Genomic DNA, 57,671 nt, shown 5'->3' with positions numbered 1-57,671 from the left:
GGTTTAACAACTTTTTTTGAGTGTGAACCAAAACCTGAATAGAAATCATATTTTGAACCACCCCACTTTTTCTTGGAGTAAACCTCAGACATCACTTTTTTTATGGGTACTTCTGAGCTTTTGAAGGATGTTTTATTTTCTTGATTAGATAATCCTTTGTTATCCTCCTCTGCTGATTTCTTGAAAAGCTTTTTAAAAAAAGTCAATATTGGGCAATTATTTTAATTACAATTTAACTGTCATATTGTCACTAATATACATTAAGCACTATCTTTGCAAACGCTAAGAACATATAATGAACATTGACGAAAATACTGAAAAGATAATTGACGAGGCTATCCAAGGGAAAGCACTTGACCTTGTTAAGGATGATGTGAACACCCGTAAGCTTTACATAGAAAGTTATGGATGTCAAATGAATTTTTCTGATAGTGAAATAGTTGCTTCCATTTTAGCAAAAGAGGGGTTCAATACTACCCAAGAACTGGACGAAGCAGATTTAGTGTTGGTGAATACCTGCTCTATCCGTGAAAAAGCTGAGCTTACCGTTCGCAAGCGTTTAGAAAAGTTCAATAAGGTAAAAAGAACTAATCCCAATATGAAGGTAGGTGTTTTGGGCTGTATGGCAGAACGCTTAAAGGAGAAGTTTTTAGAGGAAGAAAAAATCGTTGACTTGGTCGTTGGACCAGATGCTTATAAAGACCTCCCCAATCTTGTACAAGAAATTGATGAAGGAAAGAACGCAGTAAATGTTATTCTTTCCAAAGATGAAACGTATGGGGATGTCTCCCCTGTCAGGTTAAATTCAAACGGTGTAACAGCATTCGTATCTATTACCCGTGGTTGTGACAATATGTGCACATTTTGTGTGGTTCCATTTACTCGCGGACGCGAGCGCAGTAGGGACCCACAATCTATTATAGAGGAAGTAAATGATTTATGGAACAAAGGTTTTAGAGAAATTACACTTCTTGGTCAAAATGTGGATAGCTATTTATGGTATGGCGGAGGCCTAAAGAAAGATTACAGCAAAGCTAGTGACATGCAAAAGGCCAGTGCCGTAAATTTTGCCAATTTGTTAGAACTAACCGCCACTGCACAGCCTAAAATGAGGATTCGCTTTTCTACTTCCAATCCGCAGGACATGACATTGGACGTAATAGAAGTAATGGCAAAACACGAAAATATTTGCAACTATATTCACCTTCCCATACAAAGTGGAAGCAATCGTATTTTAAAAGCGATGAATCGTTTGCACACTAGAGAGGAGTATTTTGAATTGATAGATAACATTAAAAGAATCATACCAGATTGTGCCATTAGCCAAGATATGATAACTGGCTTCCCAACAGAGACCGAAGAAGATCACAAAGACACGCTTTCTTTAATGGAATACGTAAAGTATGATTACGGCTTTATGTTTGCCTATTCGGAAAGACCAGGAACTTTGGCCGCCAGAAAATTGGAAGATGACATTCCTTTAGAAGTTAAAAAAAGAAGGCTTGCCGAAGTAATTGCAGCGCAGCGCAGACACTCACTATATAGAACCCAGCAGCATGTGGGCAAAATTCAAGAAGTTTTAATAGAAGGGACCTCTAAAAAGTCAGATGTACATTGGATGGGTAGAAACTCACAAAATACAGTAGTTGTTTTCCCAAAGGAAAACTACAAAAAAGGTGATTTTGTGATGGTGAAAAATAATGATTGTACTTCCGCCACCTTGATAGGTGAAGTGGTAGGCTATTCAAAGAACAATTGATATGGAAGGAATTCAATCCATAAAACAACGATTTGAAATAATCGGTAATGATGTTAAGCTCAACCGTGCCATTGAAAAATCTATCCAAGTTGCTCCCACAGATATTTCTGTTTTGGTCACTGGGGAAAGTGGTGTAGGAAAAGAGTCTATCCCAAAAATTATTCATTCGCTCTCTCACCGCAAACATGCCAAATACATAGCGGTAAACTGTGGAGCTATCCCTGAGGGCACAATTGATAGTGAGCTTTTTGGACATGAAAAAGGGGCTTTTACAGGAGCTACACAAACCCGTAGTGGATATTTTGAAGTTGCGGATGGTGGAACCATATTTTTAGATGAGGTTGGGGAGTTACCACTAACTACACAAGTGCGTTTGCTTCGAGTTTTAGAAAATGGGGAATTTCTTAAAGTTGGGTCTTCCCAAGTGCAAAAAACCGATGTTCGTATAGTGGCGGCCACTAATGTGAATATGTTTGAGGCCATTAAAAAAGAAAAGTTTAGAGAAGACCTTTATTATCGACTTAGCACAGTTGAAATAAACATTCCTCCACTACGTGAGCGTCAAGAGGACATTCATTTATTGTTTAGAAAATTTGCTTCAGATTTTGGCCAGAAATATAAAATGCCAACCATCCGACTGGAAGACAATGCTATTGACCTCCTTTTAAAATATAGGTGGCCGGGCAACATCCGTCAGTTACGTAATATTGCGGAACAAGTTTCAGTTTTGGAAGAAAAAAGAGTAGTGTCCGCAAGCACTTTACATGGGTACCTTCCCAATGCAAATGCTTCAAATCTTCCTGCTGTTATTGAATCGCAAAAGAGTGAGAGTGATTTTAGCAATGAACGGGAAATTCTATATAAGGTCCTTTTTGATATGAAAGGCGATTTAACTGACCTTAAAAAATTGACCCTAGAACTTTTAAAAAATAATGATTCCGAGAAAGTTCAAGAAGAGAATGAAACGCTTATTCGCAAGATTTATGGCAATAAAGATGAAGAAATAAGAAATTCTGAAGATTCCATGGCAGAAGTACTACATCTGCCTGAACCCGTTATTGAAAATAGCCCTCAGAATGTTTCGGTGCAGGAAGACCGTTACCATTTCGCAGAAGAAATTGAGGAAGAAGAAACCCTATCTTTACAGGAAAAGGAAATCGAATTGATAAAGAAATCTTTGGAACGTAATAGAGGTAAAAGAAAAGCAGCAGCAGCGGAACTGGGTATTTCGGAACGGACTTTGTACCGGAAAATTAAACAATATGATTTATGAAAGTTAAACACATTGGTTTTGTAATTTTCGTGTTAGCCAGTTTTGTGCTTAATGGCTGCGGTGTGTATTCTTTCACTGGTGCTGATGTTGGTTCAGCAGAAACATTCCAAGTAAATTTCTTTAATAATTATGCAGATCAAAGCCCTGGGTCAACCATTGAACCAGGTCTGGATAGGGACTTTACAAATTCACTTCAAGATTTAATCAATAATTTAACGAGTCTGTCCCTAACCGGGAATAATGGAGATTTAGTTTATGAAGGAGAGATTGTAGAATATCGGGTCGCTCCAATGACTGCTACAGCTAACCAAACAGCTGCTCAAAACCGATTGACGATGACCGTGAATGTGCGTTTTTACAATAATAAAAAAGAAGATTCAGATTTTGAACAGCGCTTTTCTTTCTTCTTTGATTTTCCTGGAACTTCACTTTTAGAATCTGTAAAAACTGAAGCACATGAAGAGATTTTTGAGCGAATCACCCAAGATATTTTTAATAAGTCTTTAGCTGACTGGTAATAGTAATATGAACGTTTCAGATTTTATACATATTCTTCAAAAATCGGATACCATTCTATCCCCAAAACAAACTAGAGAGCTTGAGGGTATTTTAGAAGAGTATCCTTATTTTCAAGCTGCACGGGCTTTGCATTTAAAGGGGTTAAAAAACCTGGATAGTTATAAATACAACAATGCTTTAAAGGTAACTGCTGCACATACTGCCGATAGGGAAGTGCTTTTTGACTATATAACTTCAAAAGAGTTTACCCAAAATAGCATAGCCAATAGTATTTTAGGTAGAACTGAAAAGTTAGAAGAAAAGGAAACTATTTCCGAAGAAATTACTCCAAACCCAGAAACTGAAGTTTTTCTGGGAGAAGTTGAAGAAAAGAGTCCTTTACCACAAAATATTAAAGATGCCGAACAGATTTTAGACCCTGCCCTCTTTGAGTCTAAAACAGGTGAGACCCCTAACCCAGAAGAAATAGTAAAAGACAAGGAAGGTTTACAATTAGGGAAACCATTGCCGTTTACTAAAAGTGAAAAACATTCTTTTGCGGAATGGTTACAATTAGCTACTCCCAAACCTATCCTAAGAGAAGGTATAAAAGAGGAAAATGAGCTTCAAAAGAAGAAGAAATTTGAGCTTTTGGACAAATTTATTGAGACCAAACCAAAGATAGTGCCTAATAAAGAATCCGAGGCAAAAGTTAATATTGAGCAGTCTGTAAAAATTGATAAGAATCAATTGATGACAGAAACTTTGGCAAAGGTTTATTTAGAACAAAAAAAGTACAAAAAAGCCATTCAAGCTTTCAAGATTTTGAGTTTGAAATATCCAGAAAAAAGTGGTTTCTTTGCAGACCAAATTCGGAGAGTGAGGAATTTGCAGAAAGATAAAGACTGATATAATGAGTACGTTTACTATATTTTTAATTTTAATAATCGCTGTTTGCCTGCTATTGGTTTTGGTAATTATGGTGCAGAATCCAAAAGGTGGCGGATTGTCCTCTTCTTTTGGTGGAGGTGGAACACAAATTGCTGGTGGTGTCAAAAAAACAGGAGACTTTTTGGATAGAAGTACTTGGACCCTTTCAGCTTTATTGATTGTATTGATTCTACTTTCCAATGTTGCCCTAAAGGGAAATTACACCCAAGCAGATTCAAAATTATTACAGGGTGATGATATAGAAACAACTGTCCCCGAGACGGTGCCAGAAGAAGTACCTGAAACAGTTCCTACGTCAGGCGGAACTAACCCTTCGGATACACTTCAATAAAATCAAGAAATTGAAAACAAATACAAATGCCAGCTTGAATGACAAGCTGGCATTTTTGTTTTAACATATTGTCAGTTTTCATGTGTTGGCATAATTTCTGCCAATCTAGTGAAAGTAAGTATAAAAACTAATACCTAAAATTTAATAAAATGGCTAAAGTTAACATTAAACCATTGGCAGATAGAGTTCTTATAGAACCTATGCAAGCTGAAACAAAAACTGCATCTGGCATTATCATTCCAGATACGGCAAAAGAAAAACCGCAAAAAGGTAAAGTCGTTGCAGTTGGCCCTGGTACCAAAGACGAAAAAATAACTGTAAAGATTGGCGACTCTGTCCTTTACGGTAAATATGCAGGTACTGAATTAAAATTAGAGGGAACAGATTACTTAATGATGCGCGAAAGTGACATCTTAGCAATTGTATAGTACAACAACTGTTAATCCCGCTCTAGCGGGAATCCAAAAAAATCATAAAAGAAAAATAATATAGACTTCCGTTTTCGCGGAAACGACAAAACAAAATTAAAAATGGCAAAAGATATTAAGTTTGACATCGATGCACGTGACGGCCTCAAAAGAGGTGTTGATGCATTAGCAAATGCTGTAAAAGTAACATTAGGCCCAAAGGGTAGAAATGTAATTATAAGTAAATCATTTGGCGCGCCCCAAGTAACTAAGGACGGTGTTACTGTAGCAAAAGAGATTGAATTAGAGAACGCCCTTGAAAATATGGGTGCTCAAATGGTAAAAGAAGTAGCTTCTAAAACCAACGATTTGGCAGGTGATGGCACAACTACTGCGACCGTATTAGCACAAGCCATCGTAAAAGAAGGTTTAAAAAACGTTGCTGCTGGAGCCAATCCAATGGATTTAAAAAGAGGGATTGACAAAGCAGTTGAAACAATCGTAGCAAATCTTGCAAAGCAATCTAAAAAAGTTGGTGATTCTACTGACAAGATTAAGCAAGTGGCATCAATTTCTGCCAATAATGACGATACTATAGGTGATTTGATAGCACAAGCTTTTGAAAAAGTAGGAAAAGAAGGTGTTATTACTGTAGAAGAAGCCAAAGGAACGGATACTTATGTTGATGTTGTTGAAGGAATGCAGTTCGACAGAGGTTATCTTTCTCCATACTTTGTTACGGATTCTGAAAAAATGATTGCAGATTTAGAAAATCCATACATTCTGCTTTTTGATAAGAAAATCTCTTCTATGAAGGATTTACTTCCTGTATTGGAGCCAGTTGCACAATCTGGAAAGCCCCTTTTAATAATTGCTGAAGATGTTGATGGTGAGGCATTAGCAACATTGGTAGTAAACAAATTAAGGGGTTCATTAAAAATTGCTGCTGTAAAAGCTCCAGGTTTTGGAGACAGAAGAAAAGCAATGTTAGAAGATATCGCTATTCTAACCAATGGTACTGTAATTTCTGAAGAAAGAGGATTCTCTTTAGAAACTGCAACTATTGATATGTTGGGCACTACCGAGAGAGTTACCATTGATAAAGACAACACTACAATCGTAAATGGTGCTGGTGCTGCAAAAAATATTAAAACTCGTGTAAATCAGATTAAATCTCAAATTGAGACTACTACTTCCGATTACGACAAAGAAAAGCTCCAAGAGCGTTTGGCTAAATTGGCTGGAGGTGTTGCGGTACTTTATGTTGGTGCAGCGTCAGAAGTTGAAATGAAAGAGAAAAAAGACAGAGTTGATGATGCGCTTCATGCTACTAGAGCTGCTGTAGAAGAAGGTATTGTTGCTGGTGGTGGAGTTGCTTTAGTAAGAGCAAAATCACTTCTTACAAAAGTTGAAACAGAAAACGAAGATGAAGCAACTGGTCTACAAATTGTAGCTAGAGCTATAGAATCGCCACTTAGAACTATTGTTGAGAATGCAGGTGGTGAAGGTTCAGTAGTTATTGCCAAAATATTAGATGGTAAGGCCGACTATGGTTACGATGCAAAATCTGATAAGTTCGTTGAAATGATGAAAGCAGGTATCATTGATCCTAAAAAAGTAACGAGAGTTGCATTGGAAAATGCCGCTTCTGTTTCTGGTATGATTTTGACTACGGAATGTGCATTAACCGATATTAAGGAAGATGCTCCTGCTATGCCTCCAATGGGTGGCGGTGGCGGAATGCCAGGTATGATGTAGTCCGTAGCACGGACAAGCTAATATTAGCTTACTTGCGGATAATACTATACATGAAATAGAAAATAAAACCGTCCTTGGGAAACTAAGGGCGGTTTTATTTTTTCATAAAAACCTGTTGTTCATACTTTCTAGAGTGTTTTCAGTCTATAAGTTTCTCACTACAAATTTTAATTTAATAAATTCTATCTCTAGAATTTATATTCAATGAAACATACATCACTATTTTTTCTCTGTCTTTTTACAGTTACAGTTTTACTCAATAGCTGTAAATCCCATTCAGAAACAAAAAAAGATTCTCCAATTGCCATAATGGCTTATTATGTGCCAGAAAAAGACTTTAGACCAGAAGAGCTTCCTCTATATCAATTGACACATATTATATATTCCTTTACTAATGTAATTGATGGTGAAATGCAATTTAGGGATGAAGAAAACAAAGACAAATTACATGCCCTTGTTGCTCAACGAGAAAAACATCCTAACCTAAAAATAATGATAGCCTGTGGTGGTTGGGGTGCTGATGGATTTTCAGATATGGCTCACACAGCTGAAAATAGAAAGAAATTTGTTCAAAGTGTAGTTAATTTCAACCGAGAGTTTCAATTGGATGGGCTGGACATTGATTGGGAGTATCCTGCCATTCCAGCAGCGGGAACAGGAGCCAGACCAGAAGACAAGCAAAATTTCACATTATTGATGAAAGAGCTAAGAGCGGCACTTAACACTTTGGACAGGAAACAAACCTTTACTTTTGCTTCTGCAGGATGGAAACCTTACTATAAAAATATAGAACTCTTAGAGGTGATGAAGCACGTAGACTTTATGAACATTATGACCTATGACCAAGTAGGTTCTAATTCCCCATATACAGGTCATCATACTGCATTAGGTTTAATTTCGGAAAATGATATTGAAGGTACACCTGCTTGGGATTACGTAGCGCAAAGAAAAGAGGCAATGGAAAAAAGAGGATTGACTTTTCAACCGAGATCAGCAGAAAGAATAGTCGATTACTGTATCAATCAAGGGGTTGAATTAAATCAAATTGTAATTGGAGCCGCTTTCTATGGAAGAGCCTGGAAAGGAGTGCCACCAAGAAATAACGGCTTATATCAAAACAATTCAGGTGCATATATCGGTTGGAGTACTTATAAACAAATTAGAGAAGAATTTGAACCTGACAGTTCCTATAAAAAGTATTGGGACTCTGTAGCCCGAGCCCCATATCTTTACAACAAAAAGGATAGTATTTTCATTAGTTATGATGATACAGTTTCCGTTAGAAAGAAAACTGAATATGTAATAAATAAAAAGCTTGGAGGAATAATGTTCTGGGAACTAGGAAATGACACAAAAGAACCAGACAACCTTTTAAAAGCTATATATGATGCTTCTAAGACAGACTAAATCGCCATTTTCATGATTGCCAAAAAACATATTTTACTATCACTTAGCTTTCTAAGTATTCTTTTTTCTTCATGTTCAAAAAACAAACTAACTATTGCTAAAAAAGGAAAAACAGATTATGAAATTGTTTACAGCAGAGATGCGACCGAAAGTCAATATAAGTCAGCAGAAAAGCTAGGGTATTACTTAAAAGAAATTAGCGGTGCAGAATTTGACTTGGTTGATGAAAGTTCACAGACCTTCAAGAAAAAAATATATGTAGGAAATATCAAAGAAGAAAAACTACGACCCCATAAGATACGAATCTTAACAGAGAATGATAATCTATTCATTTCTGGTGGTTCAGATACTGCAATACAAAATGCAGTTTACGAATTCTTGGAACAATTTTTAGATTGCAAATGGTATGCTCCAGAAGTGGCAAATATTCCTTTTCAATCCACCATCACATTAAATCCTATATATTATAGCTATACCCCAGACATCACCACCCGGACAGTCCATTCTCGTCTCTTTTATGAAAACCATGAGTTTGCAGACCAACTAAAAGTTACCTACGAAGCATTCCCAAAATATGTGCCTAATGCAAGAGTGCATACTTTTCACAGATTTATTCCAGAAGAAGTGTTTTATAAGTCTAACCCAGAATATTATGCCCTTAGGGATGGTAAAAGGTATCCTACCCAACTTTGTCTCACTAACGAAAAAGTCTCTCAAATAGTTATGGATTCTGTTGCTTCATTTTTTAAGAGCAACACTAATTCCAGTGTCATATCTGTAAGTCAGGATGATAACCAACAATACTGCCAATGCAATCACTGTAGTAAAATTGACGAAGAAGAAGGGAGTCCTGCAGGTTCCATGATAAAATTTGTGAATAGCGTCGCCAGAGCTTTTCCTGACAAGACCATTTCAACTCTGGCATATCAGTACACCCGCAAACCTCCTAAAACTATACCTGCACCAAACGTCTTAATAACATTATGTTCCATAGAGTGTGACCGTAGTGCTCCAATTGCTGAGAAATGTTCGGATTTTGCTGAAGACTTAATTGGGTGGGGCAACTTGACCGATAACATAAGAATTTGGGATTATACCACCCAGTTTACCAATTTTTTAGCCCCATTTCCTAATCTACATACTCTAAAACCAAATATTGAATTATTTAGGGATAATAATGCCAAATGGGTTTTTGAACAACATAGTAATAATCCTAGTGAACTTTTCGAATTACGCTCTTATATTACTGCGAAGTTACTTTGGAATCCAGATTTAAAACTTGAAGGGTTAATTACAGAATTTACTTCAGGGTACTATCATGAAGCTAGTACACATATCCAGAAATATATAAATCTCATCCATGAAAAAATAAAGGAAGATGACGAATTTTTCTTATTCTTATACGGCGATCCTTCTGAAGCCTTTTCTTCATACTTAAATCCAGAATTGCTTCAAGAATATACCAACTTGTTTGATGAAGCGGAGAACGCAGTTAGCCACAAACCTGAAGTCTTAAAAAGAGTAAAAAAAGCCCGTTTAGGAATTGATTATGCTGTATTGGAAGCTTCTAGAAAAAATCTTACTCAAGACTATAGTTTAATGACTAAAAATGCTAGTGACGCTCCAATCCCTAATCCAATGGTGAGTGCTTTACTAGATAATTTTATAGCAACTACTAATAAAGGAAACATTACCCTAATGAATGAAATGGGTTTCACGGTGAGTGAATATGCTGCAAACTATCTTTCTGCTATAAAAGTATCTCAAAAACCAAATAAGGCAAAACATAAAAATGTTGTCTCACTTACTAAACCAAAAAAATATGCAGACGAAAATCCTTTGGTACTAACTGATGGTGCCTTGGGCGGAAGTAGTTTTTTCTCTAACTGGTTAGGATATGAAGGAAACAATATGGAAGTAGTCGTTGACTTGGGAGAGTTTCAAGAAATTTCTACAATCTCAATAGCTTTTCTCCAGGTTACCAACCATATAGTATTCTTTCCTTCTTCAGTTACTTATTATGGTTCTGTTGATAATAAAAATTTCAAGCTATTGAGCAAAATAGATAATCCGTTGCCTTTGCAAAAGAATAGTAAGGTTAATGATATTAACTATTTTGATGCTGACTTTACTCCTGTAAAGGCAAGATACATTAAAGTGAAAGCAACAAATACTAAAACACCTTATTGGCACCATGCTGCAGGGTTACCTTCTTGGGTTTTTGCTGATGAAATTATTGTAAACTAGCAAGCTTTTAGAAGATTAGAAGCAAAAAATATTTTAAAATTCTGATTAGTCTCTTTCTCTAATCACTTCCAAATAGTGGCCAACTAACAAACTTAAAGTCAAGAACCACTTAATGTGGCAATCAACTGATTAAGCTAAATAAATGCTAAATTTTTAAAATAAATCATGAGGATGCCAATTCTTATTAACTTTAAGAAAATCCTTATCAAAATGAATACTAAGCATTTAATATTCTTTTTTTCAATACTTTTTTTATTCAATGGCTTTAGTCAAAAAAATTACTCCCAACAACTTAAAACCGTGTATGAAGAACATTTTCAACACCAACGCGAAACTGTCCATTTACATTTAAATAAAACCACCTTTCATGTTGGGGAAGTAGTTTGGTGGACAGCCTATACCTATAACAAAAAAATTGGTGAGCCATCTGTTGAAACCACCAACTTACATTGCGGAATATATGATGCCGATGGAAATCAAATTAAAGAAGGACTGTTTTTAGTTGAAAGTGGTATAACCAATGGTAATTTTAAATTGGATGACACCCTCAAGAGAGGTAAATATTTTATTAAGGCCACTACCAGTTGGATACAAAACTTTGAAGAGGACAATGATTTTATTACAGAAATTACAGTTATCAATAAGAGTTTTGACAATCCTCAAGTAGATAATTCTTTAGCATATAATTTAAAAATACTTCCAGAAGGTGGGCATATCGTCAAGAACACCCAATGCAATATTGGGGTGAAATTAACCAATGAAAAAGGTAAAGGAATATTTGCAAGTGAAGGAAAAGTCATCAGCAGTTCAAATACCAAAGTTGCTGATGTGTATTTAAATGACTACGGCTTGGGTAAATTCAGTCTTCCTGCCAATGCAAGTTTTCCACTTAGGGTAGAATTTTTACTTAAGGATGGAACCATCATTAAAAAGGACATTCCAGCTCCCAAAGAAAAAGGCATTGTATTGAACATTAACAACATTATTAACGATAAACTTTTTATTTCCTTAAAAACAAACCAACCTACACTAGAAAAAATAAAAGGAAAAGAGTTCTACTTAGCTGTTCATCGGGATGGGCTCATGGCGATAAAGACTTTTAAGGTAAACGACTTGGAAAAAGAAATAAAGATTGACAAGTCAAAGTTGCTAAATGGCACCAATATAATAACCCTATTTGATGAGGATTTAAATCCTATGTCGGAACGATTGGTCTTCAATTTTCAGAACATTAAAATCGGTAAGCTAACTGTGGAAAGACCGAAAAGAAAAAACAAGGATTCTATTTCATTCAAGATAAACGCATTTTCCAAAAGTCAATCCCCGTTATCTTTAAGTATTTCTGCGCTTCCTTCAGAGACTAAATCCAAAAAAATCGAGTCTAACATTATATCCGATTTTTACCTTATGCCATATTTAAAATCAGTGGTGGAAAACCCTGCCCGCTATTTTGAAGGTACTGACAGAACAAAAGAGTATGAGCTTGATTTAGTCTTATTGATCCAAGGTTGGAGCAGTTACAACTGGGATACTATTTTTATGGGGGCACCTGAAATCAAGTACCCATTTGAACATGGCATATCCGTTAACAGTACCATAACCTCCAAAATTAAAAAAGGGGATGAACTAACTGTTAATCTTGGCGATGTTGCCAATATGCGGTTTGTAAAGCTCAATGACTCAACAAATTTTAGAGTAAATAACCTTATCAGCTACAACAACGACACTCTATTTCTTGCATTGAGAAACAGAAATAAAAAACTACGGAAGCCAGAAATCAAAACCACTTTTTTAAAAGGTTTTGAATTAGCAGAAACCAATTTTAAAATCCCTGATGTTTTGAATACCACTTTTGACTTTGAAGTTGATGAGACAAGTGTTGAAAGTGCTATCTCACCGCTTTTTGTTGAGGACAGAACCATTGTCCTTAGCGAAGTTGAAGTAACTGAAGAACGAATCGAGAAAAAATTAACAAGAGCTTCTCCTTTGGTAAACGATGCCTTTACAGGAATAAAAATCGGGGAAAAAGAACTAAGAAGAAACCCAACGTTAACACAGCTCATTAACAAAAATAGATTTAGAGTCATTAACGACTTAGCAAATAATATCTTTGCTATTATAAACCCAAGACCCAACTCCGGACCGGTAAGGGTTTACGTAAATGATTTTCTTGAACGTGATATTAAGCTCTTGGTTGAAACACCTATGAATCAAATAGATGAAATCTATTTTGATCCAAATGGTTTGGCTGGCGATGTAAATGCACCTGGTGGTGTAATTAGAATTTATTTAAAAGAGGAGGGATTCCAAAGTCCTATCAATTCCAGCTTCGCGGAAAAATTGGTGAAGAACAGCTTTACACGACCAAAAAAATTCTATAGGCCTGATTATGTTTCCTACGAAAACCCAAGCTTTACAGATTATGGTATTGTGCACTGGGAACCCAACTTGGTTACCAATAAAAAGGGAGAAACCACTTTAATAATTCCAGATAACTGCCTTAAAAATATCACACTCTTTATGGAAGGGATGGCAGCAGATGGCACGCTAGTATCAAAAGTTCATGAAGTCTCGCTAGATTAGCATAAAGAGTGCCATTACCAACATAATGATATTTTCAATAAATGTAGCTTCTGTCATTGGTAATTGCAATGCAGTTCCCAAACAAGCACAGCGGATTGATTTTCTGTCCAAAAGTGTTTTTGCAACACCAAATGTGGTGATTCCTAAAATCAGGATTGTTACAACTAAAGCAAATGTAATTTGAAATCGCATTAAGAAAAGCAGACCTAAGGCCAACTCTAAAAAAGGATACACCCAACCATAAAAAGGCATTGCCTTAGCCAATGGGTCATACATTCTAAAACTCTCTGGAAAACCTTTTAAATCTAGAAATTTAAAAAAGCTAAAGATGATATAGAAAAGTCCCATAAAATCGAGCATTGCTTCTTTAGTATTCCAATTGCTATAATTCAATAAAAAAGAAGCACCAAAGAGATAAGCAAAAATTAGCAGAAGGGGTTTTAGTTGTTGAAGCTTGGTTTTCTCTTTATCCATTTTTTCATTCCCATGAAAATGGGAATCTGGAATATTAACACCTTTAACATCAATACTATACTTCTCAGGCAAAACAGCTTTGAAAGCTGAAATAGAAATTTGTTTATCCATTTCTATTTCAGCTTCTCCTTTTTCTAAATTAATGGCAACAACTTTTACTCCATCAACTGTTGAGAGGTGTTTTTTGACTGAAGATACACAGCCTTGGCAAGTCATCCCAGAAATTTGATAAGTATGTTTCATTCTTTTATTTCATGAAGCTCATACAACACTAGTTCACTAGTCCTGTAATTGATGATGTGCAAAACTCCATCTTTTATTAATACATCAGTTGCTTTGGCAATACCCTCTTTTAGCTCTTGTTTTAATTGCCCATCATGGTCAAAAACCAGCACACGATTATTTTCAAAATCAGTGATAAAAACTTCGGCTTCTGAAACAAATAGACCTGTTGCAGCATTCATTTTTTGGTCTTGCCCCATCATTTTTACAAAATTTCCTTGCTTATCAAAAGCCTGTATACGGTTATTGTATGCATCGGCCACCCATATTAAGCTATCTGTTATTTGTACATCGGTAGGGTAATAGAATTCTCCTTGTTTCTTGCCTTCTTTTCCAAAGAAAATCCATTCTTCATCATCTTCATTCATAAAAAGAATTCGATTATTATAAAAATCAGCTATAGCTAATGAAACTTTCCCTTCTTTATTTAAGGGCTTAAAAACACTTACTGCTGCTGGAGCATCTAAACTGTCTGGAGCAATAATTATTTTATCATCTTCAAAAGCCACAGATAAAGCTATAGAGTCTTCCACATGAACAAAGCTTATAGCATCCGCACCATATTCAGGAATATAAATAAGACTATTCATTGCGTCAATATGCATTGGCCTATCCAAGGAATCTATGGTTTTCTCAATATTTCCTTTTTCATCAATTTGAACTAAACGATTATGATCTCCATCAGAAAGCCATAATTTCCCATCCAATTCAGCAATTCCAATGGGGTTTACACCCTCCAATTGAACAACATTTGATAATTTCCATTCTTTTGGCACTTCTTCTTTTTGCTTGCAAGAGCTAAAAAGAATTATTGCAGCAACTAGTATATATAAGTGTTTCATGATATTATTTAGTGATACGTTCGTAATGACAACAAGCTGGTAACTCATTATAAGTTTCTTTTTCCGCTTTATGATTTTTAGTATCATGACCAGCCTTAGCAATTGCCATTTCAATTTTGGATAAGCTTGTAGCTCCAGTATCAAAAGATACTTCCATAATCTTTGTCTCTTTATTCCAAGAAATATCTGAAACACCGTTCACGCTTTTTGCAGCTTTAGATATACGTGCTTCACACATACCACAATTGCCTGCAACCATCATCTTTTTGGTAATAGTTCCTTCACCACTATCTGATAACACTGACCCTTTAGATTCTTCAACTTTACCATTTGCGCGTTCTATTTTAGAAGTTACGGGAGTATACCCCGCCTTTTCAACTTGTTTTTCTACAGCTTCCATTGTTAAAGCTTTTTCTGCGGGATAATTGAAGCTAAAATCTCCTGTTTCAATGTCAATCTTAACATTCTTTATTCCTTTAAACTCTTTGAATTTTTTCTCTAATCCGTAAGCACAAAAAGGGCAACCCAAACCGTCTACCTGAACCATAAATCTATCCATCTTCTTTTGTGCATTTGCACTAAACATTGTCATCATTCCAACGACAAATGTTACTATTAATGCTTTTTTCATTATTGTAGTTTTGTATTATTAAAATGTAAATCGAGTACCCAAAAAGATACTATGTCTTAATTCTCGTCCCGCGTCAACATCATTGACCAAAGGAACTTGAACTGCTAAATCAAAAGTGATATTCTTTAAAGCCAACTGGACTCCTTGTGCGTATAGCAATTGATACCAATCCCGCTCTACCAACCAAGAGTTGGTATATTCAAAATATAAGTTTATCTGCTTATTTGGATATTGCGGTTTTAAAAGTGGAAGACCAAAACCTAATTTATACCTAAACTCATCAAAAGTACCATCTGGCATCCAATTATAGCCTACTTCGTTTGATATCCCGTATTTAAGCGTTTCATAACCAGCTACGATTCCATAATATCCTGAATACTTTCCAGTACTTAACTCCATAACATCCAACTCTTCCCCAGTAGGCAAGTTTTGCAATGTTTTAGCTACTACTCGAAAGGTCTTGCCTGTAGCATCTTTTCTATAAAACTGATACTTTCCCATAATTTTAATATCGGCTAAAGAGCTTCCAGAAGCCCCATTTTCAATATCATAATTTATATAAGGCAAATGCACCGCCACCAACGAATTGGAAGAAGGCAGATAATGCAACATTAAGGGAACATAAACAAATGTTCCGCGTTCCGTTTTACGAATTTCCGTAAGGGTTTTTGTTGTAAAACTTCCACCGCCCAACATAATGGGTTTATCCGCTGTTATTGGTGGACCTTGCCCTAATATTCTAGTTGCAGTTAGCAACGATATGGCGAGAAGCCATTGATATGTTTTCATGTATTGTTTTGATTTGAAATTAGTAACTAATCAATCACCTTACATTTAAAAAAAGGTGATAAAATAATCTCAAAAATCAAATCAAAAATACCTCGTGAAGAACGACCCTATCTTTTAGGATAAGAGGAGGTGGGTAATATTCGTTAGGAACAATATTCTCTATTGAACCCGCATGTAGTTCTAAAAAAGATGTAGTAAACGCAGTTAAGAAAACCTGTTGTTCAAAATCAAAATCGTTAAAGCTTAATTTTAAATCATCTTGACCTTCAATAATAAAGGTTTCGTCATCACAGCAATGATTTTTGATAGTAACATCTTCTAAAACTGCCATAGCAGCTTCCATACCGCAATCATTAGCTTTAGTGAAAAAAGCAACATCAATAACCCTGCCCATACACAAATGCTTATCTACGGTCCAAGAGACAGTTGACAACAGCAGCATAAGTGCCATTAAGCCTGAGATTATTTTTTGAAATACTTTGTTCATCAATACAAATTTACAAAATATTGCTGTTAAGCTTGTAAAACACATTTTTTGTTAACCAAAGTTTAGGAAAAATACATTGTAATTTTTAAGGATTTTGTTCGACTTTTATCCTCTTAAAAATGGAAAGAATGCTTAATAACCTTAAAGAAGAAGTTTCTCAAATTGTTACTGGTGCATCTGTTGATGCAAATGGGAAAATGCAACAAATTTGTAATCTATTACAAGAACAGGTAAAGCATTATGATTGGGTAGGCTTTTATTTTAAGAATGGGGACAAACGGGAATTAAAGCTTGGTCCTTATGCTGGAGAACCTACAGACCATACCATAATTCCGTTTGGGAAAGGAATTTGCGGACAAGTTGCTGAGAGCAACGAAAACTTTGTGGTGCCAGATGTACAAGCTCAGGATAATTATATCGCCTGTAGTTTTACTGTAAAATCTGAAATCGTAGTCCCTTTATTTAAAGAAGGAGAAAACATTGGCCAAATTGATATTGATTCCAATACTCCTGACCCATTCACTAGTCAAGATGAGCGCTTTTTGGAGTTCGTGAATAGAGAAGTAGCCAAGATTCTTTAAAACTTAGTTGTTTTTGTTGATAACCCAATCAAATTCTTGCTCTTAAAAAAAGTATTTTTGAAGCCTAATTTTTTGCATCAAAATATTTATGAGCACTACCAAAAAAGCAACTTCAGCACTTATTTCAGTTTTTCATAAGGACGGTCTTGAGCCAATTGTTAAAAAATTTGACGAATTAGGCATCACCATTTATTCCACTGGAGGTACCGAAAAATTTATCAAAGACTTAGGCATCAATGTAATTCCTGTAGAAGATGTAACGAGCTATCCTTCAATTCTTGGTGGTAGGGTAAAAACGCTTCATCCAAAAGTTTTTGGAGGAATCCTTAATAGACAAGATCATGATGGTGATGTTGCCCAAATGGAAGAATTTGAAATTCCTCAATTGGATATTGTAATCGTGGATTTATATCCTTTTGAAAAAACGGTTGCAAGTGGCGCTTCTGAACAAGATATTATCGAAAAAATTGATATTGGGGGGATTTCTTTGATTCGTGCCGCAGCAAAAAATTACAAAGATGTGCTCTGTGTTTCTTCCATGGAAGATTACGGCGATTTTTTAAATGTGATTTCAGAAGGCAATGGAACCACTAAAATTGAAGACCGAAAACGTTTTGCTTCAAAAGCCTTTAATGTTTCATCACACTACGACACTGCTATTTTTAATTATTTCAATCAAAACCATGAAGAAGCGGTATTAAAAATTAGTGAGCAAAAAGGTAAGGTGCTTCGTTATGGTGAAAACCCACACCAAAAAGGATTCTTCTTTGGGGATTTTGAGGCAATGTTTGTTAAGCTTCATGGAAAAGAACTTTCCTATAACAACTTACTAGATGTTGATGCCGCTGTGTTACTAATGAACGAATTTAAGGGGGAAGCACCCACTTTTGCAATCTTAAAACATAACAATGCTTGTGGGTTGGCACAACGAGAAACCGTATATCAAGCGTATGTAGATGCATTAGCAGGAGACCCAGTTTCTGCTTTTGGAGGAATCTTAATCTGCAATACTGAAATTGATGCACCGACTGCTACCGAAATACATAAGCTATTTTGCGAAGTGGTAATAGCACCTAGTTATACTGATGAGGCGTTGGACATATTAAAAGGGAAGAAAAATAGAATCATCTTAATTCAGAATGAAGTTGACCTGCCAAAGACCATAGTTAGAACCTGTTTAAATGGAGTTTTAGTTCAAGATAAAGACTACAAAACTGATACCATTGCCGATCTAGGTCATGCTACCAAAACAAAACCCTCTGGGCAAGAACTGGAAGACCTCATATTTGCTTCTAAATTATGCAAGCACACCAAGAGCAATACCATTGTTTTAGCAAAGAACAAACAACTGTGCGCTAGTGGTACTGGACAAACCTCACGTGTGGATGCTCTAAACCAAGCCATACATAAAGCTGGCTCTTTTAATTTTGATTTAAACGGAGCTGTTATGGCAAGCGATGCTTTTTTCCCTTTCCCAGATTGTGTGGAAATTGCGCATAAAGCTGGAATCAAAAGTGTTATCCAACCTGGTGGTTCTATTAAAGACCAATTGAGCATTGATTATTGTAATGAAAATGGTATTGCGATGGTAATGACAGGGACGCGTCATTTTAAGCATTAATTTTACTACTTTTGGCGTTAAATTTTACCGATAATCCGATAAACAGATACTTTTATGGGCTTTTTTGACTTTATGACCGAAGAGATTGCCATTGACCTTGGTACGGCAAACACCTTGATTATTCATTTGGATAAGGTTGTGGTCGATAGTCCTTCCATAGTTGCTCGTGATAGAGTTTCAGGTAAAATTATTGCAGTTGGGAAAGAGGCCAACATGATGCAGGGAAAAACCCATGAGAACATAAAAACCATTCGCCCACTTAAAGACGGGGTGATTGCGGATTTTGATGCATCTGAAAAGATGATCAATATGTTCATCAAAAATATTCCTGCTTTAAAGAAAAAATGGTTCCCACCAGCATTGCGTATGGTTATCTGTATTCCTTCTGGTATTACGGAGGTTGAGATGCGAGCTGTACGTGAATCTGCAGAACGTGTAAACGGAAAAGAAGTCTACCTAATCCATGAGCCAATGGCAGCAGCCATAGGTATTGGATTGGACATTATGCAGCCTAAAGGAAATATGATTGTGGATATAGGTGGTGGTACAACAGAAATTGCAGTTATTGCTTTAGGTGGTATAGTTTGTGACAAGTCGGTTAAGATTGCGGGTGACGTTTTCACGAACGACATCATTTATTACATGCGTACACAACATAATTTATATGTAGGTGAAAGTACTGCTGAAGCCATTAAAATAGAGATTGGTTCTGCAACTGAAGATTTACAATCTCCGCCCGATGATAAATCAATCCAAGGTCGTGATTTGCTTACCGGAAAACCTAAACAGGTGAATGTGTCTTACAGAGAAATAGCAAAAGCTCTCGACAAGAGTATTTTACGTGTAGAAGATGCAGTTATGGAGACTTTATCGCAAACTCCACCGGAACTTGCCGCAGATATTTATAACACAGGAATTTATCTCGCTGGTGGTGGTTCTATGCTGCGTGGATTGGACAGAAGGTTATCACAAAAGACAGATCTTCCAGTATATATTGCCGAAGATCCTTTGCGAGCTGTAGTTCGTGGTACAGGTATTGCTTTAAAAAACCTAGAACGTTACAAGAACATCTTGATTAAATAAAAGAAAGGAACGTGGAAACGTTCGATTCTTTAAAACCAAACACAGAATTGAATGCAACGGATTATCAATTTTATCCTAAGCAACAGAAATGCATTTTTATACGCTTTTCTACTTCTAATATCTCTGATACTAACTTTTCGTTCCCATTCCTACCATCAATCTAAAGCATTTAATTCGTCTAAATGGTTAACGGGTAGTATTTACAGAACTTCCAATAACGTTACATCTTATTTTAATCTAAAAAAAGAGAATAACAGTTTGGTTGATGAAAACAAAAGACTTAGGGAACAATTATTCAATTTGAAAATTGAGAATTCTGTAAATTTAGATAACACTGCAAATTTCGAAGTTGTAAATGGTAAAATCATAAAAAACAGTTTTTCTTCACCTAGAAATTACCTGACCATTGATAAAGGTGAAAAACATGGTATTAGTCAAGATATGGGGGTTATTACCACTAAGGGAATATTGGGTATTGTTGAAAACACCTCAACTAAATACTCTACTGTACAAAGTATTCTTAATACCAAATCTAACATCAATGCCAAAATAAAAAATACGGCTTACTTTGGCTCTTTGGTCTGGAATGCAAATGATTACAATACGGTACAACTAGTAGACATTCCAAGATTGGTGCCCGTAAAAATTGGTGATACAATTGTAACTGGTGCCATGTCCAGTATTTTTCCTGAGAACATCCCCATAGGTTATATAAAAGAGTTTAATTTGAATGATGCCCAAAGCTTTTATAATATAGATATTCAGCTTTTTAATGATATGGCTAACATTAAGAATGTCTACATCATAAGTAATAGGAACAGAGAAGAAATCATTGAACTAGAAACAAAAACCAATAATGTTCAATAACAGGATAGTCGTAAATAGCGTACGTTTTATTTTGCTTGTTCTTGCCCAAGTTTTGATTTTTAATCACATGAACTTTTTAGGAACCATAAATCCTATGGTCTACATTCTTTTTTTGTATTGGTATCCCTTACGTGAAAATATTTCTGTTTTTTTAGTTATAAGCTTTTTACTAGGCTTTACAATTGACCTTTTTTCAGATACTATAGCCATGCATTCTGCGTCTATTCTCACTTTAGCATTTTCGAGACCGGTTCTAATGCGTTTTTGTTTTGGGGCAAACTTTGATTTTCAAGGATTTACATTTAAAAACACCACTCGTGTTCAGCGCCTAACATTTTTAGGATTGTTGATTGTGTTCCATCATTTAATTTTCTTTTCATTAGAGATTTTAAGTTTCTCACATTTCCTTTTAATTTTGAAGAAAGTAATTATGACAGGAATAGCTACTTTTTTGATTTGCATACTCTTAAGTTCACTTTTTGCGAAGGAAACTGAATAAAACGCATTAACTTTCGTTAGTAAATTAATTGCTAGGAATGAAAAAACTTTTACTATCGTCTATTATCATCATTATAGGTATCACCTTTATTGGGAGATTGTCCTACCTACAATTATTTAGTTTTTCTCCAAATCAAATTTTGGAAGACCCAGCAATTAAAACGGTCTATGATTATCCTGAGCGAGGCTACATTTATGATAGAAATGGAAAGCTCCTTGTAGGAAACCAACCAGCCTATGACGTAATGGTTATTCCAAGAGAAACAAAAAAATTAGATACCACAGAGTTTTGCGGATTGTTAGGTTTGAAAAAAGAGGAATTCATTTCAAAAATGAAAAAGGCAAAATGGTATTCTCCCCGCCTACCCTCAGTATTAGTTGCACAGTTATCTAAAGAAGATTATGCCAGACTACAAGAAAAAATGCGAAAATATGTAGGTTTTTATATTCAAAAAAGATCTCTTCGTGATTATGTTACCAATAGTGCAGCTAATGTTTTAGGATACATTAGTGAAGTGAATGAAACTGACTTGAGGACAAACCCATATTATACTGCGGGAGAATTAAAGGGCAGGACAGGTATTGAAAAACAGTATGAAGATGTTTTAAGAGGTAGAAAAGGAGTAAAGTACATTCAAAAAGACCGTTTTAATCGAGATATCGGTAAATTCAAAAATGGCAAATTAGATACTTTACCGGAACTCGGTAAAGAAATACACATTACCATAGATAAAACACTCCAAGAATATGGAGAAAGGTTAATGCATGGAAAAAGGGGTGGTATTGTAGCGATCGAACCCAATTCTGGCGAAATTTTGGCGATGATCTCTGGGCCTACCTATGACCCTGACCTTTTAGTGGGGAGAGAGCGTTCTCAAAATTATACCAAACTACATTATGATAGTATCGCAAGACCTACTTGGGATCGTTCTATCCTTGCAGAACCGTCTCCAGGATCACCTTTCAAAACCTTGAATGCATTGGCTGCATTACAAGAAGGTGTAATAAAACCTGACACTAAGTTCAAATGCTATAATGGTTTTTATGTTGGAAAAAATAAAAAAGGATGCCATTGTGGTGGGGGAATCAGAAATCTAAATTCAGGTATTTTCAATTCTTGTAATGCATACTTTGCAGGGACCTTCAGAAAAATATACGGCAAATACAAAACTACAGATGAAGGTATGGATGTATGGGAAAAGCATATGAAAAGCTTTGGGCTGGGTGATTATCTAGGCACAGATTTACCAACAGGAAGACCAGGCAGAATACCAAACAAAGCGTATTACGATAAGGCATATGGTGATGGTAGATGGGCATCATCATTTATTATTTCAAATGCTATTGGGCAAGGAGAGGTAGCCGCAACTCCAATACAACTGGCAAACATGACAGCCGCAATTGCCAATAGGGGCTTCTTTTATACCCCACACATTATTAAAAAAATTGGAACTAGCTTCAACATTGATCAATTATATACACAAAGAAAGTATACAACAATAGATAAAGAACATTTTGAACCCGTCATAGAAGCCATGCATAATGTGTATAAATATGGAACGGCTAAATGGCTGCGTATACCAGGTATTGAAATTGCTGGAAAGACTGGTACAGTGGAAAACTTCACTAGGATAAATGGCGAAAGGGTACAATTAACAGATCATTCGATTTTTGTAGCTTTTGCACCGATAGACAATCCTAAAATTGCCTTGGCTGTTTACATCGAGCATGGATATTATGGAGGTAGGTATGCGGGACATATAGCATCTTTATTAATTGAAAAATATATTAAAGGTGAGATTACCCGAACCGATTTGGAAAAAAAGATGCTAGAGAAAACCTTGGAGCATGAATATGTTAAGCCTTTGAGTGGTGAGCCTTTTAAGATAAATGAATATGAGTGGTAAAAACCTGCTCAAGCGTATAGATTGGCTAACTGTATTTTTTTATGCTTTACTGGTGTTTTTTGGCTGGGTAAATATCTATAGTACTACATTATCAGATACTTCTCTTTCCCTTTTTGATACATCGACACTATATGGAAAACAATTATTTTTTATAGGTGTAACTCTAGTCAGTATACTAATAATCATGTTTGTTGACACTAACTTTTTTGAGCGTTTTGCTGGTGTTTTTTATGTGCTTGGGCTGATATTACTTATTGGACTATTTCCTTTTGGAAAAGTAATTGGTGGTGCTAAATCTTGGTATGCTCTGGGTTTTATGAACTTACAGCCTTCAGAATTTGTAAAGGTTGCAACAGCTCTAGCACTTGCCAAGTATTTAAGCGATATACAAACTGATATCAAGAACAGAAAACACCAATTATATGCCGTTTTAGTAATTCTTATACCTGTTATATTGGTACTACCGCAACCAGACCCTGGAAGTGCTTTGGTTTTCTTCGCACTGTTTTTTGTGCTATTTAGAGAAGGGCTTCCCATTTATTTTCTGGGTTTTGCACTATTATTTATTGCACTATTTGTGTTTACACTAATGTTTGGCACTATTTGGGTCGCAATTGGTTTGGGTATGCTAGTCTCACTTTTTTTCTTTTTCAAAAGACCAGGCTTAAAGATTCCTACCTTACCACTTGTCGTTTTTTTAGCAGGATGTTTAGCAGTATCGCTATCTGTTAATTTTGTCTTTAATTCTGTTTTTGAGCAGCGCCACCGTGATCGCTTTGGGCTTTGGCTTAATTTAGAAAAGGACGCCAATAAATTGGAACAGATAAAAAAAACCATAGGATATAATACCTACCAAGCTGAAAAAGCAATTGAATCTGGAGGTTTTTTTGGAAAAGGTTTTTTAGAAGGTACTCGAACAAAAGGAGATTTTGTTCCCGAACAACATACAGACTATATTTTTAGCTCGGTTGGCGAAGAGTGGGGTTTTATTGGAACCGCTTTGGTAATCCTTATTTTTACTTTGTTCTTTCTAAGATTAGTGCAAATTGCAGAAAGGCAAAAGAGGGAATTTAGTAGAATGTATGGTTATGGCATTATTTCTATTTTATTAGTACATTATTTCATTAATATTGGAATGGTTATAGGAATTTTACCCACTATTGGTATTCCTTTACCCTTCTTTAGTTACGGTGGTTCAGGTTTGTTATTTTTTACTGCCATGCTATTTATCTTTTTAAAGTTTGATGCATCAAGATTAAATGAGGGTATTTAAAAATTCCAATCTTTTTTCAAAACCTTTCTTTCCAAATTTCTTTGTGCCTCTTTAGGCATATCATGAAAAAAATCTATTCCTGTTTTTGTTTCTATCTGGTCAATTGAAACTAGGAAATTGGCCAATGGCTCTTGGGTTTCGCGATGAGGAAATAGAAAGGCCACAATCTTGATTTTATCATTACTCTTCCTAAAAACAATTTTATAAAACGCATTGGGCACATCAACATCTTCATCACCTATTTCTTCCAGACCATCTTCTAGAACTCCACCAGTAACCACATATAAATCACCATATCTTTTGCACCATTGACGCACTTGCTGCTCTAGCCTATTCCAAACACCAGCATTAAAGTCTTTGCGTTGAGGGGAGATATTGCTCGTGTAAAAAGTTTCATTGTATGCATATTCTGAAAACCTTCGATCACCTGCTGGACACAGATGACCTCTATCATAACCTGATCTTTTATAATTTCTCCAATCGGCCGATTTTGTTTTCACCTTTGGATCTTCAATAAAATACGGCCTTTTACGGTCATCGTAGGTTAAATGACTCTTCTTTAATTCATACATTACCCATTCGGCCTGTTCAAAAGGTTCATTATAGGATAGCATATAATAGTTATGGGAAATAATTGCATTTGTAGTTGAACTCGGTAAAAAGCTTAAGTCTATGTTAAGTGTATCCTTAGAACTTTTTGAATCAGAATAAGTACTTGGTGTGTAAAAATTTTCAAATAACCAGAACCCAACAACACATAATAGCAATAAGATCGTATAGCTTGTTTTATTCTTCATCAATCAAAAATAATTTTAATTATAATAAACAAAAAAAGCCTGGCAAAACCAGACTTTCATTTATGTGCATGAATCCAAAACTTAACCCTTTACAGCCAATTTTGAATTGCTATGTTTAAGCGCATTTAGTTTTAAGTCTTGAAGGACATTAATCGCCTCTTCAACATAAACATCTTTAGCTAAATCTATATGCCATCTATCCCTTTTCTCCCTTAAAATAGGGTCTTGGGTAAATAGCTCTTGTTCGTACTTTAAAGATTCAAAAGTTAATTTAGAATCATAATCCGCCAAAGATTTAAAGTAATTGGAACGTTCTCTATTCTTTTCTTGGCTGCTTTTGTAGTTATCGTAATTTAAGGAAACCGTAGTCTCATCTTGTTGGTCACGTAACCATTTAGCATTCTCTTCTATCAGTTTTATTTGGGGGTTGTCTTCCATTCTGGCTTTACTTCTAGCAATGGTTTTTTCATAATCGATATAGCCCTCCCAAACTTTGTAATCCGCTGGTGAAATTTTATCCCAACCCAAAGGATTTTCTTGGTCACGTTCCCCTAAATCGATATAACTATATCTGTCTGGGACAACGATATCACTCTTAACACCCTCCAATTGAGTTGAACCTCCATTAATACGATAGAATTTTTGGGTAGTAAGTTTTATAGCGCCCAAATCTCCATGCTCATTGCTCCTTACAATATTATCTAAAGGAATTACATTTTGAACAGTTCCTTTTCCAAAGGTTTGTTTGCTTCCAATAACTACTGCCCTTTTATAGTCCTGCATTGCTGCTGCAAGAATTTCTGAAGCTGAGGCTGAAAGTTCGTTTACCAAAATAACCAATGGACCATCCCATTGGATACGCTCATCTTTATCCTCATGCACTTCTTTGCCTTGACCAGAAGAACGTACTTGGACTATTGGACCATCTTTGATAAATAGCCCGGCCATCTCAACAACGGTTTTTAAAGAGCCTCCTCCATTATCCCTTAAGTCCAATATAAGACCTTCCGCACCTGCCTGCTTTAAACGTTCTACTTCTTTCGCAACATCAGAAGCAGCATTACGGTTGGTATAATCATCAAAATCCACGTAAAATTTTGGCAGGTCTATTAGTCCGTACTTGCGTTCGTCTTTTATTACAGTCGCGGACTTAGCATAAGATTCTTCCAATTCAACTACATCTCTAGTGATAGAGACAACGTCGACTGTACCATCAACTTTTCTTACGGTAAGGTCAACAATGGTACCTTGAGGACCTTTTATCAACTTTATGGCATCATCTAAGCGCATACCAACGATGTCAATAGGTTCTTCACCAGCTTGGCCAACTTTTAAAATTTCGTCGCCAACTTCTAAACTTTTTTCTCTCCAAACTGGGCCTCCAGATATAATTTCAACAACTTTGGCGCCTTCTGGCTTTTTCTGTAATCGAGCTCCAATACCTTCGAACTTACCAGACATACTTATATCAAACTTATCTTTCTCATCAGGAGCAAAGTAAAAAGTATGGGGGTCAAATTCATCTACTATGGTATTGATATATTGCACAAACCAATCTTTGCGGTCTAAGTCATCAACAAAGTCAAAGAATTCATCCAAAGTATTTTGTGTAGTTTCTCTAGATTTCTTTTCTACCTCGGCAATTGTGAGGTTTTTTAATTCTTTTTGCTCTGAAGGCAGCTCAACAGAAGTATTGGCACTAACCAAATCTTCACTTTTGCCTGTTCCAGCAGCAATTGCTTTATTTCTTATTTTGATTTTATTGTCATAAACCCCAAGAGAGTTGTATTTTAATTGCTTTCTCCAACGCTCTTTTAATTCTTTTTTGTTTTTGGCAAAGGGCTGGTCTTTATAATCTATGGTAATTGCCTCCCGCGCATCGAAGTCGAAAGGTTTTTCAAGAACTTCTTTATAAATACCTCTAGCTTCATCCATTCTTTTCATCAACCTTTGGTACACCAAATTGAAGAAAGTTATGTCCGTATTTTTAATTTGGTCATCAATTTGATACTTATATTGTTCAAATTCACGAATATCGCTCTCTAAAAAATAGCGTTTTGTAGGATCAATAACATCTATAAAATCCTCATAGATGTTTGCAGAAAAATTATCGTTGATATCCTTAGGCTCATAATGACCTCTCTCAAGAACATAAGTAATAAGGTCGAGCAATAATTTGTCCTTATCATTGTTTTCAAAAGATTTATTGGTAAAACTACATGAGGCTACGGCTATTAGAATAATAAGAAAGCCTAAAGCAAAGTTCTTCTTCATAATATGTTTTTTGGGACTGTCTTTTAACCAGCATAAGCAAAAATTGCCACACTGCAGTCTTTTGATGTCAATATTAATTCTCTAAGATACTGAAAAAATCATGCCAGTTTTTGAGCCTGGTTTTAATTTTTTGTTAAACGCTTAGAATATCATATCCTTTTTAAAAACGTATTTTTACCATATTAATTATACCCTATGAAAAAACCTTTGATTCTAGTCACAAATGATGATGGAATCACTGCTCCAGGACTACGTGCACTTGTGAGTTTTATGAGTGCCATAGGAGAAGTTGTTGTAGTAGCTCCAGATAGCCCACAATCTGGCATGGGACATGCCATTACCATTGACAATACGCTGTACTCAAAAAAAGTAAAAATAAACGCTGAAAAAGATGCCCCTTTGGAATATAGTTGCAGTGGAACACCTGCGGATTGTATAAAATTGGGACTTCAGGAAATTTTAGACAGAAGACCAGATATTGTTGTAAGTGGAATTAATCATGGCTCAAATTCATCCATAAATGTAATTTATTCAGGTACTATGAGTGCTGCCATTGAGGCTGGCATTGAAGGCATCCCAGCAATTGGATTTTCGCTTTGCGATTATTCTTGGAACGCTGATTTTTCCGGTGTTGCCAAAATAGCGCAAAAAATTGTGCTGGAAGCCTTAAAAAATGGTATGCCAAAAGGAACGGTACTAAATGTAAATATTCCCAAGACAGATGGTGCTGCACCAAAAGGGGTTAAAATTTGTAGGCAGGCAAAAGCAAACTGGAAAGAAAAATTTGATAAGCGCTCTAGCCCTTCAGGTAAAGAGTATTATTGGCTTACTGGCGAATTTGAATTATTGGACAAAGGAGAAGATACGGATGTTCATGCGTTAAATAATGGTTTTGTATCCGTTGTTCCCACTCAGTTTGACCTAACAGCACATCATGCAATTCAACATATAAATAATTGGGATTTGTAATGCAGAAAAAAGAAGTCATCATTGGTTTTATTGTAGGCATTATTGCCAACACTATTGGTACATTGCTATATATTCTACTCTTTTCCGATTTAGGAATTATAGAAACTTTTAAAGCGGCAGTGGCACAGGAGCATATTGGAAGTTTACTTGCGCTCGGAGCTATTTTAAATTTAGTGGCATTTTTTGGGTTTCTTCGATTAAAAAGAGACTACAGGGCCAGGGGGGTTATGATTGCTACACTTTTAACAGCAATGGTAATTTTATATTACAAGGTTTTCTAAAATGAAATACTATATCATCGCAGGTGAGGCTTCAGGTGATTTACACGGTTCAAACCTCATAAAAGCATTAAAACAAAAGGATTCAGCTGCTAATATCAGGTGTTGGGGGGGCGATTTAATGCGTAAAGCTGGAGGTGATTTAGCAAAGCACTACAAGGATATGGCCTTTATGGGGTTTTTAGAGGTTCTTAAAAACATACCTGCCATTTTTAAAAACATAAGATTCTGCAAAGAAGACATAACTACATTTAAACCAGATGTAGTCATTTTTATAGATTTTTCAGGCTTTAACCTTCGTATCGCGAAATGGGCAAAAGAGCAAAATTTTAAGACCAATTACTACATTTCTCCGCAAATATGGGCATCTAGGGAAAGTAGAATCCATAAAATAAAAAGGGATATTGATAGAATGTATGTTATTCTCCCTTTTGAAAAAGATTTTTACGCCAAACATAATTATACGGTAGAGTTTGTAGGGCATCCACTACTGGATGCCATTCAAAATAGCCCCATACTAGACGAAAAAGAGTTTAGAGCCAACAATGGATTACATAAAATAAAACCAATCATAGCCCTGTTACCTGGCAGCAGGAAACAAGAAGTCCAAAAAATGCTATTAATCATGCTATCGGTAGTAGATAATTTTAAAGAATATCAATTTGTAATAGCTGGAGCTCCAAGCCTTGAAAACACATTTTACACCGCCTTTTTAAACCAAGAAAATATTGGCTTTGTCACTAATCAGACTTACTCACTACTAAAGCATTCACATGCTGCTTTGGTAACGAGTGGAACCGCCACCTTGGAAACAGCACTTTTTAAAGTACCCCAGGTTGTTTGCTACAAAGGCAATTGGATTTCTTACCAAATAGCTAAAAGAATTATTACTTTAGATTATATCTCTTTGGTGAATCTCATTATGGATAAGGAAGCGGTCAAAGAATTGATTCAAGGAGAATTGACCACTAGAAACCTCGAAGTAGAGCTTAATAAGATTGTATCTGGACAATATAGGAACAGAATGATCAAAGACTACGAAATCCTTGAGAAAAGACTAGGGGGTAAAGGAGCTAGTGAAAAGGCAGCCAATCTAATCGTAGAAAATGTTTAATTTTATACACCAAGAAGGAACTTCGGTCTTGGATGAATAAAAAAATCTTCATTTTAGTTTTAGCAGTGTTATTATCTGGTTGTTTTGCAAAGAAAAAAACTACTTATAGCAAAACCAGGACTATTACCGTCGAATCATCCGATACCACAACGGTGGTAAAGAAAAAAGACAGGAAAAGAAAAGAAGCAAACCCAAAAGCTGATATGGTCATTGAGTCTGCAATGACTTTTAGTGGTGTGCGGTACAAATTCGGGGGTACTACCCGGAAGGGAATGGACTGTTCCGGTCTTATTTATGTTGCTTTGCAAGAAAATGATATCAGCTTTCCAAGGGTATCTCATCAAATGGCCAATGAGGGAAAGCGTATTCGAATTGGTGAAGTACAAAAAGGGGATTTACTCTTTTTTAAAACTAGAAAGAACAGCAAGCGAATCAATCATGTTGGTTTGGTGGTAGAAATTGATAATGATGAAATCAAGTTTATACACTCTTCTTCCTCAAGAGGGGTTATTGTATCTTCACTACGCGAGGGTTTCTGGAATTCCGCTTTTATAAAGGCCACTCGCGTATTGTAAATGCGTCAATTCAACTTTATATCCATAAAACTTACTTTCTATTTAATTATAGGGATAGTTTTAGGCTTCTATTTGGAACCTAAACTTCAAATAGTCTTTATTGTACTGTTAGCCTTATTGCTCTTACTAGGTGTTACCTTTAAAAAGCAATCTAAAAATGGTTTCCCATTTTTTGGAGCAATCGCTGCATTAATAACTGTTGTAATAGGGACATTGATAGTATCTATTACGAATCCAAAAAATAACAAAGCGCATTATTCTAATTATCTAAAAGAAAATAAGAGTGAGTGGATTGTAAAAGTTGATGAAGTATTAAAACCTTCCACTTTTTCCAAACGCTACGTTGTAAATGCAAAAAACCTTAATGAAAATCAGGTTCTAGGCAAACTGATTTTGAGCTTTCCCAATGATTCTCTTAGTCCCTCATTTAAAGTTGATGATGAACTTATCTTTTTTGCTCAAGCTAAAAATATTGGTGATCCTTTAAATCCACATCAATTTGACTACCAAGATTTTTTGAAGAAAAAGCGAATTTATCACCAACTAAATATTTCTGACAAGCAATATGTCTTAGCTGAAAATCCATCAAGAACATTTTTTGGATATGCTGCTAATTTTAGAGCGAGTTTAATTAAAAAACTCAAAAAACAGCATTTTGGCAAAGAGGAACTTGCAATTATCCAAGCACTATTGCTAGGTCAACGTAATGATATTTCTGAAGAAACCTACAACAATTATAAAAATGCAGGAGCGGTTCACATATTGGCAGTTTCGGGACTCCACATAGGGATTTTGCTCTTATTGCTTCAGTTTACACTAAAACCAATAGAGTTATTGCCAAAAGGAAAGACTGTAAAGCTTATCCTAATTGTTGGTTCGTTATGGGCATTTGCATTTATCGCTGGCTTATCAGCCTCAATAGTGAGGGCAGTAACCATGTTTACATTTTTAGCCTATGCCATGCATTTAAACAGGCCTACCAATACCTTTAATACTATCGCTTTATCCATGTTCTTTATTTTGCTTATCGAACCCCTTTTTCTGTTTCAAGTAGGCTTTCAAATGAGTTATGCAGCAGTAATAGCAATTGTCTGGATTTATCCCAAACTACAACGTTTTTGGTATCCTAATAATATAGTTTTGCAAAAAGGTTGGCAGTTGTTTTCCGTTAGTATAGCTGCTCAATTGGGAGTACTGCCCGTTAGTCTATTTTACTTCCATCAATTTCCAGCATTGTTCTTTATATCTAATTTGGTAGTAATTCCCTTTTTAGGAATCATTCTGGGGCTAGGCATTTTAGTGCTATTACTCACTAGTTTGAATTTATTGCCTGAGGTATTAGTTTTATTTTATGACTTTTTAATCAAAAAAATGAACTCAGTAATTGAGTTTGTAGCCCAACAAGAGAGCTTTGTATTTAGGAATATCCCTTTTGATAAAATTCAGTTGATTTTAGGCTATTTCATCATACTAGGCATGATAACCACGCTTTCCAAGCCAAATTTTAAAAGACTTGCTTTGTTATTGATTGGAGTTATTGCATTTCAATCTTGGGTGGTATTTAATCAATCTAAGACTATATCAAAAGAGCATCTCATCCTTGCACAAGAAACTGCTAACACACTACTGTTAAAACAAGAAGCTACTCATCTTGAAGTGTACGGTACTCCCTCAAAATTTTCTCAGCGGATACTTCAAGATTATAAAACTGGAGAACATATTGATTCTATATCAATCTCACCTTTACAAAACAATTATTCCATAACTTCTCAAAAGCTTTATGTGATGGATAGCTTAGGTGTCTTCCCACAGCAAACGCAATTGGATTATTTGGTTTTGACCCAATCGCCAAAAATAAATTTAGAGCGATTGCTAGATAGTGTTCCAACCAAAAAAGTGATTGCGGATGGCAGCAACTATAAAAGCTATATCGCCAGATGGAAAGCTACTTGTATAAAAAGAAAACTCCCTTTCCACTATACGGGTGAAAAGGGAGCTTATTATTTTGAATAGTCTTGTAGTAAGCTTTCTAAGTTACATCTCCCATCCATTTTTTGATAAATGGACTGGCTGCAAAAAATATTATACCTGCGCCAACTGAAACCCAAACTACATTTAAAAATATATTTGGCATTTCTAACACATTCTCTGGGTCAAAATTACCACCTATTAATCCTGCAATTAAATTTCCTAAAGCCGCTCCAACAAACCAAATACCCATCATCTGACCTAAATATTTTTTTGGGGATAGTTTACTTGTAGCACTCAAACCCACTGGGCTTATAGTCAACTCTCCTATTGAATGCAAGAAGTATGTTAATATCAATGCAAACATACCTGCCTTGGCTCCGCTGGCTGCTACCTGTGCTGCTTCAACCATTACCCAAAAACCTAAACCGAGCATGATTAACCCAATGGCAAACTTAAACGGAGTGCGCACATTGATGTTTTTAGCAGCTAGTTTCACCCAAAGTGCGCCAATAATTGGAGCAAAAATGATTATAAATCCAGAGTTGAAGGATTGCAACATACCAGCAGGCATTTCCCAACCTCCAATAAAACGATCTGTAAAATCCCTGGCAAATAAATTCAATGATGATGCTGCCTGTTCAAAACCAGACCAAAAAATAGCAATACCTACAAAAAGTATAAAAATCACTGTTACTTTCTTCTTCTCAATCAAATTCAAACCTCCATTAAAAAGTATATTTATAAAATACCCCATGGTAATAACCACTATAATAAGCCCAAGTGCTTGTGCAATGCCGGTTGCGGTTGTTACATCGATATAACCTAAGAATTGTAAGGCAATCAATAAGACCAGTATAAATGTAACTATACCTATTGTGACTGAATTATTTGACTTTCCAGTTTTTTCTATTAATTTAACCTTAGGTTCGACCCCTATTTCTTTCAAATACTTTGGAGCATAAACTTTATATGCCACTAAACCAAAAAACATACCAATAGCAGCTAACCCAAAACCTAGATGCCAATTGTATTCTGCTAAAAGCGGAACAAATAATTGTCCGAAAAATGAACCCAAGTTAATTCCCATGTAGAAAATAGAAAATCCAGCATCTCGCTTGGCACCATCTTCATTCTCATAAAGCTCTCCAACAAGCGTGCTTATATTTCCTTTTAGCAGGCCAGTTCCTAATGCAACAAAGGCTAGTCCTGCAAAGAATATTGCCGGCGAACCCGGAATTGCGAGAACTAAATGCCCTATCATAATAAGGACTCCACCGTAAAAAACTGCTTTTCGTTGTCCAAAAATATTATCTGCCAACCAACCACCTGGCAAGGTCATTAAGTAAACAGAAGCTGTGTAAAGACCATATACAGCGCCGGCCGTCTCTGTAGTTAAACCTAACCCTTCAGCGGCCATATCTGTGGTCATGAACAAGATTAATATGGCTCGCATGCCATAATAGCTAAATCTTTCCCACATTTCTGCGGTAAATAACACATATAATCCTTTAGGGTGACTAAATTTCTTTTTCGCTCCGCTTGGTTTCACTACTTCAGACATATATAATTGGTTTGGTTAATATCTCTTTGATTATCCCTTAATTTCTTCTGGTTTCATCTCGGGCTTCTCTTTTTTAGACCTATCACGAAGCTTTTCATGGGCAAACTTGGTCATCCTTTTATACAAGTGGTTTCTAGTGTTACCTCCATAAATTCCATGGTTTTTATCTGGATAAATGGACCATTCAAAATCTTTATCAGCCTGAATCAATGCTTCAATCATTCGCATAGAATTTTGCACATGTACATTATCATCCCCAGACCCATGGACCAATAAGTAATCGCCTTCTAAAAGCTCTGGATAATTAAACGGGGAATTCTCATCATAACCACTGGGGTTTTCCTGTGGTGTCTGCATGTAACGCTCTGTATAAATAGTATCATAAAAACGCCAGCTGGTCACCGGTGCCACTGCAATAGCCATTTCAAAAGTGTCATTTCCTTTTAACAATGCGTTTGTAGACATAAAACCACCATAACTCCAACCCCAAATTCCAGTTCGTTCCTCATCTATATAAGGTAGTTCACTTAATTTATCGGCTGCAGCAATTTGATCTTCAACTTCATATTTTCCAAGTTCTAACTGCGTCACTTTTTTAAAGTCGCGCCCTTTAAGTCCAGTTCCTCTTCCATCCACACATGCGATTATATATCCTTCAGAAGCCAGCATTTGATACCAATAATCGTTAGCTCCATTCCAACGATTAGCTACAGATTGTGAACCAGGACCACTGTATTGATACATTAATAGTGGATATTCTTTGTTAGGGTCAAAATTTGCAGGTTTAATCATCCACATATTTAAGTCGTTTCCATTGATATTGATAGTAGAAAACTCTTTTGGAGTCATTTCATACCCTTCAAGTTTGTTTAACAAGGAACTGTTATTCTTAATCTCTTTAACCATTTTTCCATCCAAAGCCTTGTGCAACGAATACTCATAAGGCGTATTAGCATTTGAAAAAGTATTTATAAAATACGTATAGTCTGTACTAAAAGCCGCTGAATTAGTACCCTCCTTATTGCTAAGTCTTTTCTTGTTTTTACCGGAACTAGAAATACTGTACACATCCCTATTTATGGACCCATTTTCTACTGATTGGTAGTAAACCCTATCTTCGTCTTGATCATAACCATAATACTTAGTCACCTCCCAAGGTCCTTTGGTAATCTGATTCATCTGTTTACCATCTTCATTGTGTAAGTAGATATGATTATACCCATCTTTTTCACTTGTCCAGATAAAACTGTCATCAGCCAAAAAAGTGAGGTTATCATGAATATCCACATAAGCATCATCTTTTTCTTCCAAAAGGATAGAAGTTGAATTATCCTTAGCATTAACTTCATGTAATTTCAAATGGTTTTGATGCCTATTTATGGTTTGTACACTTAAATAGTTTGGATTGTTCATCCACATAATTCTTGGAATGTAATAGGCATCGCCAAGGTCTACTGTTGAAACTTTCTCTTTAGCCATATCATACATATGAAGACTCACCAAAGCATTATCCTCACCAGCCTTGGGGTATTTGAACTGATTTTGGGTCTGGTACAAGTTCTGTCCATAAACATCCATTGAAAAATTGGGAACATTAGTTTCATCGAACCTTAAAAAAGCAATTTTAGTTCCATTACTGTTCCATTCATAGGCTTGTACAAAGGCAAACTCTTCCTCATAAACCCAGTCTGTGACCCCGTTAATGATATTACCTTTTTTTCCATCAGTAGTTAACTGTCTTATAGTATCTGACTTCAAGTCTTTTACATAGATATTGTTTTCATAAACATATGCAACTTTAGAACCGTCTGGTGAAAGTTCTGGCTCTTGAATTTTTTCCTCCGAGATTTTGACCAAAGATTTAGTGGCAATATCGTAAACATAATAAACCCCCAGCCTTGAACGCCTAAAAATAGGTTCAACCAAAGTGGCCAAAATTAGTTTGGACTCATCATCACTAAATTCATAAGAACTGAAAAGGGGTATTCCATCAGAAGAGGAAACAATAGTGCCTACTTTTTGCTGAGTCGCGTAATCATATTTATCAATACTGCGTATTCCAGTACTCCTATCAAAGTTTAGTACTGTGTATTGTGTTCCATTGTTCATAGAACGTAGTACATCCAAACCTTCAGTTCTAAATGCCCTGCCCCAGATTTCTTCTAATGAAATTTGTTTTTTCTGAGCAAAAGAATTTGTTGTTATTATTATGAAAAATGTAAGTAGATAATTGAGTTTTCTCATGTTTTTGAAAAAATGTTTAAAAACCATCAAGTTTACTAATAATTTATCGAAAAAGTAAACTTTGAATCACAATTATGCAGCAAGAATCAGACCACAAACCCTAATCCACTATCTTTGAAATTTAACTTTTACTATGCAGACTCCAGTAGAGGGATTTTCACGATTTACCAAGGAAGAAAAAATTGATTGGGTAGCTAAGAATTATACCAATAATTATGAGGAAACAAAAAACATATTGACCAAATATTGGAATAATGACCCCAAAGTTCAGCGACTTCACGATGAGTTCATAGAAAATACACTTTCCAATTATTATTTACCTTTTGGCATAGCTCCCAATTTCTTAATCAATGATAGCTTATATGCCATCCCAATGGTCATAGAAGAAAGTTCTGTGGTAGCCGCAGCAAGCAAATCAGCAAAATTTTGGTTGGACAAAGGTGGTTTTAAGACGACTATACTGGGGACTGAAAAAGTGGGACAAGTCCATTTCATATATCGTGGTGATGTAACAAAACTTGAAGTCTTTTTCAAAGAAGTAAAGCCAAAATTATTGGAAGATTCCAAATCCATCACTCAAAGTATGGAAAAACGTGGAGGCGGTGTTAATGCAATAGAATTAAGGAACTTAAGTGATAAGTTAAGCGGATACTATCAATTACACTGTACTTTTGAAACCTTGGATGCCATGGGAGCCAATTTCATCAACTCTTGTTTGGAACAATTTGCAAAAACTTTAGAAGTGCAAGCAGATAGTTCCTCGATTTTTTCTGATGATGAGAACATTGAAATTGTAATGAGCATTCTAAGCAACTATGTCCCCAATTGCTTAGTGAGAGCAGAAGTAAGTTGTCCTGTAAGTGAGGAAATGAGCGATACTTCTGTTTCCAAAAAGTTTGCAGAAAAAATTTTACAAGCAGTAGCGATTGCCAAAACAGAACCTTATAGAGCTGTCACCCACAACAAGGGAATAATGAATGGTATCGATGCCGTTATTCTAGCAACAGGAAATGATTTTAGAGCAATAGAAGCTGGAGTCCATGCGTATGCATCAAAAGATGGTAGTTATTCCAGTTTGACTCATGCTGAAATTAATAATGGCGTATTCAGATTTTGGATCGATGTCCCACTTGCATTGGGAACTGTTGGCGGCTTGACATCCCTACACCCAATGGTAAAAATTGCATTAGAAATACTCCAAAAACCAGCTGCAAAAGAATTGATGCAAATAGTTGCCGTAGCTGGATTGGCACAAAACTTTGCTGCATTGCGGTCTTTAGTAACTACAGGGATTCAAAAAGGGCACATGAAAATGCATCTTATGAATATTTTAAACCAATTAGGAGCAGATGGAAACGAAAAGACAAAACTAATAGCCTATTTTAAAGACAAAACCGTTAACAATGCTTCTGTAAAAGAAGCTTTGGAAGAGATTAGAGGCTAATGCAACAAGAGTTTTACAGCAATGGTAAATTATTGATATCTGGTGAATACGCCATTCTAGATGGTGCAAAGGGTTTAGCCGTACCTACAAAATTTGGACAATCATTAATTACTGCACCGACCCAGAAAGAGTTTATTTCGTGGAAAAGTTTAGATGTAGATGGCCAAGTTTGGTTTACCGCCGAATTACAACCAAAGAATCTAGTTATAGAAAAAAGCTCGGATGACCAAATAGTAAAAACCCTGCAACAAATACTTCTTGAGGCCAAAAAGCTAAATCCCAATTTTTTGGATTCCAAACTTGGTCTTGAAATAGAAACCCAACTTACTTTTCCCAGGGAATGGGGTCTTGGAACATCTTCTACTTTGATAAATAATATTGCTCAATGGGCAGCAGTTGATGCACATCAACTGCTTTGGAATTCTTTTGGCGGTAGTGGTTACGATATATCTTGTGCTCAAAATGATAGCCCTATCTTATACCATATTAAAAATAACCTTCCAAAAGTAGAACAAATCAATTTTCAACCTGAGTTTAAAGATGTTATTTACTTTGTTTACCTCAACCAAAAACAGAGCAGTAAAAAAGCAATTACTAACTATAGAAGCAAGATTTTTAATCGTAAAGAATTCATCTCAAAGATTAATGAAATCAGTATTAAAATGGCCTCCAAACAATCCATAGAGGAGTTTGGATATTTAGTTGAAGCCCATGAAGCATTGTTATCCAAAATACTAGAAATTCCCACAATAAAAGAGAAACTCTTTTCAGATTACTTTGGTACAGTAAAAAGTCTCGGGGCTTGGGGAGGAGACTTTGCAATGGCCATTGGAAACGAAAAAACCCCTGAATATTTTAAATCCAAGGGTTTTGAAACTATTTTAAGTTTTAAAGAAATGGTCCTTTAAGATTTCCACCTAAGTGGAAATGACAAAATAACCATTAATAAAAAGTTGCCCTTTTATCTTCTATGTCCGCACCTTCTTTTAATGCATTATAAACCGCACTGTTTACACGATTTGTATTTGAAGTACTCAATGTCTTTGCATAGGTACTAAAGTTTTGAATTTCGGCAGCTGGTGTTTTCTTGGTTACTTTTACCATAAACACTCCGGTTTCTCCTTTCAATAAGTCAGAAGAAGCTCCTTCTTCCAATGTAAACGCACTTCCAACAACCAAAGGTTCACGTCCAGCTCCAGGGATGGTGGGTGATTTCATTGTTAAGGCAGAAGCAGTAGAGACTGTAACGTTATTTGCAGATGCTAAATCCTCTAGGGATTTACCCTTGTTAGCTGCAATAATCTGAGCTGCTTTACGCTCTTTTCTAATTTTTGGCAATGCTGTTGCCGATGCATCTTCAGAAGCCATTAATCCTTCTTTGTACTTTTTAGTAAGCTGTACTACGGCATAACCATTTGTTAAATCAAATCTCTTAATGCTCCCTACTTTAGTGTCATCATTAAATGCCCATTGCACCACAGCTCTCTGAGAACCCAATCCAGGAAGATTCTCATCCATCTCTTTGATTTTATTTACCGGTCGTACGGTAAACTCACTTTCCTTAGCGATATCTGAAAACTGATTGGCTTCTGCATCGATAGAGGCCATTTCAAATTTAGTGGCTTCAGTAAATAAGGAATTTACGGTTTTCTCAGAAGATTCCACTTCTCTGGAAAGGGTAGCTATTTTTACTATATCTTCTTTATCATCAATTTTAATAATATGAAACCCAAAAGGAGTTTCAACTAATCCTATTTCTCCCAAATCATTTGCAAATAGAAATTTTCTATAATTCTCTGCTAATCCCAAATTAGATTCCATAAAATAACCTATATCCCCAGCTCGCTGTGCAGCTGTAGGATCATCAGAGTTTTCTCTGGCAAGATTTGCAAAATTTGCATCAGGTTTTCTGGCTTCTGTTAACATTCTCTTTGCTTCTTCTTCTGCTTCTTCTTTAGTTCTTGTAACGCCAACAGCACGTTCCGCACCTTCATATGCAATAAGGATGTGACTTGACTTTACAGAACCATTTGGTTTTTTCTCCATCATCTTGGACATTTTAAAGAAATCACCATCTCTGTAAGGCCCATATATTTCACCTACTTTTAAAGCCATTAAAGAGTCTGCGGCGACAGCAGGAAGTTCTTTTTTAGCCCTAAAAATCGTATCATACTTAGAATCTGAATTGCGATCTAAAAAAGCAGCCATATCAGCTGTATTTCTAAACCCAGAAATTGTATCATTTTGGTCTGTAGAAGAATTATACTCTATTGTCTCATCCAACAAAGAAACAATACCATCTTTCACTGCTGTCTCATCTTCTAACGAAGGTTTTTCCTCAAAAAACACAAAACGAATATCTCTAGCCTTATCCTGCTTATAGTCTTCTTTGTGCTCGTTTACATATGCCTCAATCTCATTCTTGGAAACTTGGATGGTACTATCTGCAATAGAGGAGTAAGGAACCCTTACATATTGCACATCAACTTTATTATTGGTCAAGTTATAATCAAACTCCCCTTCGTTGAGGGTTGCTCCAGCACCTGCCTTTACCAAATTAAAGTACAGCTGTTCTTTTGCCGCTTGCATGATATTTTTTTCATCTTGTAACCACGCATCGTATCTAAGAGGGTCGTTTACTTTCCAGTCAGCTATGGCACTTTTGAAAATTTCGGCATTAAAAATTCCGTTTTCATCTTGAAAATCTGGAATCTGTGCATATCCTGAAGTTTTTACGAACTCAACAATTTGATCACTCTCAATATCAATTCCTAAATCTTCAAATTGCTGATTTAAAATTGTATTTCGTATTTCTTGGTCATATACGGTATTAACCAATTGTGTTGAAGAAAAATTAGCTCCATAACGTCTTGAAGCTTGCTCCACTTTTTGCCTAAACTCGTCAATGGATAAATCTTTACCGTTTATTTCAGCTACCGAAGAACCTATTTTTGCCCCACCGCCATCGGCTGTAAAAATACCTGATATTACAAATGCGAACAATGCTAGACCAATAATTAAAATTAGCACCGTTGTTCGTTTTCTTATATTTCCTAAAATTGCCATCTTTCTGCTTCTTTTCTTTCAAATTAGTGGGCGAAAATACCATTTTCTTTTCAAAAAAGAAAGCTAAAAAATAGTGGATAAAAGCTTGGGTATCACGCCTTGAAAATAATTACTCCTCACTTAAAACCTTCACACTTACCAAATCAATTTTGGTATTGGATACTTCAAGGATAGTGAAAAGAAAATTTTCAATCTTTACTTCTGCGTTTTGTTCGGGGATTTCACCCGTTTCATTCATTATTAAGCCTCCCAAGGTTTCATATTCTTCACTTTCTGGAAGCTCCAACTTATAATTTTCGTTTATATGATCCACTTCCATCCGTGCAGAAAACTTATACGTTGTTTCATCTAATTGTTCTTCCAGTAAGTCTGTGGAATCATGTTCATCTTCAATCTCTCCAAAAAGTTCTTCCACAATATCTTCTACAGTTATTATTCCGGAAGTACCTCCATATTCATCTAACACTACGGCAATACTTTTCCTGCGCTTGGTTAACACATTGAGAATTTCATGAATCAACATGGTTTCTGGTACAAACTCAACTGGCAATAAAATACTTTTAATCGTTTTTGGCTTTTTAAAGAGCTCATAGGAATGCACATATCCTATAATTTCATCGATTGACTCTTTATAGACCAAAATTTTAGAATAACCGGTTTCCGTAAATAGTTTCTTTAGGGTCTTTGGGGACTCATGTAATTCTACCGCCATAATTTCAGTTCTTGGGACCATGACTTCCCTTGCCTTTACCTCTGAAAACTCCAACGCATTTTGAAACAATTGTATTTCTGAATCGATAATGTCTTCTTCTTCTACAGATTCCATCTGTTCCGTAATGTAATCTCCCAATTCCAATTTGGTAAATGCCAATTGCACCTCATCACCATCAGTTCTGAAAAAAGATTTTAAAATAAAGTCTGAAACCTTTATCACAAACCAAGAGATCCAACAAAAAAGTAAGTAAAAGATATAAGCAGGTACTGCCAATACTTTAAGTAAGGTATTGGAATATATCTGAAACAAAACTTTGGGTAAAAACTCTGCGGTCAACAAAATAATCAAGGTAGAAATGATTGTTTGCGATAGTAAACTAAAGTCAACAAATAAAAGATTTATAAAATTTGATGAAGACGGTAAAAATGTTTGAAACCACTCCATTAGAAGGTCACCCATGAAAAACCCATAAATCACTAAAGCAATATTATTACCAATTAACATGGTGGCAATAAACTTAGAAGGTTTGGTAGTTAGCCAGGTCAATACTTTTGCTAAAAAACCTTCTTGTTTCTTTTCAATTTCAATGTGAATCCTATTAGCGGAAATAAACGCTATTTCCATCCCAGAAAAAAAGGCTGAGAATAATAATGAAGTAACTATAATAAGAATTGAGGTATTCAAACTTAGTTTTGATTTTCACGTTTGCGTGCTTCAAATTTCTTTCGATAATTTCTTCTAAAAAAGAACATTGCCATGGAAACTACCGCAAAAAAAATAAAAAAATAAGCCATGTTCCTATCTGTATTCCAGTCTGTGAAAATTCTATAGATAGAAAAAGCACTAACGATTATATAAAGGTATTCTGTATATCTTAAAATTTTGATCATCTTATTCTTCTTCAGAAATGGTCATAAGACCATAGGTTTTGTGTGCATTAAAAAAAGTGAAATCACGGTTAAAGTCCATTCCCTCTCCATCCATTACTGTCCCATCTTCTGGGTTAGTATATGTGAAGGTCTCTTCAGTAAAAATCCAATTATCTTTTCTGTTCCAATAAAGCTGAGACGTTTCTAATTTTTTGCCATCATGACTTTCAATTACCACGTTTCCCTGTAAATCTATCATATTTGTATCAGAATACACAATACCATAATCAGCTTTTATAACACTCTTTTGACTCTTGTCATCATAAAAGTCTACCTGCAATCCTTCTGGGAATATTTGATGTTTAAAGCTAAGATTATCATAATTCTCATTCAAGGGACTTTTTAAAACTGCAATAACCCTTGATGCAGAAGAATCTTGGTTATTTAATTCTTTAATGGTTTCAGAATAGGTCAAGGTAAAATTCTTGGCAACACCCTCTGGAAAAATATTAGTAGCTGCTTCTTCCCCAACCCTTTTGTAATTATCCTGACACGATATAAAAAGGATTGCCACGGTAAAAACCGTGGCAATTAATCCTAATACTTTTTTAAAGAATTTTATCACTCTTATAGATTTGGCACTTTAACACTACCACCAACCCAACAATTAAAAGTTACCGTTTTACCAGCCATGTTAGCATTGAATATCATGGTTTTGTCTGGAGCCTTAGCTCTATATGAGGCAGCAGCTTGTCTAGCTCTACCACTAATAGATGGATCTACTCTAGCCGCTTTATCTGCCATAGCTGCAGCCTTCCAGTAAATAGCTCTTTTTTCAAAAGCTGTTGTTCCGCATGAATTGGCACTACTTGCATATAATCCTGCAATCAATAAGTATGCATTACCCTTAGATGGGTTTTCATTGATCGCTTTCTGCGCATAGGTTCTTGACTGCGACTTGCTCCCTCTTTTTTTCATCATACCAGCAATCTTGTATAAGATGTTTGATTTTCTATTGCTATCAGATTCTAGCTCAACTGCTTTATTAAAATCTGCAACAGCACCATTGGAATCGCCAGATTTAGACTTTAAAACTCCAGAATAAAAATAAGCATCCGCAGAAGGGTCCATCGCCAGCTGTTGTTCAAACAACTTTTGGAACATTGGGTCATCTGTACATTCCTTGTTGTACATTCTTCCAACGGCTCTTTTTACCCATTTAATGTCATCCTTTTTACTATCAAAACTCTTTTGGTATAATGGAATTAAGTTTTCACAGTCTGCCAAAGCTCCCAGCTTACTATCAATACTTCCAGAAACTTTTCCTAAAACCTCAGAGTTACGAGAATAGATTCGTAGTCTATTGCTCTCTTTCTTAGTTAAGGTAGCACCACCTTCTTCTTTTTGAAGGTATCCATTAATTTTATCCGTATACCCTTTATTTATAACCTCCATTTGAGTATTTACTTCATCATATACATCAAATACTTCTTGAAGGTCTTTAGAGCCTGCTTTGTGCAAGTCAACTAGACTAGAGAAATAGATATAAAGTACTTTTGCATTTTTAAAGCTTTTTAAGTTAGCTTCAAAATCTGGTTTTATCATATCATAAAACTGCTGGTCAGAAGCCATATCATTGTCACTAAGGAAGACAATTTTCTTTTCCAGCACACTTACTTTTGTATACTTTGTAGGAAAATATTTGTTGCTATCATCGTACAAGGACAACAAATCTTGGGTAAAACCATCTTTATCCCCACCAGATGAATTCTTAATCTTATGCTTCAAAATTTTCTCCCCAAGTGAAAAATTAGCTTTGTTAATGTCTGGACAAGCCTCATAGGTCTTTTTCCAAGGCTCGTAAGCCGCATCATAATTTTTTACTTTAGCATGTTCTGCATAAATTGACAGATTGGTCATGCATTCTGGATTTTGTGCTTGTGCCATACTTAATCCCATCGTCATAAGTATCGCTATCATCGTTAAGTAGAGTTTCGTCTTCATTTTTATGTTTTTAAAGTGGTTAATGTACAAATTTTTATAAAATGTTTTTCTTAACTCGTTGTTTATCAAACAATATTTATGAATTTTAAAAAAAACACTGCGTTAGTTTATCTTTCTTTTAATAAACCATTTGTCGTTTAAGGAAAGTCCAACATTAACTTTAAAGTAGCTTTCTTCTATTAAACCGGCATCCGTGGTACCTCTTCTGCCAAGCTCAAAACCAAGGTTTAAATTAGAAAAATTATTTCCTAACGGTAGACCAAATCCAAAAGTTATGCCAAAGTTGTTTATCTCCTTATTGTTAACAACCATTCCTGTTTGTTCATAGCGTAGACCGGCCCTATAGGTTATTCTGTTAAAATAGTTATTGAATGAAGTGTAATTTGGAACAAAGTACCCTCCAAATGCCATAGTACTGGCGTCATTATAACTAACATTATCTATCCTTAAAAATGAATTTTCAAATGAGCTCAACTGCTGAAGACTATATTCTGCCCCTAAAAACCATTTTCTTTCTTCCCCAAAACCTAAACCTAGAGTCGCATTAGTAGGTATTTTTAATTCTGTATTTCTAAGGTTTTGAGCATCCAAGTTTACATCTATTACTTCAATCTCTTGACCATTTGTGGTTGAAAAAGAGCCGATTCTTTCCGTATTCTTTGATACCAAGTTTATCTGTGTATCCACTCCGGCATGTGCAAAGAATGTATATTTTTCACCTACTTTTTTCTGATAGTTGGCTGCATAATTAAAATCAAATCCATTGACTCGTGATTCCCTGTCGTCCAAGGTTCCAAATTGTACATTTTCTATGCTTTGAATACGACGGTATTGCAAGGTTCCAAAATTATAATTTACGGTAACTCCAAGACTTAGATTTTTGACAGGTTCAAAACCAACAGAAAGATATATTCTATTTAAACCTCCTTCGCCCGAAAACGCATTGGTAATAGTACCTTGGGAAGTATTTTCAGACACCGAAGTCAAATTATAGCCGACCGATGAATAGGGCATTAATCCAAACCCCAAACCTACTTTATTTGCAATGGGAAACCCAATAGCCAGATAATCCAAGTTAGTTACCGAAGTATTCTGTTGTTCCTGAAAATCTTTTAGGCGCAGCGTAGTATTGGAAATACCCGCAGTGTAAGTAGTCAATGCAAGTTTGGAATATGCCGCCGGATTCCTAAGATTAATATGTATGCTATCGCCATACATCTGTAGACCTCCCATCATCTGGTTCTCAACAGTCCCATTTGAACGAGCATCACCAATACCAAAATATGAATAAGGAGAAACAGTTCCATTCTGCGCATAAATACCAAAAGAAATAAGGCATATGCATGAAATCAAAAAATTCTTAATCATCTAGCTTTTATTGTATTCCAGCAGGTAATTTAACCCCTCCAACAGAAATTTAGAATTCGCAAATATGGAATTTTTTAGCCGTTTACCAAAAAAATGAGCGTCGCCGCCTGTTAAAATAACTGTTAAATCTTTAAAGCGTAGTTTATATTGGTCTATTACACCATCAACTTCATTAACAAGTCCGTTAATAACTCCGCTATGCATACTACTTTCGGTAGTATTTCCTATAAAATCAATTATATCATTTGGTTGTAGTAATGGCAAGCCATTTGTTTGATTATGCATAGCCTTATAACGCATTGTTAAACCAGGAGAAATTGCACCTCCCAAATATTCGCCATAGTCATTTACCATATCATAAGTAATACAAGTGCCCGCGTCTATAATTAAAGCATTTTTACGCGAATAGTTATAAAAAGCCGCCGTGACTACTGCTATGCGGTCTACGCCTAAGGTTTGCGGAGATGCATAACTATTCTTAAACGGGGTTTTTGATTGATGTGATAGCACATGGACTTTACAAAAGAGCGAAAGTATCTCCACTTCTTTATCCAAAGTTTTTACTGAAGATATGATGGCATTATCTATTTTAGGAAAAGCTTCGAAGAGCTCCTTAATCTTTGATAAAAAAATTCCAGATTCTGTTTTTTCATCAATCACCAGCCGTTTATTTTCAAAAATGGCAAACTTTATACGAGTATTTCCAATGTCTACGACCAGATTCATACTACAAAGATGTGGATTTGTAAAAAAAGGAAAGGGTTTTTTTAAACTTTTTGTTTGGATATCATAAATTTGAAATTATATTTGCAGCCCCTTATTAAGGGCATAAAGGTACCTTAGCTCAGTTGGTAGAGCAACGGACTGAAAATCCGTGTGTCCCTGGTTCGATTCCTGGAGGTACCACAAAAAACCCCGAAGATTTCGGGGTTTTTTGATTATTAAAGTTTGGTTTAGGAGCATTATTAAAATCTTAAAGTTTTTATAAATATGAAAACCTGATGCTTCTATCAGAACAAAATATGGTAACCTTAGCTTTTTTTTATAGATTACCACATAATTTTAAAACAAAAATGATTAAAGACTTACTTGAAAAAGCAGATGAATTTGTAAATAGAACCTTAAGTCACATGTCTACCAGTGATCGTGTTGCAGCTTCTAGGGAAGCAAAAGCACTTATACTTTCTATTAACGAAGTTTATAAAGAAACGCAGGATTCCGATTTAATGGATGTGATGAAGCGTATTACAGAGAAAAAGAAAAAAATTGAGAAACGTTTAAAAGGTAATCCCCTTTCATAGTCTTTCAGGCCCTTTTTTTGCTCCTATCCTCTTATAGAACTTTCCACCGACCACCAATGCGGCAGAAATTATCATAACATTTTTAATGATGTATTGCCCCTCTATCGTGGGCAGCAAATAGTTGTTGTCCTGAAACGTGATTTCTGATAAAAATACTAAAGGCATAAAAGTTCCTATCATTTGAAGAAATAGTAGTGCAATTGCAATTTTTGTTGTTCTTTTAAAAAGAAATGATAGACCTATAATTACTTCCCACCAACCAATAATTGCCAACCATGAATCTGGAGTTCCAAAGGGCAGCCATGCTACTGTCTTTTTAAGTAATGGTTCCGCTGCGGACAATCCAAACGGTTTTAAAATTCCAAACCAGAAAAAAATAATAGCAAAAGATATGCGAACAGCTGGGATACCCAAACTTCGCATGTGCTTAGAAACACTTTGGTCTATTTCTTTAAAATTCATTTCAAAATAAGATAAGCCGCTTTTAAACCATTTACAGCATTTATACTACCGATTATATAATACTTGCCGCTAAGCACATAGAAGCACTATTTTTTCCCTTCCTTTCTCTATAATTTAGAATCATCAAAAACCGAGAACAAACACAAAATTCTACCAGATGAACACTATAGACAAAAAATTGGGATATGTATTTTGGTATGCCACCGTTATGATTTCTTTTGTACTCTTAATGAATAGCTTACTACAATACCTTAACTAATCATCGCCCTACCATATGGTGGAGATTTTTGCTATGCCAAAATCCCTCAACATAACTATTGAGTCTTCATTATTTTCTATATTCAACTTCGTGTAATTTTCATTTGGGAAAAGTTGTTCTGTCATTACAAATTGTCCGTCATTTATAAATAGCTCCATTGAAGAAGTATCCATAAGAATCCGCACTTCAAATGATTCTTGGGGCAGTTCATTTATTGCCATATAATGTAGTTTATTCCCAAAATCCTGTTGAAAATCTTTTTTTCCTGATTTAGTTCTATCAACAATCACTAATTTAGAAACGGGGTCAAACTTAATAGAAACAAACTCTCCTTTGGTATTTTCGAACTTGAGATTGATATTCTTTAAATCTGTTATGAAGGACACTTCTGTTTGATTGAGGTTATCATAATTTAATACCTTTTGTCCATTTGCCTCTAAACTTATGTCTTCAAAATTTGGTTTCTCAATCAAATCATTTATACTCTCCATCGGATAATTCAGTAACAAATAGCTGTCTCCATATTTTTTTAGGCTTAATTTCCTTGGGATGGTCATTGCACTGCGCCATTTTTTTGTTGGGGTCGTCAATGCATATTGCCAATTGCTCATCCAACCTATAAAAATTCTATCATTGTTAGGTACATTATTGTAAGTTACTCCAGCATAATTATCAGTACCCCAATCCAACCATTTATAATCTTTTTGGTCTGATATAAAAGTAGTGCCATCAAAATCGCCTATGAAGTATTGTGTGCCACTACCGCCATTAGGCCCACCAGAACCAATACTAATAATTAACACCCATTTTTCTTCATTGGTATCCTCAACTTTTAGTTTAAATAAATCTGGGCATTCCCAAACTCCTCCTTGCGCTCCTTGCCCTTTTCCAAAATCACTGATATTGTCCCATTCCCTTAAATTGGAAGAGCGATAAAATTTCACATGGTCGCCAGCAACCAAGGCCATTATCCAGCTTTTAGTCTCTTTGTGCCAAAAAACTTTTGGATCACGAAAATCTTTTAAGGTGGGGTTGTCAATTACGGGATTGCCCCTATATTTTGTCCAAGTATCACCATTATCCAAACTATAAGCTATTCCTTGCGTTTGCGTATTTAGTCCACCTTTCTTTTCAATATCTAACCTAAAATACGTGAAGATTGCAACCATGGGTACTTTTCCATCTTTGCCAAATCCAGAGGTGTTTTCCTTATCGATTACAGCACTTCCAGAAAAAATAAATCCTTTCTCATCTGGGTATAAAGCGATAGGCTTATGTTCCCAACGCACCATATCTTTACTTACTGCATGCCCCCAATGCATTGGTCCCCAAACTGTGGCATCGGGATAATATTGATAAAAAAGATGGTAAATACCATCGTTATATACTAATCCATTGGGGTCATTCATCCAATGTTCCTTTGGGGTAAAATGGAACTGTGGGCGGTATTTTTCAGAGTAAGCCGAATTTACCGTTTCTAAACCCATATCTAGTTTTGATTCTTCTTTTTCTTTACACCCAGATAGTATTAAAATTGCAAGGACAGATAGCGTTATTTTTTTCATCTTTTCACTCAATCTATATCCCTACAATATAATCAAAAACCAATTCAGTCCTTTTAAAATAGTATCTTTACCCCTTAAATTTCTGATGTGCGTATAGTAATTTATTTACTGTTAACCAGTGTTTTCTACACAAATTGTTTTTCTCAAAAAAGCATTGAAGCTACCCTAGAAAAATTCAATCGTAATACAGTGCAATATATCTCTGTAGACGAGTTAAAATCAAATAATGATGTCACTCTGCTGGACACTCGCAAAATTGAAGAATATGAGGTTAGTAACATTAAAAATGCCGTTTGGGTAGGTCACAAAAAGTTCAAAATTGATTCCGTATATAAAATTATCCCAGATAAAAATACACCTATTGTAGTGTACTGCTCAATTGGGGTTCGTTCAGAAAACATTGGCGAAAAATTATTGAAAGCTGGCTATACCAATGTAAAAAACCTTTATGGGGGAATCTTTGAGTGGAAAAATAAAGGAAACCACGTTTTTGACAGCCAAAAAAACAGAACAGAAAAAGTACATGCATTTAGTAAGCATTGGGGGAAATTACTGACCAATGCCGAAAAAATTTATAATACCAAACCAAAAGCCCTTGAAGAAAACTTCAGATAACCTTCTTTTAATTTTTACAAGAAATCCAGAATTAGGAAAATGCAAAACCAGATTGGCGGCAACAGTTGGTGATAAAGTAGCCTTGGATATTTATAAATTTTTATTGGAGCATACAGTATCAATAACCCAGAACCTTAATTTGGATAAACAAGTTTTTTATTCAGAAGAAATCTGGGAAGATGATGTCTGGGACAACAAATCCTTTGCCAAAAAACTGCAAAACGGAATAGATTTAGGTGAACGTATGTCCAATGCTTTTAGTGAAGGTTTTAAGGCAGGTTATAAAAAAATATGCATTATTGGTAGTGATATGTTCGACCTCTCGCAGACAAATCTAGAAAATGCATTTAAAAAACTTGATGAACATGATTTTGTAATTGGTCCAGCAGAAGATGGTGGGTATTACTTATTGGGAATGAACGTATTTCACGGACAATTATTCCATGATAAAGCGTGGGGCACAGGAAATGTATTAAAGCATACTTTGAAGGACTTGGAGGATAAAGAATTTACTACATTACCCACAAGAAATGATGTTGATCTATACGAAGACATTAAGGATATTAATGCCTTTCAACCTTTTTTAAAAACTGAAAAATGACTCAAAAACAACTAGATGAATCCGTAGCACATTTAAAAACTAAAGGATTTGAAGCTCCAGAGATAGGGATTGTTCTTGGTACAGGTCTAGGCCAATTGGTCAATGAAATAGAAAATCCAATCGAAGCCCATTATAATCATATCCCTTACTTTCCGTTGGCCACGGTTGAATTTCATACAGGAAAACTTATTTACGGAACAATAGCTGGTAAAAAAGCTGTTGTTATGCAAGGTCGTTTTCACTTATATGAAGGATATGATTTCTCAGATGTTACTTACCCTATTCGTGTTATGCACCAACTGGGCATTAAACAATTGTTTATCTCCAATGCTGCTGGTGCCATTAACCTAGAATACAAAAAAGGTGATATCATGCTCATTGAAGACCATATAAATCTACAAGGTGGTTCGCCCTTAGCTTTCAAAAATGTAGCTGAATTTGGAGATCGGTTTGTTGATATGATGGAACCTTACGATTTAGGGATGCGACAAAAGATTGAAAAAATTGCTGAAAAGGAGTCAATTTCGTTGCAAAAAGGAGTTTATGCCTCTGTTGTTGGTCCACAATTAGAAACCAAGGCAGAATATAGAATGCTGAAAATTTTAGGGGCGGATGCAGTTGGAATGAGTACAGTTCCAGAGGTTATTGTCGCAAACCATTTACGGTTACCAGTAGTTGCCGTATCTGTATTAACGGACGAATGTGATCCAGATAACCTACAGCCAGTAAATATTCAAGAGATTATTGAGATAGCTGGAAAAACAGAGCCCAAAATGATTAAACTCTTTAAAGAATTAATTAAAGAAATTTAGTTTTTTGCTGTAAGCTTTAGCAATTCTTTACTACCTAAATTGGATAGTTATATGTAATGATCATGGTTAAAGAACCCAAAATAAGCATCATAATCCCCGTTCTAAATGAGGCTACTGGAATTGGTAAATTACTTGATTACATTTTGAGCATTAATTCAAAATATACCTGCGAGATTCTATTGGTTGATGGTGGCAGTACCGATGCCACTTTGAATGTTTTAAAAGATTATAAGGTTAGCGTCTTTTCCTCTAAGAGAGGTAGAGCTGCACAGATGAATTTTGGCGCAAAAAAAGCGTCAGGTGATATCTTATATTTTTTGCATGCTGATACTTTTCCTCCAAAGAATTTTGATAAATTGATAGTAGAGGCATATAATTCTGGGGCTGAAACTGGATGTTTTAGAATGCGGTTTGATTCCAAGAATCCTTTCTTGCGGTTTTTTGGATGGCTATCACGAATCAATCACACATTGTGCCGTGGTGGTGACCAATCGCTTTTTATTACCAAAACCTTATTTGAAAAGAATCACGGCTTTAATGAAAAATATCTTATTTACGAGGATAGTGAGTTTATATTCCGTCTTTATAAAGAAACTAATTTTATTGTTTTGCCATACTATGTTATTACGTCAGCAAGAAAATACCGCCAGAAAGGTTGGTTAAAAGTTCAATTCCATTTTGGAATGATTCACTTAAAAAATTATTTAGGCGCTAGCCCAGATGAGCTCTATGCCTATTATTCAAAAAAACTATTGACATAATCTTTTTAGTCCTGCTCAGAGAATGTTTTAGAGGATTCATAGTCTAGAATAACTCCTTCTGAAATCCATTTGGCCAATGCTTGGCGATTATCTGGGTCAAGAATACGTCTTTGGTCCTTTTTATTTCGAATATTACCAACCTCAATATATGCCATTGCAGGCAATGTTTTCTTCACCATGTAAAGACCACTACGGTCTTCGAAAGTACCTTGATAACCCCTATTGGGTTGAAACTTGGCATATTTTTTCAAAAAAGTTTGATGAATGCTTTCTGCCAAACGCTTACCATTCTTACTTTTTTCATGATGATAAAAGAACACATCTATATTGGTCCCTTTACTACGGCTATCCACATGGGTTACCAATAAGCGCTGATACTTCCCCAAGTTTTCTTTATAAAGCTTGTTAATGGCCTTAACCCTTTGCTTTAGGCGAGCCAACTGGTTTAGTGGAATCTCTTGGTTTGGGTGAGCTACCTCATCAGTATCTAATTCCAATTTCCTATCATCTCTGATACCATCATTTTCGTCTTTTATGATCAGGGTAACCTCTGCGCCATGAGAAATTAATTCTCTTGCCAAACGCAAGGTGATATCATATGCATATTCGTCTTCCGCAATTAACTTACCGTCATAATTTTCAATAGCTCCCGGGTCAGGACCGCCATGGCCAGAAACCAAATAATAAATGTTACCGCTTAGGCGATTGCTTAACGAGTCCACACGCGAGAAATCCTTACCAAATATTCGGTATTCTTTAAGCGTCTTTAAATCCACTTTATCAACCTTACTGGACTGGACTGTATCAGGGATGATATAGAATTCACCAACTCTCAAATATTCTTCTTGAGAGAGTTTTTCCTTATTGGCTTCAATAAAAGCGTTGTAAAACTTAGTTGGGTTTATTCCATTCTTTCTTAACAGGGAATAGATGCCATCACCTTGTTCAGCAATGACAGTATTTAGTGAATCCTGTGCCGTAATGGCAAAGCAACCGGCGAAAGTAAAAAACAGAAATAATGCTTTAAGTGGGTTTTGCAAGCTTTTTTTGGCAAATCTAACAGCTATTTTTCAATTTCTAAATCTGCATAATCATTTAGAACACCACTAATAATTAAATTGGACAATAATTCTTGGTTGGAGTTTACCAAAATAACATCTTCAATAGTTGGTTTTTCGCCGCTATCAATTTCAATCAACGTTATGGCAGGCAGTGCATTTTTAGCCAAGTACAGGTTGTTCTTATCTGTAAAAATCTCTGTATACTCCTTAAAGGGCTTACTTTCTATACTGTTTTCATTAAATACTTGTTGAATATTAGAAGCTATACGCCTACCGTTTTCGCTAGAATTATGATGAAATACAGAAACCTCACAATGGGTGTCCGTAATAACATTGTTCACCCTGGTAATTAATAATCTTTGATATTTACCTTGATGCTTTAAGTACTTCTTGTTTATAATTTCCACATATTCTTGCATTTGGCTTAAATCTGCCATTGCACCTTCGGTATTTGTATTTTTTGTATGCTGAGTGAATAAATCTTTATTTTCAGTTTCACTTTGTATCAAGTAAACCTGGGCACCGTGCACCATTAATTCTTGGGCAAGGTTTAAAGTAATTTCGTTAGTAATCTTATTTGCTGCATTAGATGTTTGAGCTGGATTGTTACCAGAAATAAGATATATTACAGCATTCTTTAGCTTGGTACTTTTTGGTGATATTTGAGCTAGCTCCGATTTAAATATGGATTCTTCCACATTCCCATCAGCTTTTACCTGAACTGCGGTTTTCTTAAAGGAATCTTCTGCATACGGAATAATATAAGCTCTTCCTAAATGTAGCTCGCTTCCATTTCTTAGGTTCTCTTTATTTAATTCCACAAACTCTGCATAGTATTTTGCAGGGTTTAATCCTTGCTTTCTTAGTATAGAAAAAATACCATCGCCGTTTTCGGCAATAACAAGATGTTGTTCTATCTGTCCAATTAATAAAACAGGGCATAGCAGCCATAAAATGGAGAAGATTCTGTTCATTTAAAAAAATTAGTGCGTGGGATGCACTGCAAATATGCATAATTATCGATGAAATGCAAAAAATAACGATGAAATGTATAAAAATATCGATTATATAGAGAAAAAACTTACGTTTCGTTTACGTAAAACATCAGAAATACTGTCCTATTCCAAAAACTATTCCGCGAGTTGCGTCTTTGGTAATACCATGCCCATAGTCTATTCGAAATATAGCATTAAAAATGCCTTTATGTATAAACCTGATTCCTACACCTGGGTAAACTCTCAAATTTTGATTATCGGCAAAATCACCAAAATCACCACCAGGGTTGCGCCAACTGCCTCCATCTATAAAAATATTGCTTTGCAGCACAAACCAATTTTTATCAATTAAAGTGTGCCTATACTCCGTATTCAATACAATTGCCCCTGTACCACGGTCAATTGTATTGCCAACTCCTCTAATATTCAAATTATTATCCACAGCAAATGGTGCAAAAGGAGTCTCTAAATTACTAGCGAGACCCAATCGCAGTCTATTTGCCCAATTTCCACGCTCACCTATCCTAGCAAAAAAAGAAAAATCATTAAATCCAATCACAAATTCTGGAAGCGTGAGATTGGCACTATTCACATATTGAAAGTTTAATGTGCTTTTAAAGCCAGATAGATACTGGTAGTAATATTCAATTCCATCATAATTATAGATGAACTTGTAGAGGTATTTATCCACATTTAGACTTTGCGGAACATTTGGGTCTGTCGTGCCAGAAATATATTGGTAGTCTTCCGTAAAGAAATTTATTCCAAATTCTATACGATGTTTATAATTGAACTCATACAATGCCAATACTTCTATAGACTCGTTATTATACCTATAGTCTGCAGTGCCCGCATCTAAAAATACTGGCTCTTGTGTTGTTAAATCTTGATAATTAACTGCCAATCCAAAGTTTTTGGAAAACAAATAAGGAGCTCTAACATTTACACCATACGAACTAAAGATATCATATTGGTAAAATCCTCCCAACGTAATGTTCTGTCCCAAAAAATTAAACTCTTGCAAGCCAACCCTAAAAGCAAATTCATCGTTATTTGAAGTAAAGATGTTGGCAAAAGGTATTATGGTAAAATTTTCTTCAATTCCATAATAAACATTAAATGATTTTTCCTCTTCAGCAGGAAATACTTGGTAATACGCATGCGCCACTGATGGTAAACGCTTTAATCGAGCAATATCATCCTCAAGTAGGGTTGAGTCCAATGGCATTCCAGCCTTAAGTCTAGTTATTTTTTTAAGAAATGTAGTTCTAGTCTTTTTGTTTCCTTGAATTTTTATATCAGTTACTTTACTCTGAGCAGTTGTACCCATTGAAATCAACAGCATTATAATGCTTAAATATCTTAAAATGAGTCTCAATTTTTTTCTTTAAATATAATCCAAAACATACTACTGAATATTAAATGGAACTACAGAAAATAGGTTTACCCAATTATCTTCACTTACTGCTAAAAGCGTAAAATTATAGTTTTGGTCAGTCTCTAGTGTAGGAGGTTCTTGTTCTGTAATATTTAAGACAACATTATCTAATTTGTAATATTGAAACATCTTATCAAAAGTGTAAGTGCCAGATAGCAAATTGTTATTTCCGTTTGAAACTACATGAAAATATATTTTGGAGTCATCAAATACTCCATCTCGCCAAGTAAATATTGGCATGTTAGAGGGTTGAACCATCACATTTTCGGGTAAGTATTCTGTAGGTTTTGAAGTTTGCTTTAATCTAATGGGATTTGAAAGATGAATCTTTTCTTCCTCTTCAAAAGATACAATTACCCATTTCTCTCGTTCTGGTACTATTTCATATTTTAAAAGATAACCATTAAAAACATCGATTAAATTGCCCTTGCCTCTAACGTATTTATCGAAATCATTTTTATCAACATCTATATTTTCAGTTTGATAAAAATTAATGTTACTAGCTCCGCTACGTGGATATAAAAAAATACTTACCACATTTGGGTCTTCATTACTGGCAGCACATGCAATAACATTATCAACCACAAAGTCTTTGCCAACCAATGACTCTTCTAAAGACACCAAAACCTCTAAAGGCGTATCATCGGAATTACAGGAATAAAACAAAACTAGTAGCAAAAAGAAAAAAGAACCTTTCCTTTTCATTGGCTGACTTTTCTTTAATAGTCGCCGTAATAATTTCTAATTACATTTTCAGCAGGTTTATTTTGGGGTGTAAAACGATTGTCCTCTATTCCTCCTGATTTTTCATGATGAATAAACCACTTCCAAACAAAACCTCCTACAAACCAATCTTCTTTCCAAAATTCTTCAAAAACAGCTTTTGTGGCTTCAGCTTGAGCTTGTAAATTTACAGCCATCTCATTTCTATCCACCAACCATGGTTTTTTTGCCGTATAATCCATACTACGATATCCAAACTCAGTAAAAAGAATATCCTTATTTTCTTTATTGGACATCTCTTCTAATTTTACTTTCCATTTTTGCCAACCTTTTTGCATCTGTAATTGGCTTGGAAGTTTCGATTCATTAAGTGGAAAATATGCATCTACTCCAATATAGTCCAACTGTTTCCAAAAAGGTGTCCTTGTATATTCATCCCAATTAGCAGCATAGGTAAGTTTTCCTTTGTAAATATTTCTGACTTTCTGGATAAGTTCTTGCCAATATTCAGGTCTATTTTTTACAAACTCCTCTAACTCCGTTCCAATACAATAGATTTCAGCTTTAGTTTCTTCTGCTAGCTTGGCATATGTTAATATAAAATCACTATACGTTTCCTCTAAAGTATTCCAGTCTTCTTCGGATTCCATAATCATGTCACCAGTGAATTCACCTCGCCAAATCCAGATTTGGGGTTTAAGCATTATTTTAATCTTGTTCTTTTGGAGCAGTTCTATATACTGCTTGGCTCCAGCTCTAGTCTCCCCAAACCATTGTCTATCTGTGTTAAAAACTACATTGGGGGAATTTAGATTTCTTACAAACCCAAAAGGCATAATTGCAGCATAGTTTGCATTGACCCTTACAACAGGATCAACATTGGTCTGAGATATCTTATCTCGGGAACCTACGTAGCTTACCCCGTTTATTTTTTCATCAATCTGACTCAGACAGGAAAACTGAAGTAGGCACAAAAAAAGAAGCCCTAATCTTTTCATAAGCTAAAAAATTAAGACTTCTAAAATACTTCTTTTGTTTGCGAGAGACTAGAAAACTGCTCGCAAACCTATGTTAAATGTTTCCCCAAGACCAGTATCTCTACCCCTAACAAAATTGGTGTACAGACCTTCTATATTAAGTTCTTTTGTCAATTGATATTTAACCCCTCCACCCAAAGCAGTAAAGTTTTGACTAAAATTGTTGCCCAAATCTATCAGCTCTGTATGTTGTCCCAAAACAAGAACCGTAAATTTAGAACTTGGAAAATAGCTTAAGAATAC

53 protein-coding genes and 1 tRNA gene (2 of these 54 cut by a window edge) are annotated in these 57,671 nt (G+C 35.4%); 30 read left to right on the top strand and 24 right to left on the bottom strand.

Features of this window, described 5'->3' with window-relative positions:
* Positions 1–206, bottom strand: the start of a protein-coding gene (locus AACP56_RS06510) for a class I SAM-dependent methyltransferase (protein WP_339336997.1). The gene continues 517 nt to the left of window position 1, outside the view; 206 of the gene's 723 nt are visible here — the first part of the coding sequence; its start codon is at positions 204–206; its stop codon lies beyond the left edge, outside the window.
* Positions 207–295: 89 nt separating this feature from the next.
* On the opposite strand from AACP56_RS06510, the gene miaB reads away from it, so the two are divergent.
* From miaB to AACP56_RS06460, 10 genes are all read left to right on the top strand, one after another.
* The gene (gene miaB / locus AACP56_RS06505; RefSeq protein WP_339336996.1) at positions 296–1,759 is read left to right on the top strand and encodes a tRNA (N6-isopentenyl adenosine(37)-C2)-methylthiotransferase MiaB; all 1,464 of its coding nucleotides are present in this window, start codon (positions 296–298) and stop codon (positions 1,757–1,759) included.
* A gap of 1 nt (position 1,760) precedes the next feature.
* Positions 1,761–3,032: a sigma-54 interaction domain-containing protein gene (locus AACP56_RS06500; protein ID WP_339336995.1), complete on the top strand. Its 1,272-nt coding sequence runs from the start codon at positions 1,761–1,763 to the stop codon at positions 3,030–3,032.
* Complete coding sequence (locus AACP56_RS06495; protein WP_339336994.1) at positions 3,029–3,550, top strand: LptE family protein; 522 nt, start codon at positions 3,029–3,031, stop codon at positions 3,548–3,550. Before AACP56_RS06500 ends, AACP56_RS06495 begins: the two co-directional genes overlap by 4 nt.
* A gap of 7 nt (positions 3,551–3,557) precedes the next feature.
* Positions 3,558–4,439 carry a hypothetical protein gene (locus AACP56_RS06490; RefSeq protein WP_339336993.1) on the top strand — a complete coding sequence of 294 codons (882 nt, stop codon included), beginning with the start codon at positions 3,558–3,560 and terminating at the stop codon, positions 4,437–4,439.
* A 4-nt stretch (positions 4,440–4,443) separates the two neighbouring features.
* Positions 4,444–4,812 carry a preprotein translocase subunit SecG gene (gene secG, locus AACP56_RS06485; protein ID WP_339336992.1) on the top strand — a complete coding sequence of 123 codons (369 nt, stop codon included), beginning with the start codon at positions 4,444–4,446 and terminating at the stop codon, positions 4,810–4,812.
* A gap of 149 nt (positions 4,813–4,961) precedes the next feature.
* Complete coding sequence (locus AACP56_RS06480; protein ID WP_339336991.1) at positions 4,962–5,240, top strand: co-chaperone GroES; 279 nt, start codon at positions 4,962–4,964, stop codon at positions 5,238–5,240.
* Between the two features lie 102 nt (positions 5,241–5,342).
* Positions 5,343–6,977 (top strand): chaperonin GroEL, encoded by a 1,635-nt coding sequence (groL, locus tag AACP56_RS06475; RefSeq protein WP_339336990.1) that lies wholly within the window; start codon positions 5,343–5,345, stop codon positions 6,975–6,977.
* A gap of 204 nt (positions 6,978–7,181) precedes the next feature.
* The gene (locus AACP56_RS06470) at positions 7,182–8,384 is read left to right on the top strand and encodes a glycoside hydrolase family 18 protein (RefSeq protein ID WP_339336989.1); all 1,203 of its coding nucleotides are present in this window, start codon (positions 7,182–7,184) and stop codon (positions 8,382–8,384) included.
* Positions 8,385–8,396: 12 nt separating this feature from the next.
* The gene (locus AACP56_RS06465) at positions 8,397–10,631 is read left to right on the top strand and encodes a DUF4838 domain-containing protein (RefSeq protein WP_339336988.1); all 2,235 of its coding nucleotides are present in this window, start codon (positions 8,397–8,399) and stop codon (positions 10,629–10,631) included.
* A gap of 210 nt (positions 10,632–10,841) precedes the next feature.
* On the top strand, positions 10,842–13,214 hold the full coding sequence (locus AACP56_RS06460) for a hypothetical protein (protein ID WP_339336987.1): 2,373 nt from the start codon (positions 10,842–10,844) through the stop codon (positions 13,212–13,214).
* On the opposite strand, the gene AACP56_RS06455 is transcribed toward AACP56_RS06460, so the two are convergent.
* The 5 genes from AACP56_RS06455 to AACP56_RS06435 form a co-directional block, all read right to left on the bottom strand.
* A complete protein-coding gene (locus tag AACP56_RS06455) occupies positions 13,206–13,931 on the bottom strand; it encodes a heavy-metal-associated domain-containing protein (RefSeq protein ID WP_339336986.1) in 726 nt (241 codons plus the stop codon). The genes AACP56_RS06460 and AACP56_RS06455 overlap by 9 nt on opposite strands.
* A complete protein-coding gene (locus AACP56_RS06450; protein WP_339336985.1) occupies positions 13,928–14,812 on the bottom strand; it encodes an NHL repeat-containing protein in 885 nt (294 codons plus the stop codon). Before AACP56_RS06450 ends, AACP56_RS06455 begins: the two co-directional genes overlap by 4 nt.
* A gap of 4 nt (positions 14,813–14,816) precedes the next feature.
* Entirely contained in the window at positions 14,817–15,443 is a 627-nt protein-coding gene (locus AACP56_RS06445) for a heavy-metal-associated domain-containing protein (protein WP_339336984.1), read from the bottom strand.
* A gap of 18 nt (positions 15,444–15,461) precedes the next feature.
* On the bottom strand, positions 15,462–16,232 hold the full coding sequence (locus tag AACP56_RS06440) for a hypothetical protein (RefSeq protein WP_339336983.1): 771 nt from the start codon (positions 16,230–16,232) through the stop codon (positions 15,462–15,464).
* Between the two features lie 76 nt (positions 16,233–16,308).
* Positions 16,309–16,719 carry an HYC_CC_PP family protein gene (locus AACP56_RS06435; protein ID WP_339336982.1) on the bottom strand — a complete coding sequence of 137 codons (411 nt, stop codon included), beginning with the start codon at positions 16,717–16,719 and terminating at the stop codon, positions 16,309–16,311.
* A gap of 128 nt (positions 16,720–16,847) precedes the next feature.
* On the opposite strand from AACP56_RS06435, the gene AACP56_RS06430 reads away from it, so the two are divergent.
* The 7 genes from AACP56_RS06430 (at position 16,848) to rodA (ending at position 24,549) form a co-directional block, all read left to right on the top strand.
* The gene (locus AACP56_RS06430; RefSeq protein ID WP_339336981.1) at positions 16,848–17,300 is read left to right on the top strand and encodes a GAF domain-containing protein; all 453 of its coding nucleotides are present in this window, start codon (positions 16,848–16,850) and stop codon (positions 17,298–17,300) included.
* Between the two features lie 88 nt (positions 17,301–17,388).
* A complete protein-coding gene (purH, locus tag AACP56_RS06425; RefSeq protein ID WP_339336980.1) occupies positions 17,389–18,921 on the top strand; it encodes a bifunctional phosphoribosylaminoimidazolecarboxamide formyltransferase/IMP cyclohydrolase in 1,533 nt (510 codons plus the stop codon).
* Positions 18,922–18,975: 54 nt separating this feature from the next.
* Positions 18,976–20,004 carry a rod shape-determining protein gene (locus tag AACP56_RS06420; protein ID WP_339336979.1) on the top strand — a complete coding sequence of 343 codons (1,029 nt, stop codon included), beginning with the start codon at positions 18,976–18,978 and terminating at the stop codon, positions 20,002–20,004.
* A gap of 51 nt (positions 20,005–20,055) precedes the next feature.
* A complete protein-coding gene (gene mreC / locus AACP56_RS06415; RefSeq protein ID WP_339336978.1) occupies positions 20,056–20,871 on the top strand; it encodes a rod shape-determining protein MreC in 816 nt (271 codons plus the stop codon).
* Positions 20,861–21,370 (top strand): rod shape-determining protein MreD, encoded by a 510-nt coding sequence (locus AACP56_RS06410; RefSeq protein WP_339336977.1) that lies wholly within the window; start codon positions 20,861–20,863, stop codon positions 21,368–21,370. Before mreC ends, AACP56_RS06410 begins: the two co-directional genes overlap by 11 nt.
* Before the next feature lie 37 nt (positions 21,371–21,407).
* Positions 21,408–23,276 carry a peptidoglycan D,D-transpeptidase FtsI family protein gene (locus tag AACP56_RS06405; RefSeq protein WP_339336976.1) on the top strand — a complete coding sequence of 623 codons (1,869 nt, stop codon included), beginning with the start codon at positions 21,408–21,410 and terminating at the stop codon, positions 23,274–23,276.
* A complete protein-coding gene (gene rodA, locus AACP56_RS06400; protein WP_339336975.1) occupies positions 23,266–24,549 on the top strand; it encodes a rod shape-determining protein RodA in 1,284 nt (427 codons plus the stop codon). The genes AACP56_RS06405 and rodA overlap by 11 nt, the downstream gene beginning before the upstream one ends.
* Here rodA and AACP56_RS06395 read toward each other — a convergent pair.
* Both AACP56_RS06395 and AACP56_RS06390 read right to left on the bottom strand, forming a co-directional pair.
* Positions 24,546–25,346 (bottom strand): DNA/RNA non-specific endonuclease, encoded by an 801-nt coding sequence (locus tag AACP56_RS06395; RefSeq protein WP_339336974.1) that lies wholly within the window; start codon positions 25,344–25,346, stop codon positions 24,546–24,548. The genes rodA and AACP56_RS06395 overlap by 4 nt on opposite strands.
* An 81-nt stretch (positions 25,347–25,427) precedes the next feature.
* On the bottom strand, positions 25,428–27,620 hold the full coding sequence (locus tag AACP56_RS06390; RefSeq protein WP_339336973.1) for a carboxy terminal-processing peptidase: 2,193 nt from the start codon (positions 27,618–27,620) through the stop codon (positions 25,428–25,430).
* Between the two features lie 195 nt (positions 27,621–27,815).
* On the opposite strand from AACP56_RS06390, the gene surE reads away from it, so the two are divergent.
* From surE to AACP56_RS06365, 5 genes are read left to right on the top strand one after another with little or no spacing between them, the layout of a single operon-like run.
* Entirely contained in the window at positions 27,816–28,589 is a 774-nt protein-coding gene (gene surE, locus AACP56_RS06385; protein WP_339336972.1) for a 5'/3'-nucleotidase SurE, read from the top strand.
* Positions 28,589–28,870 carry a hypothetical protein gene (locus AACP56_RS06380; RefSeq protein ID WP_339336971.1) on the top strand — a complete coding sequence of 94 codons (282 nt, stop codon included), beginning with the start codon at positions 28,589–28,591 and terminating at the stop codon, positions 28,868–28,870. Before surE ends, AACP56_RS06380 begins: the two co-directional genes overlap by 1 nt.
* Before the next feature lies 1 nt (position 28,871).
* Entirely contained in the window at positions 28,872–29,981 is a 1,110-nt protein-coding gene (lpxB, locus tag AACP56_RS06375) for a lipid-A-disaccharide synthase (RefSeq protein ID WP_339336970.1), read from the top strand.
* 32 nt (positions 29,982–30,013) lie between these two features.
* Complete coding sequence (locus AACP56_RS06370; RefSeq protein ID WP_339336969.1) at positions 30,014–30,556, top strand: C40 family peptidase; 543 nt, start codon at positions 30,014–30,016, stop codon at positions 30,554–30,556.
* Positions 30,557–32,569, top strand: a complete 2,013-nt coding sequence (locus tag AACP56_RS06365) for a ComEC/Rec2 family competence protein (RefSeq protein ID WP_339336968.1) — start codon at positions 30,557–30,559, stop codon at positions 32,567–32,569.
* 16 nt (positions 32,570–32,585) lie between these two features.
* Here the strand turns inward: AACP56_RS06365 and AACP56_RS06360 are convergent, their stop codons facing one another.
* Positions 32,586–34,088, bottom strand: a complete 1,503-nt coding sequence (locus AACP56_RS06360) for a peptide MFS transporter (protein WP_339336967.1) — start codon at positions 34,086–34,088, stop codon at positions 32,586–32,588.
* A 30-nt stretch (positions 34,089–34,118) separates the two neighbouring features.
* The gene (locus tag AACP56_RS06355; protein WP_339336966.1) at positions 34,119–36,332 is read right to left on the bottom strand and encodes a S9 family peptidase; all 2,214 of its coding nucleotides are present in this window, start codon (positions 36,330–36,332) and stop codon (positions 34,119–34,121) included.
* 133 nt (positions 36,333–36,465) lie between these two features.
* Here AACP56_RS06355 and AACP56_RS06350 point away from each other — a divergent pair, with 133 nt between their 5' ends.
* Positions 36,466–37,776 carry a hydroxymethylglutaryl-CoA reductase, degradative gene (locus tag AACP56_RS06350; protein ID WP_339336965.1) on the top strand — a complete coding sequence of 437 codons (1,311 nt, stop codon included), beginning with the start codon at positions 36,466–36,468 and terminating at the stop codon, positions 37,774–37,776.
* Positions 37,776–38,684 carry a GYDIA family GHMP kinase gene (locus AACP56_RS06345; protein WP_339336964.1) on the top strand — a complete coding sequence of 303 codons (909 nt, stop codon included), beginning with the start codon at positions 37,776–37,778 and terminating at the stop codon, positions 38,682–38,684. The genes AACP56_RS06350 and AACP56_RS06345 overlap by 1 nt, the downstream gene beginning before the upstream one ends.
* 34 nt (positions 38,685–38,718) lie before the next feature.
* On the opposite strand, the gene AACP56_RS06340 is transcribed toward AACP56_RS06345, so the two are convergent.
* The 6 genes from AACP56_RS06340 to AACP56_RS06315 all read right to left on the bottom strand — a co-directional run bounded on the left by AACP56_RS06340 (position 38,719) and on the right by AACP56_RS06315 (position 46,524).
* On the bottom strand, positions 38,719–40,842 hold the full coding sequence (locus AACP56_RS06340) for a peptidylprolyl isomerase (RefSeq protein ID WP_339336963.1): 2,124 nt from the start codon (positions 40,840–40,842) through the stop codon (positions 38,719–38,721).
* 109 nt (positions 40,843–40,951) lie between these two features.
* Entirely contained in the window at positions 40,952–42,241 is a 1,290-nt protein-coding gene (locus tag AACP56_RS06335) for a hemolysin family protein (protein WP_339336962.1), read from the bottom strand.
* Between the two features lie 207 nt (positions 42,242–42,448).
* Positions 42,449–43,051, bottom strand: a complete 603-nt coding sequence (lptC, locus tag AACP56_RS06330) for an LPS export ABC transporter periplasmic protein LptC (protein ID WP_339336961.1) — start codon at positions 43,049–43,051, stop codon at positions 42,449–42,451.
* Between the two features lie 2 nt (positions 43,052–43,053).
* On the bottom strand, positions 43,054–44,430 hold the full coding sequence (locus AACP56_RS06325; RefSeq protein WP_339336960.1) for a tetratricopeptide repeat protein: 1,377 nt from the start codon (positions 44,428–44,430) through the stop codon (positions 43,054–43,056).
* A 102-nt stretch (positions 44,431–44,532) separates the two neighbouring features.
* Entirely contained in the window at positions 44,533–45,798 is a 1,266-nt protein-coding gene (locus tag AACP56_RS06320) for a hypothetical protein (protein ID WP_339336959.1), read from the bottom strand.
* The gene (locus AACP56_RS06315) at positions 45,799–46,524 is read right to left on the bottom strand and encodes a type III pantothenate kinase (RefSeq protein WP_339336958.1); all 726 of its coding nucleotides are present in this window, start codon (positions 46,522–46,524) and stop codon (positions 45,799–45,801) included. It lies immediately after the preceding gene.
* 107 nt (positions 46,525–46,631) lie between these two features.
* Here AACP56_RS06315 and AACP56_RS06310 point away from each other — a divergent pair.
* Positions 46,632–46,704: transfer RNA gene (locus AACP56_RS06310), tRNA-Phe, on the top strand.
* Between the two features lie 167 nt (positions 46,705–46,871).
* Positions 46,872–47,099: a hypothetical protein gene (locus AACP56_RS06305; protein ID WP_339336957.1), complete on the top strand. Its 228-nt coding sequence runs from the start codon at positions 46,872–46,874 to the stop codon at positions 47,097–47,099.
* Here AACP56_RS06305 and AACP56_RS06300 read toward each other — a convergent pair.
* Together AACP56_RS06300 and AACP56_RS06295 are read right to left on the bottom strand one after the other, a co-directional pair.
* Positions 47,094–47,561, bottom strand: coding sequence for a hypothetical protein (locus tag AACP56_RS06300; RefSeq protein ID WP_339336956.1), 468 nt, complete (start codon positions 47,559–47,561; stop codon positions 47,094–47,096). The two genes, AACP56_RS06305 and AACP56_RS06300, sit on opposite strands and share 6 nt — an antisense overlap.
* A gap of 267 nt (positions 47,562–47,828) precedes the next feature.
* Positions 47,829–49,385: a glycoside hydrolase family 32 protein gene (locus AACP56_RS06295; RefSeq protein WP_339336955.1), complete on the bottom strand. Its 1,557-nt coding sequence runs from the start codon at positions 49,383–49,385 to the stop codon at positions 47,829–47,831.
* An 87-nt stretch (positions 49,386–49,472) separates the two neighbouring features.
* Here AACP56_RS06295 and AACP56_RS06290 point away from each other — a divergent pair, with 87 nt between their 5' ends.
* The 4 genes from AACP56_RS06290 to AACP56_RS06275 all read left to right on the top strand — a co-directional run bounded on the left by AACP56_RS06290 (position 49,473) and on the right by AACP56_RS06275 (position 52,174).
* Positions 49,473–50,000: a rhodanese-like domain-containing protein gene (locus AACP56_RS06290; protein WP_339336954.1), complete on the top strand. Its 528-nt coding sequence runs from the start codon at positions 49,473–49,475 to the stop codon at positions 49,998–50,000.
* Positions 49,945–50,601 (top strand): TIGR04282 family arsenosugar biosynthesis glycosyltransferase, encoded by a 657-nt coding sequence (locus AACP56_RS06285; RefSeq protein WP_339336953.1) that lies wholly within the window; start codon positions 49,945–49,947, stop codon positions 50,599–50,601. The genes AACP56_RS06290 and AACP56_RS06285 overlap by 56 nt, the downstream gene beginning before the upstream one ends.
* Positions 50,598–51,413, top strand: coding sequence for a purine-nucleoside phosphorylase (locus AACP56_RS06280; protein WP_339336952.1), 816 nt, complete (start codon positions 50,598–50,600; stop codon positions 51,411–51,413). The genes AACP56_RS06285 and AACP56_RS06280 overlap by 4 nt, the downstream gene beginning before the upstream one ends.
* 62 nt (positions 51,414–51,475) lie before the next feature.
* Entirely contained in the window at positions 51,476–52,174 is a 699-nt protein-coding gene (locus AACP56_RS06275) for a TIGR04283 family arsenosugar biosynthesis glycosyltransferase (protein ID WP_339336951.1), read from the top strand.
* A gap of 5 nt (positions 52,175–52,179) precedes the next feature.
* Here AACP56_RS06275 and AACP56_RS06270 read toward each other — a convergent pair whose 3' ends face one another.
* The 6 genes from AACP56_RS06270 to AACP56_RS06245 all read right to left on the bottom strand — a co-directional run.
* The gene (locus AACP56_RS06270; RefSeq protein ID WP_339336950.1) at positions 52,180–53,214 is read right to left on the bottom strand and encodes an N-acetylmuramoyl-L-alanine amidase family protein; all 1,035 of its coding nucleotides are present in this window, start codon (positions 53,212–53,214) and stop codon (positions 52,180–52,182) included.
* A 23-nt stretch (positions 53,215–53,237) separates the two neighbouring features.
* Complete coding sequence (locus tag AACP56_RS06265) at positions 53,238–54,209, bottom strand: hypothetical protein (RefSeq protein WP_339336949.1); 972 nt, start codon at positions 54,207–54,209, stop codon at positions 53,238–53,240.
* Between the two features lie 130 nt (positions 54,210–54,339).
* Complete coding sequence (locus AACP56_RS06260) at positions 54,340–55,575, bottom strand: POTRA domain-containing protein (RefSeq protein ID WP_445227703.1); 1,236 nt, start codon at positions 55,573–55,575, stop codon at positions 54,340–54,342.
* 63 nt (positions 55,576–55,638) lie between these two features.
* A complete protein-coding gene (locus AACP56_RS06255) occupies positions 55,639–56,373 on the bottom strand; it encodes a hypothetical protein (RefSeq protein WP_339336947.1) in 735 nt (244 codons plus the stop codon).
* 14 nt (positions 56,374–56,387) lie between these two features.
* Positions 56,388–57,389 (bottom strand): glycoside hydrolase family 113, encoded by a 1,002-nt coding sequence (locus AACP56_RS06250; RefSeq protein ID WP_339336946.1) that lies wholly within the window; start codon positions 57,387–57,389, stop codon positions 56,388–56,390.
* A gap of 48 nt (positions 57,390–57,437) precedes the next feature.
* A protein-coding gene (locus AACP56_RS06245) for a hypothetical protein (RefSeq protein ID WP_339336945.1) crosses the window boundary here: on the bottom strand, positions 57,438–57,671 show its 3' end. Its footprint extends 663 nt past the window's final position; only the last 234 of its 897 coding nucleotides appear in the window; its start codon lies beyond the right edge, outside the window; its stop codon occupies positions 57,438–57,440.

This window comes from Croceitalea sp. MTPC6 (assembly GCF_036985525.1).
GTDB lineage: Bacteria > Bacteroidota > Bacteroidia > Flavobacteriales > Flavobacteriaceae > Croceitalea.
This window is presented reverse-complemented; position numbering and strand designations above follow the sequence as displayed.

What these genes read in the sequence shown, in the direction of transcription:
- miaB (WP_339336996.1), top strand. Translation starts at nt 296, where the DNA reads ATGAACATTGACGAAAATACTGAAAAGATAATTGACGAGGCTATCCAA.
- AACP56_RS06500 (WP_339336995.1), top strand. Translation starts at nt 1,761, where the DNA reads ATGGAAGGAATTCAATCCATAAAACAACGATTTGAAATAATCGGTAAT.
- AACP56_RS06495 (WP_339336994.1), top strand. Translation starts at nt 3,029, where the DNA reads ATGAAAGTTAAACACATTGGTTTTGTAATTTTCGTGTTAGCCAGTTTT.
- AACP56_RS06490 (WP_339336993.1), top strand. Translation starts at nt 3,558, where the DNA reads ATGAACGTTTCAGATTTTATACATATTCTTCAAAAATCGGATACCATT.
- secG (WP_339336992.1), top strand. Translation starts at nt 4,444, where the DNA reads ATGAGTACGTTTACTATATTTTTAATTTTAATAATCGCTGTTTGCCTG.
- AACP56_RS06480 (WP_339336991.1), top strand. Translation starts at nt 4,962, where the DNA reads ATGGCTAAAGTTAACATTAAACCATTGGCAGATAGAGTTCTTATAGAA.
- groL (WP_339336990.1), top strand. Translation starts at nt 5,343, where the DNA reads ATGGCAAAAGATATTAAGTTTGACATCGATGCACGTGACGGCCTCAAA.
- AACP56_RS06470 (WP_339336989.1), top strand. Translation starts at nt 7,182, where the DNA reads ATGAAACATACATCACTATTTTTTCTCTGTCTTTTTACAGTTACAGTT.
- AACP56_RS06465 (WP_339336988.1), top strand. Translation starts at nt 8,397, where the DNA reads ATGATTGCCAAAAAACATATTTTACTATCACTTAGCTTTCTAAGTATT.
- AACP56_RS06460 (WP_339336987.1), top strand. Translation starts at nt 10,842, where the DNA reads ATGAATACTAAGCATTTAATATTCTTTTTTTCAATACTTTTTTTATTC.
- AACP56_RS06455 (WP_339336986.1), bottom strand. Translation starts at nt 13,931, where the DNA reads ATGAAACATACTTATCAAATTTCTGGGATGACTTGCCAAGGCTGTGTA.
- AACP56_RS06450 (WP_339336985.1), bottom strand. Translation starts at nt 14,812, where the DNA reads ATGAAACACTTATATATACTAGTTGCTGCAATAATTCTTTTTAGCTCT.
- AACP56_RS06445 (WP_339336984.1), bottom strand. Translation starts at nt 15,443, where the DNA reads ATGAAAAAAGCATTAATAGTAACATTTGTCGTTGGAATGATGACAATG.
- AACP56_RS06440 (WP_339336983.1), bottom strand. Translation starts at nt 16,232, where the DNA reads ATGAAAACATATCAATGGCTTCTCGCCATATCGTTGCTAACTGCAACT.
- AACP56_RS06435 (WP_339336982.1), bottom strand. Translation starts at nt 16,719, where the DNA reads ATGAACAAAGTATTTCAAAAAATAATCTCAGGCTTAATGGCACTTATG.
- AACP56_RS06430 (WP_339336981.1), top strand. Translation starts at nt 16,848, where the DNA reads ATGCTTAATAACCTTAAAGAAGAAGTTTCTCAAATTGTTACTGGTGCA.
- purH (WP_339336980.1), top strand. Translation starts at nt 17,389, where the DNA reads ATGAGCACTACCAAAAAAGCAACTTCAGCACTTATTTCAGTTTTTCAT.
- AACP56_RS06420 (WP_339336979.1), top strand. Translation starts at nt 18,976, where the DNA reads ATGGGCTTTTTTGACTTTATGACCGAAGAGATTGCCATTGACCTTGGT.
- mreC (WP_339336978.1), top strand. Translation starts at nt 20,056, where the DNA reads ATGCAACGGATTATCAATTTTATCCTAAGCAACAGAAATGCATTTTTA.
- AACP56_RS06410 (WP_339336977.1), top strand. Translation starts at nt 20,861, where the DNA reads ATGTTCAATAACAGGATAGTCGTAAATAGCGTACGTTTTATTTTGCTT.
- AACP56_RS06405 (WP_339336976.1), top strand. Translation starts at nt 21,408, where the DNA reads ATGAAAAAACTTTTACTATCGTCTATTATCATCATTATAGGTATCACC.
- rodA (WP_339336975.1), top strand. Translation starts at nt 23,266, where the DNA reads ATGAGTGGTAAAAACCTGCTCAAGCGTATAGATTGGCTAACTGTATTT.
- AACP56_RS06395 (WP_339336974.1), bottom strand. Translation starts at nt 25,346, where the DNA reads ATGAAGAATAAAACAAGCTATACGATCTTATTGCTATTATGTGTTGTT.
- AACP56_RS06390 (WP_339336973.1), bottom strand. Translation starts at nt 27,620, where the DNA reads ATGAAGAAGAACTTTGCTTTAGGCTTTCTTATTATTCTAATAGCCGTA.
- surE (WP_339336972.1), top strand. Translation starts at nt 27,816, where the DNA reads ATGAAAAAACCTTTGATTCTAGTCACAAATGATGATGGAATCACTGCT.
- AACP56_RS06380 (WP_339336971.1), top strand. Translation starts at nt 28,589, where the DNA reads ATGCAGAAAAAAGAAGTCATCATTGGTTTTATTGTAGGCATTATTGCC.
- lpxB (WP_339336970.1), top strand. Translation starts at nt 28,872, where the DNA reads ATGAAATACTATATCATCGCAGGTGAGGCTTCAGGTGATTTACACGGT.
- AACP56_RS06370 (WP_339336969.1), top strand. Translation starts at nt 30,014, where the DNA reads ATGAATAAAAAAATCTTCATTTTAGTTTTAGCAGTGTTATTATCTGGT.
- AACP56_RS06365 (WP_339336968.1), top strand. Translation starts at nt 30,557, where the DNA reads ATGCGTCAATTCAACTTTATATCCATAAAACTTACTTTCTATTTAATT.
- AACP56_RS06360 (WP_339336967.1), bottom strand. Translation starts at nt 34,088, where the DNA reads ATGTCTGAAGTAGTGAAACCAAGCGGAGCGAAAAAGAAATTTAGTCAC.
- AACP56_RS06355 (WP_339336966.1), bottom strand. Translation starts at nt 36,332, where the DNA reads ATGAGAAAACTCAATTATCTACTTACATTTTTCATAATAATAACAACA.
- AACP56_RS06350 (WP_339336965.1), top strand. Translation starts at nt 36,466, where the DNA reads ATGCAGACTCCAGTAGAGGGATTTTCACGATTTACCAAGGAAGAAAAA.
- AACP56_RS06345 (WP_339336964.1), top strand. Translation starts at nt 37,776, where the DNA reads ATGCAACAAGAGTTTTACAGCAATGGTAAATTATTGATATCTGGTGAA.
- AACP56_RS06340 (WP_339336963.1), bottom strand. Translation starts at nt 40,842, where the DNA reads ATGGCAATTTTAGGAAATATAAGAAAACGAACAACGGTGCTAATTTTA.
- AACP56_RS06325 (WP_339336960.1), bottom strand. Translation starts at nt 44,430, where the DNA reads ATGAAGACGAAACTCTACTTAACGATGATAGCGATACTTATGACGATG.
- AACP56_RS06320 (WP_339336959.1), bottom strand. Translation starts at nt 45,798, where the DNA reads ATGATTAAGAATTTTTTGATTTCATGCATATGCCTTATTTCTTTTGGT.
- AACP56_RS06315 (WP_339336958.1), bottom strand. Translation starts at nt 46,524, where the DNA reads ATGAATCTGGTCGTAGACATTGGAAATACTCGTATAAAGTTTGCCATT.
- AACP56_RS06305 (WP_339336957.1), top strand. Translation starts at nt 46,872, where the DNA reads ATGATTAAAGACTTACTTGAAAAAGCAGATGAATTTGTAAATAGAACC.
- AACP56_RS06300 (WP_339336956.1), bottom strand. Translation starts at nt 47,561, where the DNA reads ATGAATTTTAAAGAAATAGACCAAAGTGTTTCTAAGCACATGCGAAGT.
- AACP56_RS06295 (WP_339336955.1), bottom strand. Translation starts at nt 49,385, where the DNA reads ATGAAAAAAATAACGCTATCTGTCCTTGCAATTTTAATACTATCTGGG.
- AACP56_RS06285 (WP_339336953.1), top strand. Translation starts at nt 49,945, where the DNA reads ATGCCGAAAAAATTTATAATACCAAACCAAAAGCCCTTGAAGAAAACT.
- AACP56_RS06280 (WP_339336952.1), top strand. Translation starts at nt 50,598, where the DNA reads ATGACTCAAAAACAACTAGATGAATCCGTAGCACATTTAAAAACTAAA.
- AACP56_RS06275 (WP_339336951.1), top strand. Translation starts at nt 51,476, where the DNA reads ATGGTTAAAGAACCCAAAATAAGCATCATAATCCCCGTTCTAAATGAG.
- AACP56_RS06265 (WP_339336949.1), bottom strand. Translation starts at nt 54,209, where the DNA reads ATGAACAGAATCTTCTCCATTTTATGGCTGCTATGCCCTGTTTTATTA.
- AACP56_RS06260 (WP_445227703.1), bottom strand. Translation starts at nt 55,575, where the DNA reads ATGCTGTTGATTTCAATGGGTACAACTGCTCAGAGTAAAGTAACTGAT.
- AACP56_RS06255 (WP_339336947.1), bottom strand. Translation starts at nt 56,373, where the DNA reads ATGAAAAGGAAAGGTTCTTTTTTCTTTTTGCTACTAGTTTTGTTTTAT.
- AACP56_RS06250 (WP_339336946.1), bottom strand. Translation starts at nt 57,389, where the DNA reads ATGAAAAGATTAGGGCTTCTTTTTTTGTGCCTACTTCAGTTTTCCTGT.